Annotated in this window: 47 protein-coding genes (1 of these 47 running past the window's edge); 24 read left to right on the top strand and 23 right to left on the bottom strand. The window is 59.0% G+C overall.

All coding sequences use genetic code 11. From position 1 onward, the window contains the following. The 6 genes from BY454_RS07150 to pilG form a co-directional block, all read right to left on the bottom strand. A partial coding sequence (locus tag BY454_RS07150) for an Hpt domain-containing protein (RefSeq protein WP_181049783.1) occupies window positions 1-3,831 on the bottom strand: 3,831 nt, incomplete at its 3' end. Between the two features lie 11 nt (window positions 3,832-3,842). Further along, window positions 3,843-4,742 (bottom strand): CheR family methyltransferase, encoded by a 900-nt coding sequence (locus BY454_RS07145; protein WP_104415436.1) that lies wholly within the window; start codon window positions 4,740-4,742, stop codon window positions 3,843-3,845. Window positions 4,743-4,769: 27 nt separating this feature from the next. Then, entirely contained in the window at window positions 4,770-6,845 is a 2,076-nt protein-coding gene (locus BY454_RS07140; protein WP_104415437.1) for a methyl-accepting chemotaxis protein, read from the bottom strand. Window positions 6,846-6,934: 89 nt separating this feature from the next. After that, window positions 6,935-7,480 (bottom strand): chemotaxis protein CheW, encoded by a 546-nt coding sequence (locus BY454_RS07135; protein ID WP_104415438.1) that lies wholly within the window; start codon window positions 7,478-7,480, stop codon window positions 6,935-6,937. 20 nt (window positions 7,481-7,500) lie between these two features. After that, complete coding sequence (gene pilH, locus BY454_RS07130) at window positions 7,501-7,863, bottom strand: twitching motility response regulator PilH (protein WP_104415439.1); 363 nt, start codon at window positions 7,861-7,863, stop codon at window positions 7,501-7,503. Window positions 7,864-7,895: 32 nt separating this feature from the next. Continuing rightward, window positions 7,896-8,288, bottom strand: coding sequence for a twitching motility response regulator PilG (gene pilG, locus BY454_RS07125; protein ID WP_104415440.1), 393 nt, complete (start codon window positions 8,286-8,288; stop codon window positions 7,896-7,898). A 309-nt stretch (window positions 8,289-8,597) separates the two neighbouring features. Between pilG and gshB the strand changes: the two genes are divergently transcribed. The 6 genes from gshB to BY454_RS07095 are packed head-to-tail and all read left to right on the top strand — an operon-like array spanning window position 8,598 to window position 13,769. Continuing rightward, complete coding sequence (gene gshB, locus BY454_RS07120; protein WP_104415441.1) at window positions 8,598-9,551, top strand: glutathione synthase; 954 nt, start codon at window positions 8,598-8,600, stop codon at window positions 9,549-9,551. A gap of 43 nt (window positions 9,552-9,594) precedes the next feature. Further along, window positions 9,595-10,461, top strand: coding sequence for an energy transducer TonB (locus BY454_RS07115; RefSeq protein ID WP_104415442.1), 867 nt, complete (start codon window positions 9,595-9,597; stop codon window positions 10,459-10,461). After that, window positions 10,458-10,883: a Holliday junction resolvase RuvX gene (gene ruvX, locus BY454_RS07110; protein WP_104415443.1), complete on the top strand. Its 426-nt coding sequence runs from the start codon at window positions 10,458-10,460 to the stop codon at window positions 10,881-10,883. Before BY454_RS07115 ends, ruvX begins: the two co-directional genes overlap by 4 nt. A gap of 19 nt (window positions 10,884-10,902) precedes the next feature. Beyond that, complete coding sequence (pyrR, locus tag BY454_RS07105; protein WP_104415444.1) at window positions 10,903-11,415, top strand: bifunctional pyr operon transcriptional regulator/uracil phosphoribosyltransferase PyrR; 513 nt, start codon at window positions 10,903-10,905, stop codon at window positions 11,413-11,415. Window positions 11,416-11,439: 24 nt separating this feature from the next. Further along, a complete protein-coding gene (locus tag BY454_RS07100) occupies window positions 11,440-12,459 on the top strand; it encodes an aspartate carbamoyltransferase catalytic subunit (RefSeq protein ID WP_104415445.1) in 1,020 nt (339 codons plus the stop codon). Beyond that, entirely contained in the window at window positions 12,456-13,769 is a 1,314-nt protein-coding gene (locus tag BY454_RS07095; protein ID WP_104415446.1) for a dihydroorotase, read from the top strand. Before BY454_RS07100 ends, BY454_RS07095 begins: the two co-directional genes overlap by 4 nt. A gap of 36 nt (window positions 13,770-13,805) precedes the next feature. On the opposite strand, the gene BY454_RS07090 is transcribed toward BY454_RS07095, so the two are convergent. From BY454_RS07090 to rsmD, 8 genes are all read right to left on the bottom strand, one after another. Continuing rightward, the gene (locus BY454_RS07090) at window positions 13,806-14,078 is read right to left on the bottom strand and encodes an HU family DNA-binding protein (RefSeq protein WP_104415447.1); all 273 of its coding nucleotides are present in this window, start codon (window positions 14,076-14,078) and stop codon (window positions 13,806-13,808) included. 162 nt (window positions 14,079-14,240) lie between these two features. Then, window positions 14,241-15,776 carry a phosphoenolpyruvate carboxykinase gene (locus BY454_RS07085; RefSeq protein ID WP_104415448.1) on the bottom strand — a complete coding sequence of 512 codons (1,536 nt, stop codon included), beginning with the start codon at window positions 15,774-15,776 and terminating at the stop codon, window positions 14,241-14,243. 176 nt (window positions 15,777-15,952) lie between these two features. Continuing rightward, entirely contained in the window at window positions 15,953-16,810 is an 858-nt protein-coding gene (gene hslO, locus BY454_RS07080; RefSeq protein ID WP_104415449.1) for an Hsp33 family molecular chaperone HslO, read from the bottom strand. A 13-nt stretch (window positions 16,811-16,823) separates the two neighbouring features. Further along, a complete protein-coding gene (gene hslR / locus BY454_RS07075) occupies window positions 16,824-17,225 on the bottom strand; it encodes a ribosome-associated heat shock protein Hsp15 (protein WP_104415450.1) in 402 nt (133 codons plus the stop codon). Window positions 17,226-17,231: 6 nt separating this feature from the next. Beyond that, entirely contained in the window at window positions 17,232-17,903 is a 672-nt protein-coding gene (gene yrfG, locus BY454_RS07070) for a GMP/IMP nucleotidase (protein ID WP_104415451.1), read from the bottom strand. An 89-nt stretch (window positions 17,904-17,992) separates the two neighbouring features. Continuing rightward, window positions 17,993-18,325: a hypothetical protein gene (locus BY454_RS07065; RefSeq protein WP_104415452.1), complete on the bottom strand. Its 333-nt coding sequence runs from the start codon at window positions 18,323-18,325 to the stop codon at window positions 17,993-17,995. 135 nt (window positions 18,326-18,460) lie between these two features. Then, window positions 18,461-19,273 carry a bifunctional DNA-formamidopyrimidine glycosylase/DNA-(apurinic or apyrimidinic site) lyase gene (gene mutM / locus BY454_RS07060; RefSeq protein ID WP_104415453.1) on the bottom strand — a complete coding sequence of 271 codons (813 nt, stop codon included), beginning with the start codon at window positions 19,271-19,273 and terminating at the stop codon, window positions 18,461-18,463. 14 nt (window positions 19,274-19,287) lie between these two features. Then, window positions 19,288-19,935, bottom strand: coding sequence for a 16S rRNA (guanine(966)-N(2))-methyltransferase RsmD (rsmD, locus tag BY454_RS07055; RefSeq protein WP_104415454.1), 648 nt, complete (start codon window positions 19,933-19,935; stop codon window positions 19,288-19,290). 156 nt (window positions 19,936-20,091) lie between these two features. Between rsmD and ftsY the strand changes: the two genes are divergently transcribed. From ftsY to BY454_RS07015, 8 genes are all read left to right on the top strand, one after another. Then, window positions 20,092-21,369 (top strand): signal recognition particle-docking protein FtsY, encoded by a 1,278-nt coding sequence (ftsY, locus tag BY454_RS07050; RefSeq protein ID WP_104415455.1) that lies wholly within the window; start codon window positions 20,092-20,094, stop codon window positions 21,367-21,369. A gap of 41 nt (window positions 21,370-21,410) precedes the next feature. Next, window positions 21,411-22,100: a cell division ATP-binding protein FtsE gene (gene ftsE / locus BY454_RS07045; protein ID WP_104415456.1), complete on the top strand. Its 690-nt coding sequence runs from the start codon at window positions 21,411-21,413 to the stop codon at window positions 22,098-22,100. After that, entirely contained in the window at window positions 22,101-23,105 is a 1,005-nt protein-coding gene (ftsX, locus tag BY454_RS07040; RefSeq protein WP_104415457.1) for a permease-like cell division protein FtsX, read from the top strand. It begins immediately after the preceding gene. Window positions 23,106-23,300: 195 nt separating this feature from the next. Continuing rightward, window positions 23,301-24,161 (top strand): RNA polymerase sigma factor RpoH, encoded by an 861-nt coding sequence (gene rpoH, locus BY454_RS07035; protein WP_104415458.1) that lies wholly within the window; start codon window positions 23,301-23,303, stop codon window positions 24,159-24,161. A gap of 333 nt (window positions 24,162-24,494) precedes the next feature. Further along, a complete protein-coding gene (locus BY454_RS07030; RefSeq protein ID WP_104415459.1) occupies window positions 24,495-25,415 on the top strand; it encodes an NAD(P)-dependent oxidoreductase in 921 nt (306 codons plus the stop codon). A 3-nt stretch (window positions 25,416-25,418) separates the two neighbouring features. Beyond that, the gene (gene hyi / locus BY454_RS07025) at window positions 25,419-26,207 is read left to right on the top strand and encodes a hydroxypyruvate isomerase (protein ID WP_104415460.1); all 789 of its coding nucleotides are present in this window, start codon (window positions 25,419-25,421) and stop codon (window positions 26,205-26,207) included. A 109-nt stretch (window positions 26,208-26,316) separates the two neighbouring features. Continuing rightward, the gene (locus BY454_RS07020) at window positions 26,317-26,997 is read left to right on the top strand and encodes a winged helix-turn-helix domain-containing protein (RefSeq protein WP_091706375.1); all 681 of its coding nucleotides are present in this window, start codon (window positions 26,317-26,319) and stop codon (window positions 26,995-26,997) included. Then, complete coding sequence (locus BY454_RS07015) at window positions 26,984-28,435, top strand: sensor histidine kinase (RefSeq protein ID WP_104415461.1); 1,452 nt, start codon at window positions 26,984-26,986, stop codon at window positions 28,433-28,435. The genes BY454_RS07020 and BY454_RS07015 overlap by 14 nt, the downstream gene beginning before the upstream one ends. Here the strand turns inward: BY454_RS07015 and BY454_RS07010 are convergent. Continuing rightward, window positions 28,389-28,598 carry a hypothetical protein gene (locus BY454_RS07010; protein WP_104415462.1) on the bottom strand — a complete coding sequence of 70 codons (210 nt, stop codon included), beginning with the start codon at window positions 28,596-28,598 and terminating at the stop codon, window positions 28,389-28,391. The two genes, BY454_RS07015 and BY454_RS07010, sit on opposite strands and share 47 nt — an antisense overlap. Window positions 28,599-28,796: 198 nt before the next feature. On the opposite strand from BY454_RS07010, the gene greB reads away from it, so the two are divergent. Next, window positions 28,797-29,273, top strand: a complete 477-nt coding sequence (gene greB, locus BY454_RS07005; RefSeq protein WP_104415463.1) for a transcription elongation factor GreB — start codon at window positions 28,797-28,799, stop codon at window positions 29,271-29,273. Window positions 29,274-29,322: 49 nt separating this feature from the next. On the opposite strand, the gene BY454_RS07000 is transcribed toward greB, so the two are convergent. Together BY454_RS07000 and BY454_RS06995 are read right to left on the bottom strand one after the other, a co-directional pair. Next, window positions 29,323-29,901 (bottom strand): porin family protein, encoded by a 579-nt coding sequence (locus tag BY454_RS07000; RefSeq protein WP_104415464.1) that lies wholly within the window; start codon window positions 29,899-29,901, stop codon window positions 29,323-29,325. Between the two features lie 154 nt (window positions 29,902-30,055). Beyond that, window positions 30,056-30,367: a site-specific integrase gene (locus BY454_RS06995; protein WP_104415465.1), complete on the bottom strand. Its 312-nt coding sequence runs from the start codon at window positions 30,365-30,367 to the stop codon at window positions 30,056-30,058. Window positions 30,368-30,565: 198 nt separating this feature from the next. Between BY454_RS06995 and BY454_RS06990 the strand changes: the two genes are divergently transcribed. Together BY454_RS06990 and BY454_RS06985 are read left to right on the top strand one after the other, a co-directional pair. Beyond that, a complete protein-coding gene (locus BY454_RS06990; protein WP_104415466.1) occupies window positions 30,566-30,823 on the top strand; it encodes a YdcH family protein in 258 nt (85 codons plus the stop codon). A 70-nt stretch (window positions 30,824-30,893) separates the two neighbouring features. Continuing rightward, a complete protein-coding gene (locus BY454_RS06985; protein WP_104415467.1) occupies window positions 30,894-31,820 on the top strand; it encodes a DNA ligase in 927 nt (308 codons plus the stop codon). On the opposite strand, the gene cysK is transcribed toward BY454_RS06985, so the two are convergent. Both cysK and BY454_RS06975 read right to left on the bottom strand, forming a co-directional pair. Then, window positions 31,783-32,754, bottom strand: coding sequence for a cysteine synthase A (gene cysK, locus BY454_RS06980; RefSeq protein WP_104415468.1), 972 nt, complete (start codon window positions 32,752-32,754; stop codon window positions 31,783-31,785). The genes BY454_RS06985 and cysK overlap by 38 nt on opposite strands. Window positions 32,755-32,765: 11 nt before the next feature. Next, window positions 32,766-35,585: a transporter substrate-binding domain-containing protein gene (locus BY454_RS06975; protein ID WP_258075589.1), complete on the bottom strand. Its 2,820-nt coding sequence runs from the start codon at window positions 35,583-35,585 to the stop codon at window positions 32,766-32,768. 134 nt (window positions 35,586-35,719) lie between these two features. On the opposite strand from BY454_RS06975, the gene BY454_RS06970 reads away from it, so the two are divergent. Next, a complete protein-coding gene (locus tag BY454_RS06970) occupies window positions 35,720-36,499 on the top strand; it encodes an ATP-binding protein (protein WP_258075588.1) in 780 nt (259 codons plus the stop codon). A 33-nt stretch (window positions 36,500-36,532) separates the two neighbouring features. Here BY454_RS06970 and BY454_RS06965 read toward each other — a convergent pair whose 3' ends face one another. Next, window positions 36,533-37,840 carry a DUF3422 family protein gene (locus BY454_RS06965; RefSeq protein ID WP_104415470.1) on the bottom strand — a complete coding sequence of 436 codons (1,308 nt, stop codon included), beginning with the start codon at window positions 37,838-37,840 and terminating at the stop codon, window positions 36,533-36,535. A gap of 188 nt (window positions 37,841-38,028) precedes the next feature. Between BY454_RS06965 and BY454_RS06960 the strand changes: the two genes are divergently transcribed. The 3 genes from BY454_RS06960 (at window position 38,029) to BY454_RS06950 (ending at window position 40,740) form a co-directional block, all read left to right on the top strand. Then, window positions 38,029-38,730, top strand: a complete 702-nt coding sequence (locus BY454_RS06960; protein ID WP_104415471.1) for a lysophospholipid acyltransferase family protein — start codon at window positions 38,029-38,031, stop codon at window positions 38,728-38,730. Between the two features lie 96 nt (window positions 38,731-38,826). Beyond that, window positions 38,827-39,228 carry an MAPEG family protein gene (locus BY454_RS06955; RefSeq protein ID WP_104415472.1) on the top strand — a complete coding sequence of 134 codons (402 nt, stop codon included), beginning with the start codon at window positions 38,827-38,829 and terminating at the stop codon, window positions 39,226-39,228. Between the two features lie 60 nt (window positions 39,229-39,288). Beyond that, window positions 39,289-40,740: a rhomboid family intramembrane serine protease gene (locus BY454_RS06950; RefSeq protein WP_104415473.1), complete on the top strand. Its 1,452-nt coding sequence runs from the start codon at window positions 39,289-39,291 to the stop codon at window positions 40,738-40,740. Here the strand turns inward: BY454_RS06950 and BY454_RS06945 are convergent. The 3 genes from BY454_RS06945 to BY454_RS06935 all read right to left on the bottom strand — a co-directional run bounded on the left by BY454_RS06945 (window position 40,737) and on the right by BY454_RS06935 (window position 45,675). Beyond that, complete coding sequence (locus tag BY454_RS06945; protein ID WP_104415474.1) at window positions 40,737-42,191, bottom strand: B-box zinc finger protein; 1,455 nt, start codon at window positions 42,189-42,191, stop codon at window positions 40,737-40,739. The two genes, BY454_RS06950 and BY454_RS06945, sit on opposite strands and share 4 nt — an antisense overlap. Before the next feature lie 90 nt (window positions 42,192-42,281). Then, window positions 42,282-43,703: a diguanylate cyclase gene (locus BY454_RS06940; RefSeq protein WP_104415475.1), complete on the bottom strand. Its 1,422-nt coding sequence runs from the start codon at window positions 43,701-43,703 to the stop codon at window positions 42,282-42,284. Window positions 43,704-43,785: 82 nt separating this feature from the next. Then, on the bottom strand, window positions 43,786-45,675 hold the full coding sequence (locus BY454_RS06935; protein ID WP_219821022.1) for a GGDEF domain-containing protein: 1,890 nt from the start codon (window positions 45,673-45,675) through the stop codon (window positions 43,786-43,788). 267 nt (window positions 45,676-45,942) lie between these two features. Here BY454_RS06935 and BY454_RS06930 point away from each other — a divergent pair, with 267 nt between their 5' ends. From BY454_RS06930 to BY454_RS06920, 3 genes are all read left to right on the top strand, one after another. After that, entirely contained in the window at window positions 45,943-49,482 is a 3,540-nt protein-coding gene (locus BY454_RS06930) for a bacteriohemerythrin (RefSeq protein WP_104415477.1), read from the top strand. A 28-nt stretch (window positions 49,483-49,510) separates the two neighbouring features. After that, window positions 49,511-50,476 (top strand): ABC transporter substrate-binding protein, encoded by a 966-nt coding sequence (locus BY454_RS06925; protein ID WP_181049641.1) that lies wholly within the window; start codon window positions 49,511-49,513, stop codon window positions 50,474-50,476. Window positions 50,477-50,559: 83 nt separating this feature from the next. Continuing rightward, window positions 50,560-51,610 carry the 5' portion of a sensor domain-containing diguanylate cyclase gene (locus BY454_RS06920; protein WP_181049642.1) on the top strand. It continues 548 nt past the right edge of the window, so only the first 1,051 of its 1,599 coding nucleotides appear in the window; the start codon lies at window positions 50,560-50,562; its stop codon lies off the right edge, out of view.

The following is a 51,610-nucleotide window of genomic DNA, read 5'->3' as shown; positions in this document are numbered from 1 at the left end:
CTCTGGCTCTGGCTCTGGCTCTGGCTCTGGCTCTGGCTCTGGCTCTGGCTCTGGCTCTGGCTCTGGCTCTGGCTCTGGCTCTGGCTCTGGCTCTGGCTCTGGCTCTGGCTCTGGCTCTGGCTCTGCGATTTTGCTTGCCAGTTGTCCCAGTTGCTCAATCAATGCCTCGTTGGAGTCGGTCGCCAAGCCGGCGGCGACCTGATCCATCAGGTTGATCAGCTGCTCATGCCCTTCATGGACAATTTCAAAGAAATCCTGGTCCGGCGTAAGCTGGTGATCGGCCACAGCGCTGTAAACGTCGTTCAGCGCCGCCGCGAGGTCGGCAACATCGGTGAGGCCGGCATCCGCCGCACCCTGGTTCAGCTGGGCCAGCTCCCGGCGCAGGGTATCCACGGAGGAGCGTTGCTCGGGGTTCCGGGACCACTCTTCGAGGATGTCTTCGGCATCCATGACGATGTCCAGGCCTTCGCCGAGGAACAGCTGCACCAGACGGGCAGAATCCTGGCTCTGGGCTGGCTCGGCATCGGCCTGCGGTTGGGTCAGCAGGGTCTGGCGCGTGAGGCGGTCCAGCCTTGCCAGGAAATCGTCCGTGCCATCCAGCGGTGCCTGTGGGTCATCGTACAGTTGCGCCAGGCCGCGGGTCAGGAATTCACGGGCTTCGCCAATCAGTCCCAGTACCTGCTGGTCAGCCCGCTTGTTTTGCGCCCGAGCCTCTTTGACGAAGTGTTCCAGCGGCGTGATGACGGTCGCAATGGGCTTGATGCCGGCGGTGTTGGCGCTGCCCTTGAGGGTGTGCAGCGCCCGGGACAGGCTGTCGGTGTAGGCCACGGAGTGGCGGTCGCCGGCCTGCTCCAGATACTCATCGATGGTCTGCAGGTGCGTTTCGGTCTCGTTTTCGAAGATCTCCAGCAGCACTGGATCAAGCTCTTCCTCCACCTCCGGGAGCGAGCCGGTGGACGCGCTAGTGGCCTCCTGGGACGGGACGCTTTCCGTCTCTGGCTCGGGCATCAGGGTGGCGTCCGGAATTTCGCCATTGGCAAGGGCGTTGGCCCGGGCTTCCAGACTGGAGGTATCCAGGCGCGGTGCCGTGCGTTTCTCGAAGTCCTCGACCAGCCCCGGAACGTTCTCGGTAACCTCTTCCAGAAGGCGGGCAATGTCATCGTTCATGAAGATGCTGCCGTCAATCACGCGGTTCAGCATGTTCTCGACGGACCAGGCCAGCTCACCGATAACATTGGCGCCAACCATGCGGCCACTGCCCTTGAGGGTGTGGAAGGCGCGGCGTACTTCGGTCAATGCGCTGCGGTCGTCATGGTGCCGCAGGAGCATTGGCAGGTACTCGCGAATGGTTTCCAGTACCTCACCCGCTTCTTCGATAAAGATTTCCAGGATCTCATCATCGATCAGGTCGTCATGATCAGCAGATGCATCACCTGTTTCCTGCTCCTGTGCCGGCTCAGTGGTGGCCTGGGGCTCAGGTTCGGGCTCGTATTCGGTTTCTGATTCGGTGTCCGGTTCCGCGTCTGGGAAATCGTCCGTTTCGTGGACGGATGCGGCCGATGTTTCCTGTCCGGCGGTGGCTTCAGCCGTCTCGGTTTGCAGTGTCTCGGCGGTCTCGGTCTTGCGGGTGGTGGCCAGCGCCTCGGCACGGGCAATCAGGGCCTCAACGTCGCCGTTGGCTTCGCCGTGGCGGAACTCCTGAATCAGCGAGGGAATGCGTTCGTTCACCTCGTCGATCAGGCTGAACATGTCGTCCGTGGGTTTGACGGTCTGGTCGATCACCCGGTTGAGCAGGTTTTCCACTGACCAGGCCAGCTCACCGATGCTGCTGGCGCCCACCAGGCGGCCGCTGCCCTTGAGCGTGTGGAACGCCCGACGGACTTCGGTCAGGGCCGTGCTGTCGTCGTGGTTCTGGCGCAGCTGCGGGTAGTACTGGTTGATGGTTTCCAGCACTTCTCCGGCTTCCTCGACAAAGATCTCCAGAATCTCGTCATCCAGAAGTTCCGCGTCCGAACCGGAGGTGTCCTTTGAGGCGTCGGTTTCGCTCGGGGCTTCTACCGGGGCCTCGGTCTCCGAGGTTTCCGGTTGCGGCTGTTCTTCCGCTTGAGTGTCTGTCCAGGTGGGCTCCTGGCCCACCGGGAAGCCCAGGTTCTCCAGGCTTTCTTCGGCCACATGCAGGATGGCGTCGTTGTTGCTGATGCCCTCGGCCAGGCGTTCCAGGTAATACTCGATACTGGTGATGGCGTCGGCCAGGGTGTCCAGCTGTTTCCAGTCCGGCACCTGTTTGCTGCCCAGCAGCACGTCGGTGACGTAGCGCTCTGCGGCGGCCAGCATGTCCGCCACCCGGGGCAGTGGCACCAGGCTGAGGCCGCCACGAATGCTGTAGAGCAGGCCTGGAACGTGGTCAATCTCACGGGTGTCCCACTGGGAGGCAATGAAATTGACGATGGAGGATTTAACCTGCTCCAGCGTGTTGCGCGATTCCCGAACCAGGGCTTCACTGGCCTCGGTCAGTTCACGGGCACTCAGGTTGACCGGCTCGTTATCGTCGCCGTCCTGGCCCTGTTCGGGATGCCGGTCCTTGTCCAGGCCGGCCAGGCTGGCTTCGACGTAGAGCAGGGCACCGGCAATGTCCATGAGCGTGCCATCGTCGACGGTGTCGGCCTGGGCTGACAGGCGCTCCAGCAGTTCGACTTGTTCACTGACCACCTTGCGGGGTGTGCCCAGGCCAATCACGCCCAGGGTGTTGGCCACCTGGCGCAGGGACGGAAGCAGTTCTTCCAGTTCGCTGTTTTGCCGGGTTTCTGCCCGCACGAACAGGTCCAACTGATCTTTCAGCCGGGCCAGTTCTTCGTCCAGCGCGGTGACCACGGAGTGGATGGCGTCCCGGCCCGGACCGGATACCCGGGTGCGGGCATGATCAACGTCGTCTTCCGAGGGCAAAGCCTCATCGAGCTGATAGGCATCCCGCAGGGCTCGTACCTGTGGGGTGTCCAGGTCGCGTGCCCGGGCTACGTAGTAAAGGAGGTGCTTGAACAGGGCTTCGGGTACCGGCTGCGCCAGAGCATCGGAGTTGTCGGCCATCAGCAGCCGGATTTCAGCATCCAGCTCCCGGAGCAGGGATTTAACCGCTGTGTTGATCGGGTTGGCGTGGGCCTGGAGGGTTTCGACAAAGGCGCCTGCCGCCTTCCACAGTTCGCCCCTGGGGGTTTTCCGACAAAGCCGGGCCAGGCGCTCCACCACTTTCTGCATGTAATCGAAGTGGGTGTTCAGGTCCGCCTCACGCACCACACCGGCCAGGGCGAACTGATACATCTGACGCAATTTGCGCAGGTGTCCGGCGACTTTGGGGTCTTGCAGGCGAGCAGAGGCACCGGCGTCCGCCGGCTGTTGGGCCGGGGAAAGGTCGGGCTTGAACAGCGAGGTGTCCGACAGCAGATTGGCGCCACGGGCGGCGCGCAGGTCGTTGAGCAACGGCAGCAGAACCAGCGGGAAATCGTCGCCGCTGGAGTCCAGGTGCTCCAGGTACTGGGGCAACTGAAGCACACCCTGCATCAGTACTTCGATGGCTTCGTCAGCGTTGGCGACCTGGCCATTAAGCACCGCCTGGGTAAGCGCTTCCATTTCCTCGGTGAGCAACGCAGCACCGTCGAGCTCTACCATCTGCAGGGTGCCATGCACCTGATGGAGGTAGTTCAGGCAGAAGCGCAGGCGCGCGGTGTCGTCGCGGTTTTCGACGTACGCTTCAAGTGCATGCTGACTCTGGGTCAGCGTGTCTTGTATTTCTCCCCGAACCCAGTCGAGGGCGATACTGTCATGGTGATTGCCCATAACCACTCCGGTTATTCGTCGTTGCTCTGGCGTTTGGTCCACGCCAGCACATGTTCCGAGGGGACCCGCTGAAGGCTCGGGTGTTGCCAGTCGGTCAACTCTCCCTGGCCAAGCACCAGCAGCCCGCCCGGTGCCAGATACCCCGCAAGTTTTCTGACGATTTCCCGCCGGCGCCAACGACGGAAATAGATCAAAAGGTTCTGGCAAAAAATAATGTTCACGCCCTGCATGGGAACCCTGTCGAGGTTCAGCACGTTCAGTCTGGCGAAGCAGACCCGTTCACGCAGGCTATCGACTATGTCGACGGTGTTCCGTTCTGCCGGCCGGAAGTACCTGGCCCGCAAATCTTCGTCCATGCCCTGGAGGCTGCGCGCACTGAAACGCCCTTTCTGCGCCTTGATCAGTGCCGGTTGGCTGATGTCGGAGCCGGTAACGCCGAACAGAGGCTGCAGGCCAAGCTGGCTCATGCATTCGTTCAGTGTGATGGCCAGGGTGTAAGGCTCCTCTCCGGTGGAGCAACCCACGCTCCAGGCTTCCAGGGGGCCTTTCCGAAACCGTTCGCGGGGCCGGGTCAGCACATAATCCGCGACTAACCGGAAGGCATCGGGATCCCGGAAAAAGCGGGTTTCCTGAACCGTCAACCGGTCAACCAGTACGCTCCATTCGCGAATGGCCTCAGGGCCGGAAACAATGTGCTCGTAATAATCCTGGTAACTGCTGAAACCAATCTCCCGCATGCGGATGCTCAGGTTGGTTTCCAGGAACGAGCGGCGTTCCTCGCTCAGGGTTATACCGGTCCGGTGTTCCAGCAGTTTCTGCCACTGCTGGAACTGGGCCGCATCCATATCCGGAAGGCGGCGCATGGACCACAGACCTTCGGCAGGTGACAGTTGTTTGTGCATTGGCGCCATAGACCGTCATCAGCCCCGGTCCGGTGATCAGCCGACCACCGGAACCTCGTTGTCTTCTTCCTCTTCCTGGTTCGCAAGGTCTTCTTCCGGCAGTTTGAAGCCGGCAACCGACGAACGCAGCTCGGAAGCCATCTCGGCCAGGTTACCGATGGACTTGGCGGTCGCATTGGTACCGGAGGAAGTCTGCGAGGTGATTTCCTGGATGACGTTCATGGTGTTGGAAATGTGCGACGCAGACGACGACTGCTGACGGGCCGCGTTGGAGATGTTCTGGATCAGTTCCGCCAGACTGGTGGATACGTTCTCGATTTCTTCCAGGGCGATACCAGCATCCTGGGCCAGACGGGCACCGCGGACCACCTCGGCGGTGGTGTGTTCCATGGAGATAACCGCTTCGTTGGTATCGGACTGGATCGTCTTAACCAGGGCTTCAATCTGCTTGGTTGCCGCGGAGGAACGTTCCGCCAGGCGCTGAACTTCGTCCGCAACCACCGCGAAGCCCCGGCCAGCGTCACCGGCCATGGAGGCCTGGATCGCCGCGTTCAGGGACAGGATGTTGGTTTGGTCGGCGATGTCGTTGATCAGGGAAACGATGTCACCGATTTCCTGGGAAGATTCACCCAGACGCTTGATCCGTTTGGAGGTTTCCTGGATCTGCTCACGGATGTTGTCCATGCCGCGGATGGTGTTCTGTACCACTTCCGCGCCTTTCTTCGCGATCGCAACCGACCGCTCCGCTACCGCAGAGGATTCGGCGGCGTTCGAGGATACCTGGTCGATGGAGACGGCCATCTCGTTAACCGCAGCGGAAGCGCCGGCAATTTCCTGGGCCTGGTGCTCGGAGGCATCGGCCAGGTGCATGGCGGTGGATTGGGTTTCCTGTGCCGCACCGGAGACTCGAACGGCGGTGGCACGAATGGACTGTACCAGGCTGCGCATCTGGTCGATCGCGAAGTTGATGGAGTCAGCGATGGCACCGGTGAAGTCCTCGGTTACCGTGGCCTCGGCAGTCAGGTCACCGTCCGCCAGGTCAGCCAGTTCGTCCAGCAGTCGCAGGATCGCGTTCTGGTTCTGTTCGTTCTGGGACTGGGTGGCGGCCAGGCGGGCCTGGGCTTCGCGGTACAGGGTCAGGCCGATGAAGATAACAATGGCCACCATGATGGCCAGGATGGCAAAGGCCAGGGTCGGGCTCAGCAACCGGGTTTCGGACTGGACCGTGAACTGATTGGCCAGATCGGACAGCTGGCTCAGCAGAACTTCCGAGTTCTGGAAGATTTCGCCGGCGGCGTTACGCACCCTGAAGAGGTCGGGAGAAGCTTCAAGGATGGCGTTAACGTTCTGGGAAACAAACTGGAACAGCTCGGAAACCGATTCCAGTGCGGCGATGGCGTCCTGGTCGGTTACCTGGGGAATGCCCATGGCTTCGTTGCCGTTGAGCTGGCCGTCCAGTACGCGGCCGAACAGGGCGGCGTCGCGACCGAAACGGTCGGCGGCGATAACCGCGTCTTCATCACCGGACAGTACCGCGTTGACCGAGCGCAGGATCCGCTCTGCCAGCAGTGACTGACGCTGGGCCAGGGCGATCTGGTCACGGGGAGCCTGGTTGTCCAGCAGGATCTGCACGATGTCTTCGTACTCCACCTGCAGCTGCGGAATGGTTTCGTTGAGCGTCTGGGCTACACCGTGCAGGTCCAGAACGCCGGTACGGGTTTCCAGAATGTCGTCGGCGTTCTGACGAACGTCTTTCCAGCTGCTCTGGACGCCGCTTTCCTGAGCAAGATCACTGGGTGGTAGGCCGGTGTCCGGGTTACCCTGGCTGACATCGGTCCACAGTTTCTGGAACTCGTCCCGGGAGCGACGCAACTGCCCGAAAGCCGACTCGGTACCACCGGCCGCTTCCGTTGCGTTTTTCGCAATCTCCTGGGAGAGCACTCGCATTTCTGCGGTACTGGCGATGTATTCCTGGTCGTTCTGGCTGTTCTGGTTGATCATGAACAGCACAACAACGAGCAGGACGGTCAGTGCAATCAGCGCAGCGATCAGGCCGGCAACCAGCTTGTTGCCTCCCTGTCCCTTACTGAATCTTCCGGCTCTGCTTTTCATTTTCTGGCTCCCGGCCTTTGTTCTCAAAATGACAAGTTGTTATAGCGGGGTTCAGGTGTCACGGTGGGCTTGCGCCGGTTTCACCACCCTTACCACTGTGCAACATCAAGAAAGCGCTCGTCGGCAATCAGATCCGCCGCCGAAAACACGTTCCAGATTTCCTCATTGCGTTCGTAGCTTCCTTTTACGAATGGCCGAACGCTGTCGGGCGACCTTCCCGGGTCATCCCTGAAACTCTCTGCCGCAAAATACTGCATGCCCAGTACCGTATCGACCACCAGGCCGCTGAAGACGTCGTCCTGTTCAACCACCAGCACCCGGCGTTCCCGGAAATTACGCGAAGAACGCGCAAGCCCGAAGAAGTTGGCCAGGTCAACCAGTGGGAGCAGGCGCCCCCGGACATTGGCGGCGCCCATCATGAACGGCTGAACACCAGGAATGTGCGTGAACCGGGGCACGTGCAGAATCTCGGTAACTTCACCCATGGGAGCTACATAGCGCTCGCCCGCGAGGATGAAACCGATGCCATTCCAGAGTTCAACAGCTTCCTGCTGTTCAGGCAGGCCGGCGGCCATTGCCCGGTTACGGTTAGCAATGTCCGTCAGTATGGAAAACGGAGTGGTGTTGCCAGACATGGCGGCTCCATGCTCGGGCATCAGGCAATCAGGTTGCTAATGGTCTTGATCAGGTCGTCTTCATCAACGGGCTTGACCAGATAACCTTTGGCGCCTTGACGGGTGCCCCACACGCGATCTGTTTCCTGATCCTTGGTGGTCACGATGATCACGGGAATCGAGGCTGTTTCCGGTGCCCGGGTCAGCTGGCGGGTCGCCTGGAAGCCGTTGAGGCCGGGCATGACAACGTCCATCAGAACCAGATCCGGTGTTTCAGCGCGGGCTTTGGCAACGCCGTCGGCACCGTTGTCAGCGGTCAGCACTTCGTGCTGGTGCTTTTCCAGAATGCTGGAGATTTTCTTAACTTCGGTAGGAGAGTCGTCAACAATCAGAATGCGGGCCATGTTTTCCTCGATGGTTCTTGGTGTCAGCAGGGTTACTGTTCAGCCTGTGGCATATACTGGCGGATGGTATTGAGCAATTCATCCTTACTGAACGGTTTGGTCAGGTACTGATCTGAGCCTACGATTCGGCCTTTGGCCTTGTCGAACAAGCCGTCCTTGCTGGAAAGCATGATTACTGGCGTGTTCTTGAAGGAAGAGTTGTTCTTGATCAGCGCGCAGGTTTGATAGCCGTCCAGGCGTGGCATCATGATGTCCACGAATATGATGTTCGGCTGAGTGTCTGCAATCTTCGCCAGAGCGTCAAAGCCATCGGTGGCGGTGATGACCTCGCAGCCGACTTTCTTGAGAAGGGTTTCTGCGGTGCGACGAATGGTTTTGCTGTCGTCAATCACCATAATCTTCAGATTTTCGAAGTTGTCATCCATTGTCCAACTGCCTTGCGCTCCAGCGACTGTCGTAAGTTGCATCCCGGGTTTTAACACAAACCTTCTGGTTGTTCTATAAACCCTGCTCAGTTAAATGGCTATCAATGGTCGTATACGATTAGTCCGTGTCCGGACGAATTGTACCTGCCTTTACCATCGCGAAAATTGATCTGGCCACTTCTCCGAATGCATTTCTGCTTCGGGTACAATACTATTTGGTGTCCAAGCATAGCAGCTAATGCCCGGCTCACTCTGCGTACCGGTTCGTGTTTTTGCTGGAGCTTTCAACCCCAATATTCAGGAGACGCTATGACCATCCGGCTCGGTATCGTGATGGATCCCATCGAGGATATCCATTTCAAGAAAGACAGCTCACTGGCCATGTTGTTGGCGGCCCAGAAGCGTGGCTGGGAAATCGAGTATATGGAATTGGCGGACATGTACCTGGATGGTGGTCGCGCCATGGCGCACACCCACACCCTGACGGTGCATAACGATCCGGAAAACTGGTTCCACTTTGGCCCCCACCAGGAGCGGGCACTGGGTGACCTGGATGTGATTCTGATGCGCAAGGACCCTCCGGTGGACCGGGAATTTCTGATGGCCACCTTTATTCTGGAGGCCGCCGAGCAGCAGGGTGCACTGGTGGTGAATCCGGCAGCGACCCTACGGGATTGCAACGAAAAGCTGTTTGCCACCCAGTTTGAAGACCTGACACCGCCGCTGTTGGTCACCCGTTCAACCCAGCGTTTCAAGGATTTCTACGCCAAGCACGGTGACGTCATCATGAAGCCGGTGGATGGCATGGGCGGTCGGTCGATCTTCCGGGTCCGGGAGAACGATTCCAACCTGGGCGTGATCATTGAAACCCTGACCAACTATGGCGCGCACCAGGCGATGGCCCAGAAATTCATTCCTGAGATCTCCGACGGCGACAAACGAATTTTGCTGATCGAGGGCGAACCTGTGCCCTATGCCCTTGCACGGATTCCGTCCCAGGGAGAGAATCGCGGCAATCTGGCGGCTGGCGGTCGTGGTGAGGGGCGCGAGCTGACCAAGCGCGACCGGGAAATCTGTGCCCGTGTGGCGCCGGTGATCAAGGAGAAAGGGCTGATGTTCGTTGGTCTGGATGTGATTGGCGATTACCTCACCGAAATTAATGTCACCAGCCCTACCTGTATTCGTGAACTGGATGCCGCCTTTGGTATCGATATTTCCGATATGCTGATGGAGGCAATCGTCCGCCGACTGGAGGCGCGTTGAAGCAAGTGACCGTGGCTAATCGAACACACACCAGGGAAGGGTAATGGCAGCGCAGGTAACGGATTTCGACAGATTTTCCTTCACGCTGTTCATGGCGCTGGCGTTGCACGCCATTTTGGCGTTGGGCCTTACCTTTGCGCCGGAGGAGCCGCCGGCGTCTGCCCAGACCATGGAAATCACCCTGTCGCAGTATGATGACGAACAGGCGCCGGAAGAGGCGGATTTCCTGGCCCAAACCAATCAGCAGGGCAGTGGTACCACGGAAGAGAAAGTTGAAATGACCTCGCCTCAGCCGGCAGACATGCCGCAGCCGAAGGTGGCGCAGGTCCAGCCGCAGCCGCAAACCACCACCGAGCCGCAGCCACAGCAGGCGCGTGCGGTTGTCCAGACCCGGAGTGATGCCAGCCGGCAGGTTCAGGAGCCGCGGGAGCAGACCGAGCCGAAGCCGGAACCCCTGCCACGTGCTGAAAAGAAAAGCCTGATGGAGCGCAGCCTGGAGATCGCCTCACTGGAGGCGCGTCTTGCTGACCAGCAGCAGGCCTATGCCCGGCGGCCCCGGGTGAAGCGGGTGACCGCGGTTTCCACTTTGCAGTCGAACAATGCCTGGTACGTGCAGAACTGGGTCGACAAAGTCACCCGCGTGGGCAACCTGAATTATCCCAGTCAGGCCCGTCGTGCCGGCATCTATGGCGACCTGCGCTTGCTGGTGTCCCTGAAGAAGGATGGCAGCATTCGCGAGGTGGCGATACTGCAATCCTCCGGCAGTTCCGTGCTGGATGACGCGGCCATCCAGATCGTGCGGATGGCGGCTCCTTTCGCGCCCTTCCCCGAGGACATGCGTGAGCAGTTTGATGTGCTGGAAATCATCCGTACCTGGTCATTCCAGCAGCGGGGGCTGTCCGCCGGATGACTGCCAGCCGTCGTATTCTCGCCTTTGATTTTGGTACTCGCCGTATTGGTGTGGCCACCGGACAGGAAATGCTCGGAACCGGCCAGCCGGTGGCCATGATTCCGGCCCGGGATGGCATTCCCGATTGGCAGGACATTGAGCAACTGTTGGCTGAGTGGCAGCCGGATGTCGTCCTGGTGGGGTTGCCGCTGAATATGGACGACACCGAAAACGACATGTGCGCCCGAGCCCGAAAGTTCGGCAAACGCCTGCATGGCCGGTATCATGTCCCGGTAGAGATGGTGGACGAACGGCTGACCAGTTTTGAGGCCAAGGGCGATGTGATGGCCGCCGGTGGCAGTCGGGACTTTGGCCGTCACGGCGTGGACGACCGTGCGGCTGTATTAATTCTGGAAACCTGGTGCCGGGAACAATCCGGCTGACCTGAAAAACGAGGTTTGAATGACCGCTTTGTTTGATATCAACCAGTTGCTGGATGAAATGGAAGCCGGCCTGCGTCGGACCCTCGAGCAGCGTGGCGTGACCGATCCCGCCCTGATAGGCATCCGCACCGGCGGTGTCTGGCTGGCGGATGTCCTGGGCAAGCGTCTGGGCATCGAGACGCCTTTCGGCGAACTCGACATCTCGTTTTACCGGGACGATTTCAGTCGCATTGGCCTGAACCCGAAGGTGAAGCCCTCCAGCCTGCCGTTCGATACCGAAGGGCGCGACATCCTGCTGATTGATGATGTGATTATGAGCGGGCGCACCATTCGGGCCGCCATGAATGAAATTTTCGATTATGGGCGTCCTGCCAGTATCATACTGGCCACGCTGGTCGATCTGGGGTCCCGGGAATTGCCGGTCCAGCCGGATGTGGTCGGCCAGGTTCTTGAGTTGGGTGCCCACCAGCGCGTGAAGCTGCGGGGCCCAGAGCCTCTGCGCATTGAGCTTCAGGAATCCGGACAGTCATAACTCCAACAGAAAAACAGGCGTGCCATGACCGCGAATGATCATTCCCCGAATCACCTGCAGCTGACCCGGGGCGGTCAGTTGCGGCATTTCCTCACTCTGGACGGCCTCAGCCGCGAACTGCTTACCGATATTCTGGACACCGCCGACTCCTTCATTGAGGTGGGCACCCGCAGCATCAAGAAAGTCCCCCTGCTGCGCGGCCGCACGGTGGTGAACCTGTTCTTCGAGCCCAGCACCCGCACCCGAAGCACCTTCGAGCTGGCCGCCAAGCGGCTCTCTGCAGACGTACTGAACCTGGATATTTCCACTTCGGCCACCTCCAAGGGCGAATCCCTGTCCGACACCTTGCTGAACCTGGAAGCGATGGCCAGTGACATGTTCGTGGTGCGTCACTCCCAGAGTGGGGCTCCGCACTTCATCGCCGAGAGCGTCACGCCGGGCGTGGCCATCATCAACGCCGGCGACGGCCGCCACTCGCACCCCACCCAGGCGATGCTCGATATGCTGACCATTCGTCAGAACAAGGGTGGTTTTGAAGGCCTGAAAGTGGCCATTGTGGGTGACGTGCTGCATTCCCGCGTGGCCCGCTCCCAGATTCGCGCCCTGAACGAGCTGGGTGTTGAGGAAGTCCGGGTAATTGCCCCGGGCACTTTGTTGCCCCGGGATGTGGAGAGTCTGGGTTGCACCGTGGAATACGACATGGAACGGGGCATGAAAGACCTGGATGTGGTAATCATGCTGCGCCTGCAGAACGAACGTATGGAAGGCGCCTTGTTGCCCAGCGAAAGAGAGTTTTTCCGCCTCTACGGCCTGACCGAAGACAAGCTGGCACTGGCGAAGCCAGACTGCATTGTCATGCATCCGGGGCCCATCAACCGTGGGGTGGAAATTGAGTCCTCGGTGGCCGACGGTCCGCAATCGGTGATTCTGAGTCAGGTCACCAACGGTATCGCGATCCGGATGGCGGTAATGTCCATGGCCATGGGCGGACAGATGTCAGAGCGGCAACAGGCACAGACGGAAAACGAGGGGAGCCGGGCATGAGTGATATGAATTCAATGGCAGGCGGCAGTCTCCGAATTACTGGAGGAACCCTGTTCGATGGCCAAATCGAACGGGATAACCCGGGTCTGCTGATTGCGGACGGCCGGGTGGCCATCTTGGGAGCCAGTGCCCTTGAAGCCTCGGCTGATCGCACGCTCGATGCCAGCGGTTGTGTGATTACACCGGGCTTCGTTGATCTGTGCTGCAACCTGCGCGAACCGGGGAACGGACAGAAAGGCAACATTGCTTCGGAAACCCTGGCGGCTGCCCACGGCGGTTTTACCACCGTGTGCGCCTCGCCGGAAACCTCGCCGGTTAATGATTCCGGTGCGGTGACTCATCTGATACGCGAAGCCGCTGCCTCTCGCGGCGTGGTGCGCGTACTGCCGGTGGGCGCCGTGACGCGGGGCCTGAAGGGTGAACTGCTCAGTGACATGGCGGGCCTGCAGAAGGCGGGCTGTAAATTGCTGGGTAACGGTTCCCATACCGTTGGCAACGCACGAATTCTCAGACGGTGCATGGCGTACGCCGAGACCTTCGGTTTAACGGTGATGTTCAGCCCCGAAAACCAGGCCCTGGCGGCCGATGGTTATGCTCATGACGGACAGGTCACCACCCGCCTGGGGCTGCTGGGTATTCCCGAGGTGGCGGAAACCGCAGCTGTGGCGGAAATGCTGCTGTTGGCGGAAGAGACCGGCGTGAAGCTGCACCTGAGCCAGTTGTCCTGCGCCAGGAGTGTGGAAATGCTTGAGCGGGCCCGCAAGCAGGGTGTGCCGGTGACCGCCGATGTGGCCATGCATCAGTTGGTGTTCACGGAGGAAGCCCTGGCCGGTTTTGACAGCCGCTTCCACGTGCAGCCGCCGCTACGATCAGAAGCCGACCGCCAGGCGTTGCTGGCGGGCGTGGAGCAGGGATTGATTGAAGCCATCGTCAGTCAGCACCAGCCTCACGATTCCGCCGCCAAGCAGGCACCGTTGCCGGCCACCGAGCCGGGACTGTCGAGTATTGAGAGCGTTCTGTCGCTGGGACTGGAACTGGTGGCGCGGGGCGAGTTATCCCGGGTAAGGCTGCTTCAGGCGCTGACCACGGGGCCTTCGGCGATCCTGCAGGAAAGTGGCGCGCTGGTGGAAGGTGCGGTTGCTGACCTGTGCGTATTCGATCCCGAGCAGACCTGGCAGCCCTCGGCGAAGGCATTGATGTCGGTGGGTAAGCACGCACCAGTGCTGGACCGACCGTTGCGGGGCCGGGTGGAGCGTACGCTGGTTCAGGGCCAGGAAGTCTGGCCGGCCAGCTCGGCCCCTTCGCTCTGAGAATAAAAAAGGCCCGCGGTTGCGGGCCTTTTTGCGTCAGCTTACGGCGTCCTTAAGGCCCTTGCCAGCCTTAAAGCCCACCGTCTTGCTGGCGGGAATCTGGATGGCGGCGCCGGTCTGGGGGTTGCGCCCCTGGCGGGCTTCCCGTTTGCGGACGCTGAACGTACCGAAGCCGATCAGGCTGGTGTCTTCACCTCGGGCCGCAGCGGCGGATACCTGGTCGGTGAAGGCGTTGATCACCTCGCCCGCTTTCTCTTTGCTCAGGCCGGCTTTGTCGGCAATCTCGGCAGCAAGTTCGGGTTTGCGCATGAGTCTCTCCTGTGTGCGTTTGCTTTTATCGTTGTTGAAGCATCAGGCCGTCAGCCTGATAAGGCGACGGTAGATGCAATCTTTACTGCTGAAGCACTCAATATGCAAATAAAAAAAGCGCCGTGCTGTGACGCAGGGCGCTTTTTTTGTGGTTGGTGAGGCTCAGCCGAGCTTCGGTCCGGCCTCGACGATGGCGTCCGCCACGTCGAATTTCTTGAAGTTTTCCACGAACTGGCTGATCAGCTCTTCGGCCTTGCCGTCGTAGTAGTCCGGGCTTACCCAGGTCTTGCGCGGGTTCAGCAGCTCGGTATCCACGCCGGGCACGTGCTTGGGTACGTCCAGGTTCAGGGCGTCCAGGTGCTCGGTTTCGACGTCGTCCAGGTCGCCGTTCTGGATCGCGGCGATGATGGCGCGGGTGGTCGGGATGCTGAAGCGCTTGCCTTCACCGTAGGGTCCACCGGTCCAGCCGGTGTTCACCAGGAACACCTTGCTGTTGAACTCATCCACGCGCTTCATCAGCAGCTCGGCATAAACGCCAGCCGGGCGCGGGAAGAAAGGTGCGCCGAAGCAGGTGGAGAAGGTGGACTTCAGCTTGGAGGAAGAACCCATCTCGGTGGAGCCTACCAGGGCGGTGTAACCGCTCAGGAAGTGGTAGGCGGCCGCTTCACGGCTCAGGATGGACACAGGCGGCAGAACACCAGTCATGTCGCAGGTCAGGAAGATGATGTGCGACGGCTCACCGGCACGGTTTTCCTCGACACGCTTCTCAACGTGCTCCAGCGGGTAGGCGCAACGGGAGTTTTCGGTCAGTGAGGTGTCGGTGTAGTCGGGAACACGGGTGTCCGGGTCGATCACCACGTTTTCCACAATGGCGCCAAAACGGATGGCATCCCAGATGATCGGCTCGTTCTTGCGGCTCAGATCGATGCACTTGGCGTAGCAGCCGCCTTCGATGTTGAATACGGTGCCTGGGCCCCAGCCGTGCTCGTCATCACCGATCAGGTAGCGGTGGGGATCGGCCGACAGGGTGGTCTTGCCGGTGCCGGACAGGCCGAAGAACAGGCAGGTCTCGCCGGTCTCGCTGACGTTGGCGGAACAGTGCATGGGCAGCACGTCTTTTTCCGGCAGCAGGAAGTTCTGAACCGAGAACATGGCTTTTTTCATCTCGCCGGCGTAGTGCATACCGGCCAGCAGAACTTTGCGCTTGGCAAAGTTGATCATCACGGTGCCGTTCGAGTTGGTGCCGTCACGCTCGGGAACACACTCGAAGTTGGCGGCGTTGAGGATCTGCCATTCCTGTTTGTCAGAGGGGTTGTAGCTTTCCGGGCGGATAAACAGGTTTTGACCGAACAGGTTCTGCCAGGCGGTTTCGGTGGTCATTTTCACCGGCAGGTAGTGCTCGGGATCGGAACCGACGTGGACGTGAGAAACAAACGAATCCTGTTCAGCGATATAGGCTTCAACCCGGTCCCAGAGTGCGTCGAACTTGTCGGCGTCAAACGGGCGGTTGATCGAGCCCCAGTGGATATCGTCAGAGGTGCTGGGCTCCTCGACGATGTAGCGGTCCATGGGAGACCGGCCGGTGCGATCACCGGTGGTAACCACCAGGGAACCGTTGGAAGCCAGCTGGCCTTCGTTACGTGCCAGAGCCTGCTCGACCAGTTGTGCTGTACTCAGATCAGTATAAGTGTTGCTCACTTCGACCTCGCCCTCGGGATGTCTACAGGATTGCCCAGCCCCGTCGCCCCGAATTCTGACGGAAATCTGAACAATCGGATCAATTCAGGCGCGCTATTATGCCAGACGCGCCAGTAAAAAACGACAGCCCCGGAAGCCGCGCCAGCAGCGACTTCCGGGCCACTTAGTGAAAGTACTTAGTGTAACGTATGTCCGGTGAAAAGATGATCAATGTCGTTTCTATCGAAGCGATAGTTTGCGTGGCAGAACTGGCAGTCCATGTTGATGCTGCCCTGTTCATCCAGAATGCTGTAACACTCCTCCCGCCCAATGGATTCCAGCGCGGCGAGGGTGCGTTCCCGGGAGCAGCTGCAATGGAAGGCGACCGGCTCCGGGTCAAACAGGCGCACGGTTTCCTCGTGGAACAGGCGGTGTAGCAGGGTTTCGCTGTCCAGCTCCAGCATTTCTTCGGCCTGGACCGTGGCGGCCAGGTGTTCCACCCGGTTCCACAGGTCGTCATCTTCTTCGGTATGGCCGGGCAGGCGCTGCAGCAGCAGGCCGGCGGCCTTCTCGCCGTCCGCAAACAGGAACAGCCGGGTGGCGATCTGCTCGGAGCGCTCGAAATATTCCTCCAGGCAGCCAGCGAGGGTGTCCGCTTCACGGGGCACCACGCCCTGGTAACGGTGGCCTTGGTCGGGCGTGATGGTGATGGCCATGCGGCTTTCGCCCAGCAATTCGTGCAGCGTTTTTTCTCCGGTAATGGCGCCGTCTTCAAAGCGGGCGATGCCGCGGATGTGCCGGTTGTGGGTGCTTTCGGCCAACAGAGTGGTCATGGGGCCATTGCCAGCTGCCTGCAGCGACAGGGAGCCGTTGAACTTCAGGGTGCTGCTCAAAAGCACACTGGCCGCCAGGGATTCGCCCAGCAGTTGGCGCACGGAATCCGGGTAGGGGGCCTGGCTGGTGATGGTCTGGTAGCTGTCGGCCAGTTGCACCCAGGCACCCCGAACCTGGCTGTGTTCAAAAAGGAAGCGTTGGAATTGATCGCGGGATGCCATGTGTTCTCCTGATTCAAAGGCCATTCTGTTCACGGAATCGCCGGATGTCCCGGCGGGCTTTCTTGGTGGGGCGGCGTGCCGGCGGCAGTTGCGCGGCTTGCATGGTCTTGCGCTGCCAGGCCAGTTCTTCGCGCCGCTTCATGCTGTCTTCGGTCTCATGGTAGAGCTTCTGGGCTTCGGGCGCGCCCCGGCGCTTGTCGCTGAGGGCGTCTACAATCACCACTTTTTCCTGCCAGCCCAGTCTCAAGGTGAGCTTGGCACCGGTTTCCACCACTTTGCCGGGTTTACTCCGCTGGCCATTGTAATGCACCTTGCCGCCTTCAATGGCTTCCTTGGCCAGTGAACGGGTCTTGTAGAACCGGGCGGCCCAGAGCCATTTGTCGAGTCGGATTTTCGGATCGTTGTTATCTGCCATGGGCTCTTACCGGATGCCCTGCAGGGCGGGCAGTACTTCGTCGAAATGGTGGATGCCAGGGATGTCCGCATGAGGTTCCCGGGCCGGCTGCTGGCTGTCCGGTGCCAGAATCGCCAGGCACTGGCTGATACCGGCGTCCCGTGCGCTTTCCAGCACCGGGAAGCTGTCATCCACCATCAGGGTGGTTTCATGCCGGTAGGGGGTGCCTTTAGCCAGCGCCTGCCAGAACTCGCGATCTTCCTTGGGTTTGTCCAGATCGTGACTGGATACAATGCTGTCGACGTACCGGTTCAGGCCGGTGCGCTCAAGCTTCAGCGCCAGTGGGTCGGGGTGACAGTTGGTGACGATCACGGAATGCAGGCCGGCCTTGCGCAGGGCGTTAAGGAACGCTGGTACGTGAGGGCGGTAACCGATGCGATCACCCACTTCGGCTTTCAACTGGGTGATGTTCAGGGACAGCCGCTCGCTCCAGTAATCGGTGCAGTACCAGTTCAGGGAGCCGCGTTCGGCCATGATCATGGGCACCAGGGTGTCCTTGGCCTGTTGCGGGTGCAGATTGTTGTGCTCGGCGTAGCGCTTGGGCAGATGTTCGAGCCAGAAATGGGTATCGAAGTGCAGATCTAGCAGTGTACCGTCCATGTCCAGAAACACGGTGTCCAGCGTTGACCAATCAACCATAAGCAAAAAGCAGCCTGAAAAATTTTGCTTCAGGCTGCCTCAGATTCGCGGCGCTGGCAAGCCGGGATAGTACGGATCCCGGTTTCGGCTCAGTCTTCTGACGGCGTGACCGGTGAATGCTTGTAGCCCGTGCGCGTGCAACCCAGGCAACGCACAAAGGTTGCCTTGGCCGGTTCCAGGAACAGCACCCGGCCGGCTTCCTTGGCGTTGCCTCCCATGGCAGCAAAGGGCACCGATACGACATAAACGGCGCCGCCAACAACGGTGGTGGCAAACAGGAGCGGGCGCAGCAACAGTGCGTCTGTGGTCATTGCCAGGGCCGATGGGGTTTCGTCCACGGCCTGTGCATGGCCGGCTGATGAAAAGGCCAGCAGGCAGGCGGCCATGGTGGCGATCAGAATGTGGGAAATCTTGCGGGTCATGTTCAGTCTCTCCTTGTCCTGCGTTAACTATGAATCATATTGTCTCAATTTCAAACGGTTTTTCGCCGGGCTGCCATCACGAATTGGGCCAAAACGGGGTGTGGTTCACTGTTTTCTCGTGTTGGCGCTTCTTGTTCAACGTTGGCATCGGGGGCAGTACACGGTGCTGCGATTGTTCATGCGGATTTCCTTCAGGGTAGTCCGGCATTCGGGGCAGGGCTGTCCGCCACGGCCGTACACCAAGAGTGACTGGGCAAAATAGCCCGGCTTGCCGTCACTGTTCACAAAGTCCCGCAGAGTGGTGCCACCCATCAGGATAGCGGCCATGAGGGTTTCGCGAATGGCCTCGGCCAGTTTGTGGTAGCGGTCCAGGCTAATCCTTCCGGCTTTTCGTTTCGGGTGGATGCCGGCGTTGAACAGGGCCTCGTTGGCGTAGATGTTGCCCGCACCCACCACCACGTGGTTGTCCATGATGAAGGATTTCACCGGCGTCTGTTTCTGACGGGACAAGCGGTACAGCCAGCCGCCGTTGAACTCGTTGGACAGTGGCTCAGGGCCGAGGTTTCGGATCAGGGGATGGGTGGCCGTTTTCTCGGTCCAGAGCCAGCAGCCAAATCGCCGGGGGTCATTGAAGCGAAGGGTCCGGCCATTACCCAGTACCAGTTCCACGTGGTCGTGTTTCATGGCCGGCGTATCGTCGGTGATCACCCTCAAGCTGCCGGACATGCCCAGGTGAATGATCACGGTGCCGGTGTCCAGGTTCAGGAACAGGTACTTGGCCCGGCGTTCCACGGAGCGGATGATCCGGCCCTCGAGTTGCTGCGGAAGATCGTCTGGCACGGGCCAGCGCAGGCTGGCGTTGTGTACCGCCACGCGGGTGATGATCTGGTCCTCGCAGTGCGGGGCTATGCCCTGGCGGGTGGTTTCAACTTCGGGTAATTCCGGCACCGGGCCTCCAGGGATTAGTCGTCTTGATCGGATGGGGTCTGTTGTTCGGCAAGGTTGCGGAACAGCTTGTAGGTGACCTGACCCGCGGTTTTCTGTCGATGCAGGTGCCAGTCGGCGGGCGTCGCAAACGAAGCCAGTTCACTCTCGTGTTCCACATACACCCAGCCGCCGGGCTTGAGCCATTGTTGGCTGTCAATCAGCGGCAGCAGGCGCTCCAGCCAGCCTTGGCGGAAGGGCGGGTCCATGAAAATGATGTCAAAGGGTGGCCGGTTCCGGTGTGTCAGGTATTGGGTTACGTCCCTACATACGACCTCGCCGTTGCTGGCCTTTAGCAGTTGCAGGTTGGCTTTCAGGGCGCCGGCCAGGGCCGGAGTGTGATCCACCAGCGTCGCGCTGCCGGCCCCTCGGGACAGGGCTTCCAGACCCAAGGCGCCGGAACCGGCAAACAGGTCAAGGCAGTCGCGCCCGGCCAGGTGAAAATTCAGCCAGTTAAACAGGGTTTCGCGAGTCCGGGCGGGGCTGGGGCGCACGCCACCGGCATCGGGGAAGCGCAGCTTTCGGCTGCGCCAGTCGCCGCCGATGATGCGCAATTCCCCTTCGGTGCCCTGGCTGCGCTTGCCTCTGGGGCCCGGTTTCTGGTGTGCGGGTTTGCCTCGCGCCATGCAAATGCTCCGGGATTCTGAACGATCTGTGAATGAGGGTAATGGTACCGGAAAGCGCCAGGCAGTCGATAATAGGGAAGGCCCTCACTTAGCGCGGCCAGTCTGCTAGAATGTCGTGCTTATTTGGCCCGCCCATTTCCAGACAACGGTAAGACTATGACGGCAGAGTGGATTTCAATCGGCCTTTTGGCCCTTCTTGTCCTGATCTTTGTGGCAGATATTGTCGGTAACCGGAAACGAGTACCCCGCCCGAAGCCGGTTCCCCAGCGCAAACCGGAGGTCTCCGAAGGCCCGGCGCCGGCTGAGTCCAAGGCGCCGGCTGCCTCCAAAGAGTCTGCCGAGAAGCCGGAAGCAGCGCCAAAGGCCGAGCCTGAGCCGGAGGCCAGATCTGAGCAACCTGCTGAACCGGCCGAAGCGCCCAAAACAGCGGAGACTGTTTCAGAGCCAGAGCCAGAGCCAGAGCCAGAGCCAGAGCCAGAGCCAGAGCCAGAGCCAGAGCCAGAGCCAGAGCCGCAGCTCAGCGTCTTCGAGCGCATCAAAAAAGGTCTGGGTAAGACCCGCGCCAACCTGACCGGCGGCATGGCCGACCTGTTCTCCGTGGGCAAGAAGATCGATGAAGACCTGATTGAGGAGATCGAAACCACACTGCTGATGGCCGATGTGGGCGTGACCGCCACCACGGAGATCATCGATTCGTTGACCGACAAACTTGAGCGCAACCAGCTCAAGGACGGTGAAGCCCTGCGCAAAGCCTTGCGTGAAGAACTGCAGGGGCTGCTCAAGGGTGTGACCACACCGCTGGAAATCGATACCAGCAAGCAGCCTTACGTGATCCTGATGGTGGGCGTGAACGGTGTTGGCAAGACCACCACGATTGGCAAACTCACCAAAAAATTCCAGAGCGAAGGCAAATCAGTGATGCTGGCGGCGGGCGATACCTTCCGTGCGGCTGCCGTGGAACAGCTGCAGGTCTGGGGTGAGCGTAACGACGTGCCGGTGGTGGCACAGCACACCGGTGCCGACAGTGCCTCGGTCATTTTTGACGCCATCCAATCCGCCAAATCCCGGGGTACGGACATTGTGATTGCCGACACGGCCGGGCGCCTGCAAAACAAAGACAATCTGATGAACGAGTTGGAGAAGGTTGTCCGGGTGATGAAGAAGCTGGACGACTCGGCCCCTCACGAGGTCATGTTGGTACTGGATGCTGGCACGGGGCAGAATGCCCTGAGCCAGGCTCAGGTGTTCCAGCAGGCGGTGGGCGTGTCCGGTATTACCCTGACCAAGCTCGACGGCACCGCCAAGGGCGGCATTGTCTTCGCCATCGCCCGCCAGTTGCAGCTGCCCATTCGCTACATTGGCGTGGGTGAGCAGGTGGACGACCTGCGCAGTTTCGATGCCGAAACCTTCGTGGATGCGCTCTTTGATGAATAACCGGGCCAGTTTCGCCCCTCGGATTTAACGGAAACCCGTTCATGATCGAGTTTCGTCAGGTCACCAAACGCTACGACAGCGACCATACTGCGCTGCGCCAGGTCAGCTTCGAACTGGATCGCGGTGAACTGGCGTTTCTCACCGGCCATTCCGGTGCCGGTAAAAGTACCCTGTTGAAACTGCTCATGGTGATGGAACGGCCGACTGCCGGAGAAGTGGTGGTTGGCGGCCAGCGCCTGAATACCCTGCCCAAGCGCCAGATTCCCTATCTTCGCCGCCACATCGGCGTGGTCTTCCAGAACCATCAGCTGCTGTTTGATCGGACGGTGTTCGACAACGTGGCCATGCCGCTGGAAGTGATGGGCGTATCCCCCACGGACATTGGCCGCCGGGTGCGGGCCGCGCTGGATAAGGTGGGCCTGCTGAAGAAGGAAAAGATGAACCCGATGCAGTTGTCCGGTGGTGAGCAGCAGCGGGTGGGCATTGCCCGTGCGGTGGTCAACAAGCCGCCGCTGCTGCTGGCGGATGAGCCCACCGGTAACCTGGACCCGGAGCTGTCGGCGGACATCATGCATCTATTCACCCAGTTCAGTCAGGTGGGTGTCACCGTGCTGATCGCCAGTCACGATATTGCCCTGATCAATGACATGGGGCGGCGCCGTCTTACGCTGGATCACGGTCGTCTGACCGCCGGCGCAGGTTCCCAGGTCATGCCTGGCGGGAGGGTGTAAGTGGCCACTGACTCTCGCCAGAATGCAGACAGCCAGCGCGGCGCCAGGCAAGGCCGGGGTGCGCCCGCTTCCCCGGTGAAACAGTACCTTGTGCACCAGCGTCGGGTGGCACGGGATTCCGCTCGCCGGCTTTGGCAAACCCCGGTGGCCACAGCGATGACCTGGGCGGTCATGGGGGTTGCCCTGTCGCTGCCGGTAGCCTTGCTGCTGTTGTTGGGGAGTCTTCAGGGCGTCAGCTCGGGTTGGGAAAGCAGCGCCCGTATTACCGCCTATATCGAAATGGGAGTACCGCTGGAAAAGGCCAATGAACTGGTCCTTACCGTGAACGGGTACGGCCGGGTGGCGTCGGTGGAGCTGATTGAGCGTGGGCAGGCATTGTCGGAGTTCCGGGAGTCTTCGGGGTTGGGAGACGTGCTTGATTTTCTGGAGGGCAATCCGCTGCCCCATACGTTACTGATCACCCCGGAGGAGGGGGCTCGCACGGCAAAAGGCGTGCAATCGCTGGCAACCTTTATAGAAGGCATGGACGAGATTGAACGGGTGCAGGTGGACCTGGGCTGGCTCCAGCGCCTGAATGCCATGACTGACATCCTCACCCGGGCGGCCTGGGCGCTGGCCCTGTTGCTGGCGGCGGCGGTGGTGCTGGTGATTGGCAACACGGTACGGTTGGCTATTGAAAGCCGTCGGGATGAAATCCTGGTGGCCAAGCTGGTGGGTGGCACCGATGCCTTTGTTCGTCGGCCGTTCCTGTACACCGGGGCCTGGTTTGGCCTGGGTGGTGGTGTGGTGGCCTGGTTGCTGATTCAGGTGACCTTCTGGTGGCTCAGTGGCCCCATTGAGCGGTTGGCAGGGCTCTATAACAGCGACTTCTCCCTCAACGGTCCGGGGCTTGAAGGCGTTTTTGCGTTGATTGTTATCGCCATGCTGTTAGGCTGGTTGGGTGCCTGGGTCGCGGTCAAGCGTCATATGGATGACATAGACCCGGGCGATATTGCCGGAGGGTGATCCGGACTTCGGCAAAACCGTATTGAAAGATGCGTTGGCGAAAGACTAGCGTGTAAGCATTAAAAGCGTTGGTTCTTGATTCCGCAGATTGTTGATTTAGAACGTTTTACTGGGGATTTCGGGAACTTTTTAACTTCTTGGCGGTCTTATTTTTTGTTGCTATATTTAAGCGCCGTCAGGTTCGGAGGTTAGTGAATGGGTACGAGTTTACAGTTGGCAGACAGGCTGGTCCCGGGTGCGAATCTTGAAGCGTACATCCAGGCAGCAAGCCGTATTCCGGTGCTCTCGGTGGAAGAAGAGCGCGATCTGGGCGAACGGCTTTATTATCAGGGTGACGTAGAGGCCGCCCGTCAGCTGGTGCTCTCTCATCTGAGATTTGTGGTTCACATTGCCCGCAGTTACGCCGGTTATGGCTTGGCTCAGGCGGATCTGATCCAGGAAGGCAATGTCGGCCTGATGAAGGCCGTTAAGCGGTTCAATCCCGAGTACGGCGTGCGGCTGGTGTCGTTCGCGGTGCACTGGATCAAGGCCGAGATCCACGAGTTTATCCTGCGCAACTGGCGCATCGTGAAGGTGGCGACCACCAAGGCCCAGCGCAAGCTGTTCTTCAACCTGCGCAGCCAGAAGAAGCAGCTGAAGTGGCTGAACCACGATGAGCTGCAGGCGGTCGCCGATGACTTGGGTGTGGAGCCCAAGGTGGTCCGTGAAATGGAAGGTCGTCTGGCTTCCCAGGATACGGCTTTCGATGGCCCGCAGGACGATGACGACGACACGGCCTACCAGGCGCCGGCGCATTATCTGGAAGATCGTCGTAGCGATCCGGCGGTGCAGCTGGAGAACGCGGACTGGTCCGAGGACGCCAACGGTCGGCTGATGCAGGCGTTGATGAAGCTGGATGAGCGTAGTCAGGATATTCTTCGGGCACGCTGGTTGTCCGAGGGTAAGGCGACGCTGCATGAGTTGGCTGACAAATATGGCGTGTCGGCTGAGCGGATTCGTCAGCTTGAGAAGAACGCCATGAAGAAGATCAAAATGCAGATGGCCGAGGTTGCCTGATTTCGGGCAGAGCCTCAGGGTCTGAAAACGCCACCGCCGGGTTCCGGTTGGTGGCGTTTTTGTTTGTATAATCGGCATAATCCGCCACAATTCATACCTTTGGGTGGAAGTGCTGGGGTAGGCCTTTCCAAAAAGCGCTCCTGGCGGCCCATCCCTGGGTCGCTTGTCCTCCGCCCCTCAGCGCTAATTGCTCCTGCGTCGCGCTGAGGGTCCTGGGCAGGCCATCCATGGCCAGCCCGTGAAGAGCTTTCGCTCTTCACCCCTGGCTCCGCAAATTTTTGGAAAGGCCTACCCCAACACTTCTTCAAGCTTTTGGAGATAGGCAAACTAATAATGACTTCAAGCACTCCCCATATCGCTTTCCTCGGCATCGGCCTGATGGGCGCACCGATGACCCGTAACCTGCTGGACGCGGGTTTTCCCATGACCTTGTGGAACCGCACCGCCAGTAAATGTGAACCTTTTGCCAGCGAGGCAACCATTGCCTCGACGCCCGCCGAAGCCGTGGCCAACGCGGATGTGGTGATCACTATGCTGGAGAACGGTGACGTGGTGGAGGATGTGCTGGTGGCCCAGGGGGCTATTGAGGCGTTGAAGCCCGGGGCACTGGTGATTGATATGAGCTCGGTGCAGCCATCGGTGGCCCGGCGCCATGCAGAGCTGGCCGCAGAGAAGGAGGCCGGGTATGTGGATGCGCCGGTGTCGGGCGGCACGGTGGGGGCGGCCGAGGCTCGGTTGAGCATCATGGCTGGTGGCGCCGAGGAGGATGTGGAGCGGGCGTTGCCGGTGTTTGAGGCGCTGGGCAAGTGTACGCGTATTGGGCCGGTGGGGGCCGGGCAGTTGGCGAAGCTGGCGAACCAGGCGATTGTGGGGATTACCATTGGCGCGGTGTCCGAGGCGTTGTTGCTGGCGGCCGAGGGCGGTGCGGACCCGGCGGCGGTTCGGGAGGCGTTGATGGGCGGTTTTGCCGGCAGTCGGATTCTGGAGTTGCACGGGCAGCGGATGATTGATCGGGATTTTGCGCCGGGGGCGCCGGCGCGGATTCAGTTGAAGGATTTGCGAATGATCCTGGATGAGGCCCGGGCCGAGGGGCTGACGCTTCCGCTGGCGCAGCAGACGCACAATGCCTATCGGTCGCTGGTGGCCAATGGCCATAGTGAGGTGGACCACAGTGGGTTGTTGCTGGAACTGGAGCACTTGAACGGAACGTTGCTGGGCTCGTCGCTGCCGGCGGCCAAGGGAAAGAAGGAATAAGCCATGCCACGCTTTGCTGCCAATCTTTCAATGCTGTTTACGGAAGTGCCGTTCCTGGAGCGCTTTGCCAAGGCTAGGGAAGCCGGTTTTACCGGGGTGGAGTACCTGTTTCCCTACGAGTGGCCGGCGGAGGAGTTGGCGGAGCGGCTGCAGGCCAATGGTCTGACCCAGGTGCTGTTCAACCTGCCGCCGGGAGACTGGGACGGTGGTGAGCGGGGCATTGCCTGTCTGCCGGGCCGGGAGGACGAGTTCCGGGCCGGGGTGGAGCAGGCGATCCGCTATGCCCGCGCCCTGGCATGCCAGCAGGTGAACTGTTTGGCGGGGTTGCAGCCGGAAGGGCTGGACGGGTTGATTGCCCGGGAAACGCTGGTGGCCAATGTGCGTTATGCGGCGGCCCGGCTGGCGGAGGAGGGCATGACGCTTTGCCTGGAGGCGATCAACTCCCGGGTGGACATGCCGGGTTTCCTGCTGGATACCTCCGACAAGGTAATCGCCGTGATCGAGGAAGTGGGGGCCGGGAATGTGCGCCTGCAGTACGATCTGTATCATATGCAGATTATGGAAGGGGACCTGCTTCGCTCCGTGGAGCGTCTGCTTCCTTGGATTGGCCACATGCAGTTTGCCGACAACCCGGGACGTCACGAACCGGGCACCGGCGAGATCCATTTTGCCAATGTTTTCGCAGGCCTGGACCGACTGGGCTACGATGGATGGATGAGTGCGGAGTACCGCCCCTCAACCACCACGGAAAAGTCCCTGGGCTGGCTTGGGGCGGGGCATAAAGCGTCGTAAACGGCGACAGCCTCTTACAGGATCGTAACTGGCCGGTTTTTTGAGATCTCCGTACCCTGTTGCCATGAATGAAGTTGGCAGTGAACAACACTACTCAGGAGGGCCACCGGTGAAAGCACTGGTAATCGAAGATGATCAGGATGTAGCAAGCTACCTGTTGAAAGGACTTCGTGAATCCGATTTTGTGGTGGACCACGCGGCCGATGGCAAGGAAGGCATGATGATGGCCGCCAGCGAAGACTACGACATCATGATCGTGGATCGCATGCTGCCGGGTATGGATGGGCTGTCCATCATCAAGACGGTCCGGGCCACCGGTAACCAGACGCCCGTGATTATTCTCAGCGCTCTGGGCGATGTGGACGCCCGGGTGGAAGGCCTGCGGGGTGGCGGGGATGACTACCTGACCAAACCTTTCTCCTTTCATGAGTTGCTGGCACGGATTGAATCCCTGATTCGCCGCAACAAACAGACACCTGAGACCGAAACGGTGCTGAAAGTGGCGGATCTGGAAATGGACCTGCTGGCCCGGACGGTCAAGCGGGCGGGTAAGAACATTGATGTCCAGCCCCGGGAATTCCGTTTGCTGGAGTACCTGATGCGTAACGCTGGCCAGGTGGTGACTCGCACCATGCTGCTGGAGAAGGTATGGGATTATCATTTTGACCCCCAGACCAATGTGATTGATGTTCACATCAGCCGTCTGCGGGCGAAGATTGACAAGGAGTTTGATACCCCGCTTCTGCAGACGATCCGGGGCGCGGGATACATGCTGCGTGAAACTGCTTAGTCAGCTTAGAACTTCCTCGTTCCAGCTAGCATTGTTGTACATGGTGGTGTTCGCCACCTCCGTGTTCATTTTGCTGGCCTTCATCTACTGGCGCACCGCCGGTTTCATGACCGCCCAGACCGACGAGACGATCGAAGCGGAAATCGCCGGTCTGGCGGAGCAGTACCGTAGTGGCGGCGTAAACGGGCTTATCACCATCATCCGGGAACGGGTGGCCCGGGATCCGAACGCCAAGTCCATCTACCTGCTCACCACCGACGATTCCCTGAAGCTGGCCGGTAACCTGGAAACCTGGCCGGATGACAGTCGTGCTTCCGAGACTGGCTGGATCAACTTCACACTCAACGAGTCACTGGGCTGGACTGGCCCCGAACGGCTGGCCCGAGCCCGTATTTTTGAGGTGCAGGGTGGCCTTCGGTTGCTGGTGGGCCGTGATGTGGATGACCTGACCAACCTCAAGCGCGTGATAGAAGCCGCGATTAACTGGGGCATGGGTATTACGCTGGCCCTGGCGTTATTGGGCGGCTTTTTGATGAGCCGGAGCACCACCCGTCGTATTGAAGTGATCAACAACACCTCGCGCCGGATCATGAACGGCCATCTTTCCCTGCGCATCCCCACCCGCGGTACCGATGATGATTTTGACCAGCTGGCGGACAACCTGAACCAGATGCTGGACCGCATCGTGTACCTGATGGAGGGTATCCGCCACGTTTCCGACAACATCGCCCACGATTTGCGTACGCCTTTGACGCGTCTGCGTAATCAACTGGAAAGCACCCTGATCACGGTCGACAACGACGAGGCCCGGGAGCATGTGGGCCGCGCGGTGGCTGAAGCGGATCAACTGCTGGCCACATTCAACGCCCTGTTGCGCATCGCCCGGCTGGAAACCCGGGGCAATACCGCTGATATGAAGCTGGTGGCGCTGGATGAGCTGGTGACCGACGCCTGCGAACTCTACGAGGCACTGTCTGAGGATAAGGAGCAGGAGTTCCGGCAGCAGTTGGCGACCGGTGTTCGGATTGAGGGCGACCGGGATCTGCTGTTCCAGATGATCAGCAACCTGATCGATAACGCCATCAAGTACACCCCCGAGCATGGGCTGATTGAAGTAGTGGTGCGTCTGGATGGCAGTGACGCCGTGTTTGAGGTGAAGGATTCGGGCATTGGCGTGCCCGACGATGAAAAAGACCAGGTTTTCCAGCGCTTCTACCGGGTGGGCAAGAGCCGCTCACTGCCGGGTAACGGCCTGGGGCTGAGCCTGGTCAGCGCGGTGGCAGAGATTCATCAGGGCCAGATTCTGCTGAGTGATACCCATCCGGGTGAAGAGAAGCCGGGGCTGACCGTGACGGTACGCCTGCCCGCATACTCCGGCTCCAGGAAACGGATCAAGGCGACCCGACCGGAAACCACCGACGAAAGCGAGAAAGCCTGATCTGAAGCCGGTCTTTCTCGCCTTGAAGTCGCCACTGCCAGGCCAGGGCGAAGGCCGCGATGTTGTGGCGGTTCAAGCGGCTGGTGACCCCCAGGTTATCGAGAGTGAAGCCCAGGGCATCCACGCCCCTCAGTGCCAGCTCCAGCATGTCTTTTTTGTTCATCAGTGGAAGTCTCCGTTCTTGCGAAAACGTAATTCTCAGGCCACGGCGCTGTAATTCCAAGTATGGATAATGAAGTTTGTAGATTCGGAGGCAAGTGGTCAATTCGCTTGCCTCCCACTCCCGCACAGCGCTAGCCTTACCCCGTTACTTACGGGGTTTTTTTATGCCCTCAGAACTCACCTACCTTCAGCGCGCACTATGGATACGAACGTAATTACACCGGCGGGGTATGCCGAGCTCCAGCAGGAACTGGATGATCTCTGGCGGAAGGAGCGGCCGGAAGTGACTAAAAAGGTCCAGTGGGCCGCCAGTTTGGGTGATCGTTCGGAGAACGCGGATTATCAGTACAACAAAAAGCGTCTCCGGGAGATTGATCGCCGGGTCAGGTACCTGCGCAACCGTTTGTCAAAGCTTCGTGTCGTGGAGTACAGCCCCGCTCAGGAGGGCAAAGCCTTCTTTGGTGCGTGGGTGACCCTGGTGGACGAAAACGATGACAGGCTGACGTTTCGGATCGTCGGACCCGATGAGATCTACGGCAAAAAGGACTATGTGTCTGTGCATGCGCCCGTAGTAAAAGCATGCCTGGGTAAAAGCGTCGGGGAAGAAATTGTCGTCAGAACCCCGGATTCATCAAAGGTGTGGGAAATTGACGAGATTGAATACCAGCATGAATGATGATGGGGCGTAATAGGAGGGGCGGCAGAAGCCGCCCCTTTTTTCTGGGTTAGAACTTGAATTTTAGGCCCAAGCGCCCGGTATCGAAATCCGGACCGTCGTTAGTTATCTGGCCATTAAAGTCACTTTCATCAATGTCCACGTTGAAACGGTCATACTGAGCGAACGCCGTGAGGTGTTGAGTGATACGGAAATCAACGCCAGCACCGACGTAAGGATTTACCTCATCGTAAGTTTCGCTCTCATCAAAGGCATCCACGTCGAAGGCGGAGGCGAATGCACCAACCTTACCGTAGATGCCAAAGCTTTGGGTTAACGGCAGGCGGCCAATGGCGCTGAGCCCCGCACCCTTGAGTTGGCCTTCGACCTCGTCATTGCCGAAATCCCCAAAATCGATGTATTCAGCTTCCACTGCGAAGAACTCGCTGAATTGGTAGCCCACGCCGGCACCCAGCAGGTCGTTCTCATCGTCGAATTCCCCACCGTGGGATTTATAGCCACCGTAGCTGCCAGTGATATAGGGGCCAGCCTGGTCCTGCTGCATATTGCTTTGGGCCCAGGCCGCAGGTGCGGCAAACGCAGATGCCGTGATGGCCGTGACAATAGCGAAACGGATTCCTGAATTCATAAGGCATTCCTCCTAGTAAGTTCGGATGTCCTTTTCAGTTCACCTGCAATCGCGGAGTGTGGTGCGATTGCTTACGGACACGGTACTAGGGATTGCCTCGTTCTTGGGTTACCACCGAACTAAGATTTGTTAATAGCCTTGGCGGCACAGAGGATCAGGCAGCCACGGTGTCAGTGGGAGCGGGTTTGTTCAGCACGTCTTCGTAGAAAAAGGTCAGAGCCTGGCTGGCCTGGTTCATTCTCGCTCGGGACAGGCGGATCTTGTCCCGCAGGTAGGCGAGGAACTGTTGCCGGGCTTCGTCGGCCAGTTCGTCCGGGTCTTTCAGGTCGTGAAACAGCACAAAACGACTGATCCAGTGCAGGTAAGTCTGCTGCGTGCGCTGGTTGAACTGGCGTTGGCTAATGGCGGTTTCGACTTCGCGCACCATGCCGGGACGTGACTGATCGAGGGCTTCCGTGATTCCCATGATGAAAACTCTTGTCAATTTTATTGTTGTATTATGGCGCGCAGAATATGACAAACGCTTTACCGTTGCAAAGTCCCCGGGGGCAGACCTTGGGTGTAGGCTTCAGTGGGCTTGATCCGGGTCAAAAGGGGGTGACACAGACCCATCTAGAGTGAGAGGGTGTTAAGTGTGTTCAGGACGCCAAGGGAGAAACCGATTATGTCTCTGGAAAAACACGACCTGCTTCATGAATTGCCGAATTCAAAAGACACCATTCATGAGCTGAAAACCAAAGATAATCACTTTGCCAAGCTGTTTGAGGAATACCACGAGGTAGACCACGAGGTGTATCGCATTGAGAACGGGACCGAGCACGCCTCCGACGAATACCTGGAAGAACGGAAAAAGGTTCGCCTGAACCTCAAGGACCAGCTGTACGCGATGGTTCGTGATTACGAGGCCGCACAGGCCAGCTGATGAACGTGCCCGGGGCCAGCTAGAGAGCGCCCCGGGAAACCGTTGATGGATTGCTAAAAGGCAAAGGACAATGCCGCTTCTCACCCTGGTCAGTCCCGGCTCACGGGCGCTGTCTTCCGCTTTCTTATGGCTTCTTCTCTATGGGTTGTTCCCGCCGGCTAATGCCGCTCAACCGCCGGCAGTGCCACTGGCAAACCGCTATGATCAAAACGTTGATCTGAGCAACTACTGGCTCAGTGAAAAGCTCGATGGTGTGCGCGCCTATTGGGATGGGGAGCGATTGTGGTCCCGCGGTGGTCACCAATACCAGGCACCGGACTGGTTCACCGACCCATTACCCGCCCGCCCCCTTGATGGGGAACTCTGGGCCGGCCGAGGCGAGTTTGCGCGCTTATCCGGCGTTGTCCGCAAAGCCCATCCCGTTGATGCAGAGTGGCGACAGGTCCGTTTTCATGTGTTTGATATGCCCGCCGACGGCGCGCCGTTTTCAGAACGCTACCGGCAGTTGAAGGCGTTGGTGAACGAAGCGGGCTTTGAGCACCTGGTGCTGGTTGTGCAGAAGCCGGTAGGCAGCCATCAGGCCTTGATGGACAAGCTTGACGCCATCGTGGCAAAAGGTGGTGAAGGCTTGATGCTCAAGCGTACCGACAGCCTGTATCAGGCCGGTCGTTCAGACGATCTGCTGAAAGTGAAACGCTACCAGGATGCAGAGGCCAGGGTGGTGGGCCATACGGCAGGCCAGGGGAAATACGCGGGCATGCTTGGAGCGTTGGAGGTCGAGCTGGCGGATGGTCGTGCATTGCGTATCGGCACCGGTTTCAGCGATCAGCAACGTCGCCACCCGCCGGCAGTGGGCAGCACCATTACCTTCCGGTACCGGGGCCTGACGTCCACCGGCCTGCCCAGGTTCGCCAGCTTCCTGAGGATACGCAATGACGAACCCGGGCAGGCTGCGGGTGTTACTGAACCGTCTCCTGCTCACCGAAGCGGTCGGTAAACAGTGCCGATGACAGGTAGCGTTCGGCGGAATCCGGGAGTACCACCACGATATTCTTGCCCTTATATTCCGGCTTCTGGCTGATGCGCACCGCAGCTTCCACGGCGGCGCCACAGGAGATGCCGCAGAGAATACCTTCTTCCTGCATCAGTCGGTGTGCCATGGCCATGGCGTCTTCATTGCTGATGGTCTGCACCTCGTCCACCAGGTCCAGATCCAGGTTTTTCGGCACAAAACCGGCCCCGATGCCCTGAATCTTATGGGGTGAAGGCTGAGGATCTTCCCCACGCAGTACCTGGCTGATCACCGGCGAGTCCGATGGCTCCACCGCCACGCTGGTAATGTCCTTGCCACAGGTCTTCTTGATGTAGCGGGAAACCCCGGTGAGGGTGCCGCCTGTGCCCACGCCGCCGACAAAGATATCGATCTCACCGCCGGTGTCCTTCCAGATTTCCGGACCGGTGGTTTCTTCGTGAATGCGGGGGTTTGCCGGGTTTTCAAACTGCTGGGGCAGGAAGTGATTGTCCGGATCGGCCGCCACCAGTTCCTCGGCCTTGGCAATGGCGCCGGCCATGCCTTTGGCTGGTTCCGTCAGCACCAGTTCAGCGCCCAGGGCTTTCAGGACCTTGCGGCGCTCCAGACTCATGGACGAGGGCATGGTCAGGATCAGTTTGTAGTCCCGCGCCGCTGCCACAAAGGCCAGTGCGATGCCGGTGTTACCACTGGTGGGTTCGACAATGGTCATGCCCGGTTTCAGGACGCCGCGCTGTTCAGCGTCCCAGATCATGGCGGCGCCAATGCGGCATTTTACCGAATAAGCCGGGTTGCGGCCTTCGATCTTGGCCCAGATGGTGGCGCCATTGTTTACCCGGTTCAGTCGGACCAGAGGCGTGTTACCAATGGACAGAGAGTTGTCATCGTAGATCCGCTTCATGTTCGGCTCCTTCAGTGATTGGTTGTGTGATGCTGCCCGCCATTGGCCTGAACGGTCTCAAGCCGGTTCCGACCATTGTGTTTGGCCCGATACAGGGCCTGGTCTGCCAGCCGCAGGAATCGGGCCGGGGAACTGTCGGGGCCGGGCAATCCATAAGCCAGGCCAATGCTGACGGTCAGGTGTATGCAATCTTCCTGATCCTTATGATGATAGCTGGCCACGGCCTGGCGGTAACTTTCAAGGCGATTGATGATCTCGGGCAGGCTGCGGTAACTGGTGAAAATCACAAACTCCTCGCCGCCAAAGCGCGCCAGCCGGTCTGTGTCGCGCCGGAAATGCTCACGCATGAGAGCCGTCAGGGCTTTCAGACATTGGTCGCCAACTTCGTGGCCGCGGCTGTCGTTGATCTTTTTGAACAGGTCGGCGTCAACCATGGCAACGGCAAAGCCCTGCTGGTGTCGCTGGCACCACTGGAAGCTCTTGGGAAACTCGCGGTCGAAGAATGTGCGGTTGCCCAGCCCGGTCAGGTTATCGGTAACGCTCAGGTAGGAGAGTGCCTCGTTGGCCGTGGCCAGCTCGCGGTTCAGGTGGCCAAGCTTCCGATTCCAGTAGAACAGCAGGGTGGTGATCACCAGGCCAGCGAGGAGAATCTGCCAGAGCAAGGTATAGTCAACCTGCTCCTTGATCTCCACATTGCGCCAGGTTCGCTCAAGCTGGTCCCGCTCTTCGGCCGTCATGCTGGTCACCAGTTGCTGCATGATCCCTTGCAGGATTGGCTCATCGTTCCGCGTGGCAACAGACAGTGACCAGTCAGCTGGTACCCGGCCAATCACTTTGAGATCGGCCAGTCCCATGGACTGCATATAATAGCTGGCTGTAGCCAGGGTGGTGATGTAGCCGGCCAGGTCACCGTTTTGCAGTTGCCTCAAGCCTTCCTGCTCAGAGTTTACCGTCACCAGGTTCAACGAGGGATTCCGCCTTTCCAGGAGTTCGGCAAAGGCATAGCCTTCAACAATACCTACGGGCTCCTCTCCCAGGTCGCTCAGCCTCTGGATGAAAGGGGCACTGATGCGGCCGACAACCACATTGGGCACTTCCAGGTAGGGGGATGTGAAGTCCATATAAGCCAGCCGGTTAGGGGTCTGCATGGCGAGGGGGAACATGTCGCAACGCCGGCTTTTGGCCGCCTCGACAGCCTCTGGCCAGCTGTCGGTCTCTACCAGCCGGAAGCTCAGCTCGCCACGCTTGCTGAACAGCGCGAGGGCGTCTGAGGCCAAACCAACGTGCTTGCCGTCCCGAATGCCTTCCAATGGCATCCAGGCCGGGTCGGCACAAAAGGTGATTTCCCGGTTTCGCTGGTCCAGCCAGCGTTGTTGTTCTTTGGTCCACTCAAAGTCCGGGGCCGATTTGTCCAGGTAGGGGAGACTGGCGCCCAGCCAGCGGTTTTCAATGACCTGTTCTTCGGTGGGGGTGATGCTGGCCAGGCCCTGGTTGAGGATGTCCGCCAGGGGCGACAGGGAGGGGCGCACGCCAAAGCGGAGATCTTCGCCGGCCATGCCGGGTAGCTTGAACTCGCCGGCAATCCGGGCGCCACTGATGCCCAGTTGCCGGATCCAGTAGTTGCCCGAATGCAGGGCGGTGATGACAGCATCGACATCGCCTTCTCTCAAGGCCTGCATCATGGATTGCTGCGAGTCGTAAGCGTAGATGCCGGAATCGCCCAGAATCTCTCGTACCGTGTCTTCGTAGTAGATGCCTGAGCCCAGGGCCACCCGGTATTCTTTGAGATCTTTAACGTCGGAGTAGTTCAGGGTGTCGTCCAGCGTGAAGACCACGTTGGGAATGACATGATACGGCCGGGTGAAGCGGGCAAAGGTTTCCCGTTCGGGGCGATAGGACATATTGGCCAGGATGTCGATCTCGCCGTGCTTGAGCATGTCAATCAACTCGGTCCATTGTGCCTGGACCGGGATAACCTGAATGCCGGTCAGGTCGGCCAGGCGGTTCATGACATCAACACTGAGGCCCAGAACCCGTCCGCCGTCAGCGAAACTGAAGGGCGCGTAGTCTTCCATGAATCCCACCCGCAAGGGCCCCAGGCCGGACAGGTACTGTTGTTGCCGCGCAGTGATTGGCAGGTTGCCCATGGTGGTTACCTGGGTTCCGCCGAATTCCTGCCAGCGTTGCAGAAGATTGTCGATGCGGGTTTGGGGAATGGCATCCAGAGCCTGCTGGATTTCCTGTAACAGTTCTGGGTTGCCGACGCGTACGCCAATGCGGAAATCCTCTTCCGAGTAGCGGTCCAGTGGGGCGGGACCATTGAGTTCCAGGAAGCGAAAGCCACTCTTGTTGGCCAGATAGTCCAGGGTCAGCCGGGGGCCTTTGAGGTCTGAAAGGCTCTGGACCGTCGGCAGGGGGCGCTCGCTGTCCTGCATCAGATAGATTTCGCGGGTGTGATAAGGGGTGGTGAACAGGATCTTCTCGGCCCGGTCCGGACGCCAGGAGATGCCGTCGATGGCATCCAGGTCGCCGCGCAGGAAGGCTGCGTAGATGTCTGGCCAGCTCCCGGCCCGGAAATCAAAACGCAGGTTGCTGTGCTTCTCGACCAGCCTCAGGACATCGATGGAAAAACCAGTGGGTTGGCGGCCCTCAAAAAAGGTGTAAGGTTCGTTATCGGCGACCACGCCAATGGTGACCACGTGGGGCGCCTCTTGCTGTACCTCAGCCTGTGCCGGAAGGGCAAGAATCGCAGTAAAGGCGACCATAACAGCCAGAAGCAGGCCGACTATGGTGCTTAACTGGCGATCTGGAGTGGGCTGACTGAGTGGCAAAGTGACGTTTCCATGTGGTCGGTTTGTCCATTGTAGTTGCAGATCTTACCCGCAGGCAGTCCAATATGGCCAGATTTGGGACGTCTGGGAGGACTCTATCCCGGTTCCGGCCAACGAAACACAGGAGTACTGTTGTGAGCGACACGAACATTGACTGGCAAACCACCCCCGCCGCCCTGTGGCGCCGTCATCGTTCCGGGCTGCGGGCCATTCGCCGGCTTGATCCGGTCGATTGGTCGGATCTCACGGGCATTGATCTCCAGAAACAGGCGCTGGCTCGCAACACCGAGCGCTTCCTGGCTGGGGAGCCGTCCAATAACGCCCTGCTCTGGGGCTCCCGGGGCACGGGCAAGTCGTCACTGATCAAGGCTCTCCTGAATCGTTATCAGGACCAGGGACTGCGGATGATCGAAGTGGACAAGGACGACCTGGTGAACCTGCCGGAGATTGTGGATGACATCTGTGAGCTGCCCTTTCGGTTCGTGATTTATTGCGATGATCTTTCGTTCGATGTGGGCGAATCCGGTTACAAGGCACTGAAAAGTGTGCTGGAGGGGTCTCTGGAGCTGCCGCCGGAGAACGTCCGGGTCTACGCCACTTCCAATCGCCGGCACCTGATGCCCGAGTTCATGAACGACAATGTGAACAGTGAAGTGCGCGGTGGCGAACTCCACCCGGCCGAGGCCATCGAGGAACAGGTGTCGCTGGCGGATCGTTTCGGGTTGCAGCTGTCTTTTTACCCCTTCTCCAAAGATATCTACCTGCAGGCGGTGGACACGCTATTTCCGAGCGTGCCCGACCGCGGGGAACTGCATCTTGAGGCTATGCGGTTTGCCACTGGTAAGGGTGTTCGTAACGGGCGTACCGCCCAGCAGTTCTACCGGCAGTACGCCGGCGACCCCAGGTTCTGCTGAGGCCGCCTACGCTGCCTGAAACATCGCGGCGGACTACTGGTGTTTGGCCATGCGGATAAAACGGTAGTGAATCCGTCGTACCCCGAGGAAAACCAGCGTCATGATGACTGGAATGCTGATACCCAGGGCCAGGGGTTCATTGAACTGCACGCCCGACTCCTGCAGGGCGTCCATGGCCATTTTCAGCAGGCTGATCAGATAGTAGGAGATAACCACCACGGAGAAGCCTTCGACGGTGTGCTGCATCATCAGTTGAATGCGCGAACGCCGGTCCATGGAGCTGAGTAACTGCTGATTCTGGCTCTGGATGGCCAGGTCCACCCGCGTGCGCATCATCTCGGACGCCCGGTCGACCCGGCGGGACAGGTCCTCAAGCCGATCACCAACCGCCTCGCAGGTCTCCACGGCCGGTGTGAGCCGGCGGGTCATGAATTCGTGGAAGGTCAGGTGCCCCGACAGCTCGTCTTCGCGCAGCTCCTCCAACCGCGTCAGTACCATACGGTGGTAGGCCCGGGTGGCGGCAAAGCGGAAAGTTGAATGGGCGCGAAAAGCCTCGATCCGGGCCGCAATGTGCGTCAGTTGGGCCAAAATGGCCTGTTCGTCCGGTGAATTATTGTCTGCCAGCGATTGCGTGATCTCTGACATCTGCTGGTCCATGGCGTTGAGTTCCGGCGTGATTTGCCGCGCCAGCGGCAAGGCCAGCAAAGCCATGAGCCGGTAGGTCTCGATTTCCATCAGGCGCTGAACCAGACGACCGAGCTGGCTGTTCGACATGTCGTGGTTGAGCACCATGAAACGCCCGAAACCGTCGCTGTGCAGCTGGAAAGAGCCCAGGATGCGGGCCGCGCCTTCCATCGGGCTGCTGCCTACTAACCGCATGCCCTCGAAATGCTTGCGCAGGAACGCCAGCTCGCTGCGGGCGTCCCGTGAGGAAGGTTTAACGTCGACGTGAAAGGCCGCCACGATGGTGCCGGCCAGTTCATCGAGCCAGCCGTGCGGCAGCAGGCTCAAGCCGGTTTCGGCAAAGGGGTCGGCGCTGGATTCGGCCAGGTTGGTGAAAGTGTAGGTGGCAAACTCCATGTGCACTTCGCGGCGTATGCGCAGGTTGCCCAGGGTGTGCTCGTAGCAACTGACCTCTTCTTCCGGCCAGGGCTCTCCTAACAGGCGATGCAGTTTCTGGAGGTGCCGGAACTGTTCATCACGTTGTTCCCGGGAGGTCAGCACCGCGATGTGGGTAATCCGGGCATGGGTCGGGATCACCTGGAACGGTCGGGAATGAAGTTCCCGGTACAGGTCTTCACGCAGCGGATGGACGTCCAGGGAGGCCAGTAGGTTGGGCACGATACGGTCCTTGCCATGTCAGGGTTTGCCGAATCATAGCGTGAAAAAGACCGGCTTACCCAGCCGGTAAGCGGAATTGGTTCTAAGGTAGGAAGTGGGGTTGGTCCTTATGGCGGATTGTCAGTAGTGTCATTCCTTCAGTTTGGCGTACACTTGTACGCCCATTTGTAGCTCCTGAGAAAAGCAGTATGGCAGTGTTGAGAAAAGTATTGGCGTGGGTCAGCGTACCGGTGATTTGTATGCTGGCCCTGGTGTTGTACCTGGCCCGGCCGTTCAACCCGGATAACAACCGTTTGCTGGGACTGGTGGTTGCACGCACAGGACGATTTTTCCTGGGTATGGATCGGCCTCTGGAAGGAGGTGAAAATATTCCCCGGGACCGGCCCACCGTGGTGATCGCGAACCATCAACAGAACGACGACCTGTTTATCATGGCGGATCTGCTGCCACCGCGTACGGTAACCGTGGGCAAAGTGTCATTGGTCTGGACGCCCTTTTTCGGTCAGGTGTTCTGGTTGGGCGGTAATATCATCCTGAACCGGGGTGATCAGCAAAAAGCGGTGGCGGCCATGCGCGCGACCACCGACGCCATTCGCCGGGAAAACAAGAGTATCTGGGTCTTCCCGGAAGGTACCCGCAGCCGTGGACGAGGGCTGGGTAAGTTCAAGAAAGGGGCGTTCCATACCGCCATTGCCGCCGGCGCGCCCATTACCATGGTCTGTGCCGCGCCTTATAAAGGTGAGTCCCGAGGCTTGATGGGGCGCCGGAAGGCCGTGCCCGTTCGCGTGTTGCCCCCGATCGAGACCGCCGGCATGAGCTCCAGTGATGTGCCGGAGCTCATGGCCCGTTGCCGGGAGCAAATGGCGGAGGCCATCGACGGTCTTGCTTGAAGGGACGGCCAAAACCGGGCAGTCTGCTGACTGGACAATTTTGGTGTGGTGAACAATGAGCGCGATGAAAGGGATGAATAAAGGTGGGTGCCCGGCATGATTGCACCTGTCACTGCTGTATTCGCGGCCGTTACCGGCCTGCTTCTGCTGGTGCTGTCAGCCCAGGTGGTGAAATACCGGATCAAGTACCGCCAGGGACTGGGCGTAGCGGACGACCCGGAATTTGAAGCGGCGGTGCGTGCCCACGCCAATCTGATCGAATACGCTCCGCTGGGCCTGATTATGCTGGGCATTGCGGAAGTCAACGGCGTTCCCGCAACCCTCATCTATTGGACCGGTATGGCTCTGGTGGTCGGGCGTATCCTGCATGCCTGGGGTATGATCAATGGCAAGGGCCAGCCCCACAAAGCCCGGATGGTGGGCATCCTGCTGACCTGGCTGGCGATCCTCGTTGCGGCTGGGCTGCTGTTGTGGAATGTCTGGCAGGTGTACGGCTGACCCCGCCATTACGCCTATAGCGGGGCGTTCAAGGATGAATACGGAGGGCAGTGAGGGCTTATGCTGATTATCCCCGCAGAAAATTCCGTTGATTGGCGCAAGCCTCCCTGGGTCACCCTGGGCCTGATGCTGGCCTGTGTGCTGGTGTTCCTGTTCTATCAGGGGGACGACGACCGCAAGATGCAGGCGGCGCTGGAGCAGTATCTGGAAACGGATCTGCTGGTTCTGGAAGCGCCGGCTTACGAGGATTACCTGGAACGGGAAGTCCGCTTTGAAGAACGCCAGGAACGGCTTCAGGATCTCCAGGAATTCCAGTCCCTGCGCCGGGATAATGAAGAAGTCTGGCAGGCGCTGGCGCTGCTCACCGACCGCGATTTCTACCAATACCTGCAAGACAACGAAAGCCTGATCTGGACGCCTGCCGAGCGCCGGTATTGGCTGGAACACCGGAGCGCGGTCGAACAACAGTGGTTGTCCCGCATTAGTACCTACCAGCTTGGCTTGGTGCCCGGTGAATTAACGCCCTACACACTGATTACCTACCAGTTCCTGCACGGTGGCTGGGGCCATATCATCGGCAACCTGGTGTTTCTGTTCCTGCTTGGGTTTACCGTGGAAAAAGCGCTGGGGCCGGCCCGGTACCTGGTGGCCTATCTGCTGTGTGGGGCGTTGTCAGGCCTGGTCTTTACCGCCTTCTCCATGGGCAGTCACGTTCCCCTGGTAGGGGCCTCGGGCTCCATTTCCGGCCTGATGGGCATGTATGTGGCCATTTATGGCCTGCAGAAGATCCGGTTCTTCGTGTTCCTCGGGGTGTACTTCAATTATTTCCGGGCGCCCGCCCTGGCCATACTGCCGGTGTGGCTGGGCAAGGAGATTTACGATTACTGGTTTGCCGGTGCCACCGGGATTGCCTACATGGCCCACGCGGGCGGCTTGCTGGCCGGTGCCGGCCTGGTGGCAGCGTTTGGCAAAAGCTGGCTGCAGGTTCGCCAGGAATTCTTTGAACCGGAACAGGAGGAGGTAGACGCCCGTTTCACCAGCGCCTATGCCCAGGCCATGGCCAGCATCGGCCGTATGGAGTTTGACCTGGCCCGGCGCCAGTTCCAGGCGCTGTATGAGCAGTATCCCGACCGACCCATTCTGCTGGACCACCTCTACCAACTGGCCAAACTCCGGCCGGACCAGCCAGCCTACCGCCAACGGGCCCGGGAACGGATGAGCGATGCCCTTGCCCATCGTCAACCGGAGAAAATGGTGCAGACCTGGCAGGAATACCTGAAAGAGGGCGAGCCCCATTATCCCCTGGCAGCGGACGATCATAACCGTGTGCTGTTCGCCAGCCTCAAACAGCAGGACATGAAGACCGCGGAAAAGGCGTTCGAGCGCCTGCGCCAGACTGCCGGGCCGGAAGTGACGGAAGAGGCGTGTCGGTTATTGATTGCCGAGTTTGAAAAGCTGCAACTCGGCTCCAAGGCCAGCCACTACCGCCACTTGTTGCAGGGAACGATCTAGTCGGGTACCTGAAACGTTGCCCGGGGGCCTTTCAACGGTTGATGCTGCTCAGCCTGTTCCAGCCAGGTGTCTATCTGCTGATGAATAGGATGGCTGGTGCAGCGTTTCTTGATGAACATCAGGAAGGCCTTGGCCTTATCCCATTGCTGCAGACCGTTGGCCAGTGCCCGCGCTGCCAGCAGGTAGGCGGGCGCCAGTTGGTCACTGTCCGGGAAGCGCTTGTGGAAATCCTGCACCAACCTCAATGCGGCCTTACAGTGGCCAGCCCGGTACAGGGTTTCCGCGCTCTGCACGGCCAGCGCCGGGTCATCCAGCTGGAATGCCGGTTCTGCCACCAGTAACTGTTTGAGCAACCGGTTCAGGCCATCGCCATCATGCTGCGCTACCAACCACGCCATCAGCCGGGGGTGGTAGCGATACAGTTCGGTAGTGTCATGGCGGGCTGTGAGCAGTTTGTAGAGCTGGCCAAGGCGTACCGGGTCATTCTGGTCCCGTTTTAGTGCTTCCTTGAGCAGGGTTTGTGCCCGGTCGTAGTTGCCATCTTTCAGGTTCATGTCCAGATCGGCGTCCAGCCGGGAGCTGCGGTTACGCAACGAATTGTCGGCTTCCGGCTCATCGTCCTGGATATCGGAGGCGAAGCCCAGTTCTTCCTGATACTGGAATAACAGGTAACCCAGCATGTGGAACAGCATCAGCATGAAGGTACTGTTCAGAAAACCCGCCAGTGGCTGCGCGGCCCAAAGGGGAAAGTGGGTTACCGCGAAATCCTGCGCTGCGCCCGAGGCGGCGATCAGAAGGATCAGGTATCCATAAAGCACGAAGTAAGGGCTGCCGATGCGGGACATCAGCACCGCGAGGTTTAATGGGTTGACCGCCGGGCCGACCGCACGCTCCATAGCCAGCACCATGATGCTCGCCGGCAGTGCCAGCACCACGAAGGCCAGGGCCAGGAACATCAGGATAGGCCCGCCCAGCATGCCCGAGGCGAACACCAGCGCCCCCATCACCACAAACACCAGTAATTGCAGGACGACAATGCTGAAACCACTGCCGGTAAAGGCCATGGCCAGGGGCGGTGGTTTGAGGTGGCCCTCGGCGGTGTGATTGATCACCGCGTAGGTGTATTTGAACAGCGCCAGAGCCAGCACCAACCAGACAAGCCCGCCAACCAGGTTGTTGGGGGCCAGTATCGGTACCAGGGTGCAGATGGCGATGACGATCAGAGGATCGGTGTGAAACGGGTAGCGGAAGAAAGCGCCAATACGTTGCCAGAACGGCACCACTTCGGTGGCCGCGCCCAGATAGCGCATGATTTTGCTGCAATGAGGGCACTGCCCCTGGCGCGCCCGGTCTCCGGCATCCGGCATACATTGGGTGCAGTAATAGATCTGGCATTCACCGCAGTGCCATTTGGCGGGTTCGCCCGGATGGTAATGGCAATCGTGCTTCACAGTGATCGGCTCCCGTTCCCTGGTCTTAATCCCCGGAATGATGGCAGAAGCCGCCAGTCGGTGCCACTGATCTGGTACTGGAAGGCAGCGTCAGCCGGGTGGATTCGCTTGTGGGGCAGTATCGGTTGCCGTAGCCATGACGACCCGGTTGCGCCCCCTGTTTTTGGCGCTATAGAGCGCATCATCGGCGCGCCGTAACAGCAGCTGGTAATCCGGGTGGCCTTCAAAGCAGGCCACGCCAACACTGATACTGGTTTGTAACTCCTTGCCATCGGGAAGCAGAAAGGCTTCCCGTTCAACGCTTTTACGCAATTTCTCGGCCATGGCTTTGGCCCGGGTGGCGTCCATATCGACGGCAATCAATAGAAACTCTTCCCCACCGAGCCGGAACAAATAGTCGCCCGAGCGGCTGTTGTTCACCAAAATCAGTGCCAGTTGTTGCAGCACCTGGTCTCCCGCCTGGTGTCCATGGTTGTCGTTCACCTGCTTGAAGTAATCAATATCAATGGCCAGAACGGCAAAGGAGGTTTTCTGGGCACGGGCCTGGCTGATTTGTTTGCCGAGCACCACCGGCATGAATTTGCGATTGAGCAGGCGGGTAAGCACGTCACGGCCGGCTTCCAGCTCGTTATTTTGCTCAAACAGATTGCCGAGGTGAAATCGGATGCTTTTAACCTTGTCTCTCAGGTCTTTCAGCAAATCCACATGGGTGGTGCCAAGCACCGTGCTTTGCTCGTCGGCGCCGAACAGCGGCAGCAGTACGTTATCGATCTCCTCCATGGTGTCCATCACGGCCCGGGCTTCATCTGAACCTTCAAAGGCATGAATGCCTTTGTGGCGGAACCACAAACCGAAATCGGACGCCTGTATCCGCGGCAGTTCGCCGGGCAGGGTGCCGATCGCCTGGCTGAACATCAGCTGGTTTTCCCAATCGAACAGCGCGGCCCGTTGCTGGTCTTTCTCATTGGCGATGTTCTGGGTGATGGCAAACAACCGGTAGGCTTCTTCGGCCCGGGAATTCCGGTCATGGGAGACGGAATACGCATGGCCCATGATTTCCATGGCCAGATCGATCGTGTCTGACGCCAGGCGTGTCGCGGCAAAATGGGTGTTCTCATCCAGCTCGCTCGTATGGTGCAGCAAATGCACAAACCGGCCTTTTAGGCATCGGGCTCCCCGCAACACCAGGTGGACAGGAATGCCAATGCGCGCATGCACCTCGCCGATTTTTCGTTGCTCGGCAATCAGTCGGAATACATCTTCTTCAGTTGTCGGTGCGAACAGCCCAGCCACCCAACGTTGCATGGATTGCCCCAGCCGGTTTTGCACCTCGTCATTGGACAGAAACTGCGAAGCGCCGGGGTCCGCCAGCATTTCCTGATAGAAGTGTTCGGACAGCGAGGCGGCATGTTGTCGGGCGAAATCAGCGACAAAACGCTGGGCGTCAGCGGTGAAACGCGCATTGATGGCGAGCCATTCGGAACAGAGGTGCTCTGAGGAAAAGCGGGGCATGTGTGTCCTGTGGTTGGGTAGGCTTTGATCGAGGAGTGTAACCTAATGTAAATCTCGATTTTATCAGTGAAGGCACATAACGTTACTCAACATCCGAAGCGGTGTCCGTCATATCGATACTGAATTGATTCTTACCCGCGAGTTTGGCGGTATACATGGCCTGGTCTGCTTGTCTGACCAGCTGGTCGGCATCAATAGGGGTTTTATTGGAGTATATGGTGGCACCGACACTGGCCGAGACCGCCACGGATGCCCCTCGAATAACCATCGGTTCCGCTGCTGCCTGACCCAGGCGATCCAGAGCGGACCCAAGGTCGACTCTGCCGTCCAGGTCAACCAGAATGGCAAGAATGGCAACAAACTCATCACCGCCTATCCGGCCCAATGTGTCGCCCTCTCGCAATACACCTGACAGACGGGTAGCTATGGTTTTCAGCAGTTCATCGCCCGCATCGTGGCCCAGGGTATCGTTCACTTGCTTGAAACCGTCCAGATCCACGAAAGCTACACCCACCATCGTGCCACGCCGTTTTGCCTGCGACATGGCCGTTCTCAGGCGATCAGATACCAGTTCCCGGTTGGGTAGATCGGTCAGTGGGTCGAAATGTGCGATGTGCTGCAGGCGTTCCTGAGCCTCTTTTCTGTCCGTAATATCCGTTTGAACCGCAATGAAGCCTTCCAATCGACCACGCTTCGTATAGATAGGGTTGCAATTGATCTCGACCCAGTAAGGTGTTCTGTCGCGGGTGTAATTGAGAATCTCGACTGTAAAAGGCTGCTGTTGGTCAATGGCCTGGCGCATATAGTCGATGGTGTCAGTGGAGGTTTCAGGACCCTGTAACAGTTCGCCCGGATTTTTTCCTATGATGTCTTTACGGCTGAAACCGGAGATCCGACTGAATGATTCGTTTGCCCAAACAGCTCGCACGCCGGGGTCGGTGACAATCACACCGTTTCGGGTTTCACTTGCCACGCGCGTCAGCCGTGTTAATGACACAGTCACCATGCGGCTCAATGCCCAGGCCACCAGTAGTCCAATAGAGAAAGTGCCAGCGAGGATCAGAAATTCGCGGGTGCTGTGGTGTTTTAGTGTCTGGACATAGTTGGCCGAGCCGGTTTCCACTGTTATGGCTGTAGCCCGCGTGTCCTCCACCGGCTGGCTTAAGCAGAATATGCCCCGTTGCGCGCGCATGATGGGATTGTCGACATCTGGCTCCCAGAGCAATAGCTGTCTCTGGTTAACGCACTCGGGACGGGGAGCACCAGACGTGTTGGACTCAAGAACAGCGCCGGCAGCATCGGTCAAATAGTAATGGAATCCGGGCATGGACGTTGTGCCAATGTCCGTTTCTCCCGAAGTTATGGCGGTTGCAGATGCCGATGAGGATTCCATCCGATCTTTAATGGCCTGAGCCTGGTTGGATAGCGTTTGCTCAACGTCTTGCAGCAACGTCTGACGCTGGTAGTGGCCTTGCAGGACGATCGGAATAGCACCGGTTACGAGAATAATGGCCAGCAAGCCGTGGAAAAGCAGACCCGCGAGTTTGTCTGACTTTTCGGCCCAGTTTCTGCCTTCGCTCCCCCAAACCTGAGAGATACCATAGAGCAGGATCCCCGCCGCGAGCGCATTGAATACTCCGTTTAAGGGCTGTTTGAGTGCCAGCAGACCGACGGCCTCGGCGGACATACCCAGAAAAGCGGGGTAGGCCACCCAAATGATGGGTATTCCAACCACAAGCCAGAAAGCCAGGTCATTCAGGACCAGGTTTTGCCAGCCCCGTTTATAAAGCAACGAGACCACAACGGCTTCGAGGGTAAAGGTGAACAGGCCGATGGGGTGACCCCAGGCCTGAACGGTCTGAAGCCCACCGGTAATGGCTACCAGAATGGCTGCCCAGGGACCCAAATACGTCAGCGCCGCAAACACCGCAATGGATCCAAAAATAAACTCCACCCCGTAGAAGAGCTCCACGGATAAAAAATTACCGATGGGGGCAGTAAGGGCCAGTGCCACCAGGAGGAAAAGTTTGAATGCAACGGACGGGTAGGGGGTGTTCATTCGGGCGTGTTTAGTTCTTACTTGAATGAGGTTATGAACTATGCCATTAACGAAATGTAACAGTTCAATAGGTGAAAGCCATTAGGGCTATAGGCATCCGCGGATCGGAGTGATCCTTTATGGTGCGTTGAGAGTAAAAGTTTTAACATGTCGTAATATTAACCATAAGTTTGAGCTGTCATGTCCGCACACGAGTCCCCCACCGCCTTCGATATCGTCCCCTGGAACCGGAGTTTTGAAACCGGCATTGACACCATCGACCAGCAACATCGCCAACTGGTGAAGTTGCTGAACGATTTGGCGCATCAATATGTCTATGGCCTGGAACCGGACCAACTCAAGGGTATTGTTGATGGCCTGGTGGATTACGCGGCCTATCACTTCGAGACCGAAGAAGGCTTGTGGATAGAAGCCTTTAAAGATGATGAATGGTTTACCCGGCATCACCATTCCCACGACGGGTTCGTGGACAAAGTCCGCAGTATGCAGGCCCAGGTGGAACAAAGCCCCAGTCTGGCCGGGGTGGATGATCTGCTGTCCTTTCTGGTGAGTTGGCTGGCCCACCATATTCTGCATGATGACAGAAGCATGGCAGTGGCATTGCTGGAAGTGCGCAAGGGCTTGTCTTTACCGGAAGCAAAGGCAGCGTCGCACGAAGCCATGAGTGGTCAGGTATCCGGCCTGATTAAGAGTGTCCTGAGCATGTACAAACAGCTCTCGGGCCGTACATTGGCGCTACAGCGAGAAGCCTATGCCCGGGAAATGGCGGAAAGGAAACTCCGGGAACAGGAAGAGCACTGGAAGTCGGTACTTGGGGCTACCAACGACGCGCTCTGGGACTGGAGTCTGGATGTGCTGGATACAGCCGATCCTGACGCCACGGAGAAGCTGTTTGCCCGGGCAGGGCAGGTCATTCATCCCGAAGACTGGCCTGCGCTGAAAGAAGACTTTCTGGACCACTTGCTGGGCAAGACCGAGGTGTTCAGCAATCAGCACCGGGTTCTGGACGGTGATGGCAACGAACGCTGGGTGCAGTCCCGGGGCAAGGTGATTGCGCATGATGCCGATGGCCGCCCGTCTCGCATTGTGGGCACCCAGACCGATATTACCGAGCGTAAAACCCAGGAGCTGATCCTGCAGCGGGAACGGGATACCCGTTTACTCATCAGTGATTTTGCCTCGGACTTCATGGCCGCTTCCCCCGAGGAATTCGATGCCGCGATTGAGCGAGCCCTGCAGCGAGCCGGCGATTACATGGGCGCAGATCGTACCTATGTGTTTCTGGTCAATGAAGATCATCGGTATATGAGCAACACCCATGAGTGGTGTGCAGCCGGCATTAGCCCCGAAATTGATAACCTCCAGAATATTCCCTCGAACCTGACGCCCTGGTGGTGGCAGCAATTACGCACCACCGGCCATGTGTTGGTGCCCAGAGTGAGCGACATGCCACCCGAAGCTCACGCAGAACATGCCATCCTGGAAGCCCAGGATATTCAGTCAGTCTGTGTTTATCCGTTGCACATGAATGGCGAGTTGGTCGGTTTTATGGGTAACGATGCGGTGTGGGAAGAGAAGCACTGGGGGCCGGAAACTCTGCAGTTCCTCGAGCTGATGAGTGATCTGCTGAGCATCGCTTTGGAACACCGACAGGTACAGAAACAAAGAGAACGGGCGGCCGTTCGCCTCGAACGTGCTGAACAGCAGGCCCACCTGGGACACTGGCAGTATAAACCGGATTCCGGTGAGGGGTTCTGGTCAGCGGAGGTGTTCCGGATCTTTGAACGTAACCCGTCGGACTCAACGCCCACCTACGATAGCTATCTCGATATGGTGCACCCGGAAGACCGCCAGAAAACCCACGAGGCCTTCCAGCAAGCCAAAAACGAGATGGGTTTCCTGCACACGGAACACCGGATCTGCCTTGCGTCCGGGCAGACCAAATACCTGGAAGTCCGCGGTCAATTTAAGAGTGGTCCTGATGGTAAGCCGTCATTTATCGAGGGGACGACCCAGGATATTAGTGAAAAAGCACGGCACCGGGAACAATTGCGCCGACTGGCTTATGAAGATGCCCTGACTGGCCTGCCAAACCGGCGAGCCGTTGTAGATGAGCTCCAGCAAGAGATCGACCATTGCGAGCAGGGTGGCGGTCGGCTGGTTCTGGCCTTGCTGGACCTGGACAACTTCCGGGAGGCGAATGAACGCCATGGTCCCGCGCTGGGCGATGATGTGTTGGTGGCACTGAGCCAGCGTATGCGCACGGTGTGTGATGCCCCCGCCGTTGTCGGTCGCACTGGTGGCGATGAGTTCGTTGTCCTGTTGCCGCGAATGAAACCAGATGACGATAGTTTTTTGCTGTTCCGCCGGTTATTGGTGGCAATCAACGAGCCACTGACTCTCTCGGGGACTGAGTTGAAAATTACCGCCAGTATCGGCATTACCCAATACCCACAGCTCGACAACGTCTCTGAAGAACAGTTGCTGCGCCAGGCCCAGCAAGCGCTTTTCCAGGCCAAGATGCAGGGAAAAAACCGGATACAGCAATATGATGTTCAGTGGGAGCAGAGCACCCGGGCGTTGACAGGCAAGTTGCAGGCCATAAAACGGGCTCTGTTGAATGAAGAGTTCGTGCTTTATTACCAGCCGAAGGTCAACATGGCCAAGGGCACTGTGCTGGGGGTGGAGGCTCTGATCCGTTGGCAGAAGCCGACAGGTGAGGTGATTCCACCCGGCTCGTTCCTGCCGGCGATTCAGGACCATCCGCTGGAAATTGAACTGGGCGATTGGGTTATTCACACGGCATTGGCACAGGCGGAAGCCTGGCACGCACAGGGCCTGTCCCTGGAAGTCAGCGTGAATGTGACCAGCTTGCAAATCCTCGAAGATAGCTTTGTCAGCAAACTCCAGGCCGCACTTAACGCTCATCCCGGCATTGCTCCCGAGGTTCTGCAAATCGAAATACTGGAAAGCAGTGCCTTGCACGACCTGGATAAGGTTTCCCGGGTGATGCAGGCATGCCGCAAACTGGGTATTCGGTTCGCGCTGGATGATTTTGGCACGGGGTTCTCGTCACTTTCCTACCTCAAGCATTTGCCGGCTAGTGTGTTGAAAATTGACCAGAGTTTTGTCCGCAACATGCTGGATGATTCGGATGACTTGTCTATTATTTCCGGCGTTGTCGGTATGTCCCAGGCTTTCGGTTTGCAGGTGCTTGCTGAAGGCATAGAAACCGAGGAGCACGGAGACCTGCTGCTGCGACTGGGTTGTGAGCTGGGGCAGGGTTACGGTATTGCCCGGCCTATGAGGGCTGAAGATCTGCCGCACTGGGTTCGTCACTGGCGGGCGTCCAGTGTCTGGCAGGAACAGAAGCCAGTGGATTTCCATAACCTACCGTTGCTGCACGCCGAAGTGGAACACCGTCACTGGGTCAACCAGGTGGAGCAGTGGTTACGGGGTGAAATCGATTCCTTGCCGGCGTTACAGGCCAGTCACTGCAAGGTTGGCCGCTGGATCGAGAACGACGGGCAGGATCGTTTCCTGAACAACTCGGTGCTCACTAAATTAATGATCCACCACGAACGTTTGCATCGGGCCGGAGAACAGGCGGTGGATGCCCGTGCCCGTGGTGATGAGCAGGCGGTTCACGAGAGCCTGTCAGCCATGTATGAGTACAGGGATAATGTTTTGTCGACCTTGAGATTGCTGGAAAGGGATTAGTGTGCGTGTAGGGATTTGCTGGAAGATAGTGTGTGTACTTGTGGTGCTGTTGAGCCTTGCCGGCTGTGAAGATCTGGATAATCCGGATACGTTGCGGCTTGCGGTTAATCCCTGGCCGGGCTACGGCTATTTTGCCGTGGCCCGTGAGCGGGGGTTGCTTGGCAAGCCCGGCACGCCCGAGCTGGAAATTGTCGAGACGGCTTCGTTAAGCGACTCTGTTCGGGCCTTCAAGCGAGGGCAGGTGGATATGCTTGGCGGCACCCTGGCAGAGCTTGCAGCGATCAACCAGTCGGGTAAGAGAGCCGCCAGCGCCGTACTGGTACTTGACCGATCGGTGGGTGCCGACATGATCGTGGCGAGTAAGGACATAACCAGCCTAGACCAGTTGGCTGGCAAGCGCCTGGCTCTGGAGCCGGCCTCGGTCAATGTTCTGGTGCTGGCGGCGGCCCTGGCAGAAAGCGGGCTGCAACTCGAACAGCTTGAGTTGTTGCCTCTGCCCCAGGGTGAAATGCCGGTTGCCATGGCTAAGGGCCAGGCTGACGCCGCCATCATTTATCCACCGATCTCTGGCGAGCTGGAGGCACTGGCGGGCTTTGACCGGTTGTTCGATACCGGTCAGGCACCGGACGCCGTGGTTGATTTGCTGATTGTCGCCGACACAGTGATCGACCAACACCCGAGAGCGCTTGCTTCGGTGATTCAGGCCCATAACGAGGCGTTGCGCTGGGGGCAGAACAACCCGGCGGAGGTGCACAAACTGCTGGCAAAGCACACCGGGCTCTCTATCGAAGAATTGGTGACACTCAGCGATTCCATAGAAATGCTGACACTGGATAACCAGGCGGCTTTTTGGCAACCGACGGGGCCACTTCATCGCCTTCTGCCCGTCGCAGGCAGAATTGTCCAACAGTTGAATACACGGGCTGCTGAAGGAACCGGTATACCTTCACAAGTCTTGAATAACCGTTTCATACCCAACTCAGAGGCTCCATGATAAAAAAACGGTTGCTACCGACATCTCTGGCACGTCGCTTTAATTTTTTGATGGTCCTGTTTTCTGTTCTCGGGGTCTTATTGGTGGCGATCCTGAGCTACTACGAACATATTATCGAGGCTCGATCCGACGCTAGGTCTATTGCCGTGGACCGTTCACTGACGATCTTGGATGCCATGGAAACCGCAGCCAGCCGGGAATCCATATCACGTTTCATTTTTTCGATCGCGGCACAGCGGTCGGTGGAATCCATTGCCCTGGTGGACGCCGGTGGCCGTGTCATGCTGGCATCCAAGCGCAGATGGCAGAACGCGGATGTGAGCGTTCTGGATGACGTGATTGATGAACAGTGGCTGGCCAAGCCGGCCGGTGAGGAGCTATCGGTCTACTGGGATGAGCGTAAAACTCAGGCCGTTGTGGTTGCTCCCATTGAGCCGGTAAACCCCGCTTCGTCGGTCATTCGGAGTTTACAGGGTGGGCGACTGATGTTTGCCTTGGATGCCCGGTCCCATATTGCCAGTGCCACAAGGGAGGCCTTGTTCGATGCTTTCTGGGCAAGCAGTATTCTGGTGGTCATGATGTTGCTGGTGTCCAGGGCGCTACACCGTCAAGTGGCCCGGCCCCTGAATAAACTCTGCGAACAAGCCCACAACCCCGATAATACGAGTGTATCGAATGAACGGGTGCCGGTTGGTCAGGTTCGTGAGTTGAAAGCTCTGGCTGTTGCCATCTCCGAGCTGGCGGAGGCGCGTGCGGCTTTGGGAACGGAAAAGCAAAGGCTGAAGGACATTGCTGACAGTATCCCTGGGGCTGTGTACGAATATCGTCACCATCCGGTCGGTGACGATGAATTCCTGTATTTCAGTGACGGCATCCAGCAGCTGGTTGATCTGGATGCTGAAACGATCCGCTCGGAGGACCCGGCCCGTATCGGCGCTAGCGTCTGGTCGCTTATTGTTCCGGCGGACCACGAAAAACTGGAGCAGGCCACGCAAGCGGCTAATTACCCTTGGCCGAGCGAGTGGCAGGCGGAGTATCGTGTTCAGGTCAGCGACGGCATTCGCTGGATCTGGGGGCATGCCATGCCGGTCGCGGATGATCAGCCCGGCCAACTGTTCCGGGGGGTTATGCTGG

This window comes from Marinobacter persicus (assembly GCF_002934325.1).
GTDB classification, from domain to species: domain Bacteria; phylum Pseudomonadota; class Gammaproteobacteria; order Pseudomonadales; family Oleiphilaceae; genus Marinobacter; species Marinobacter persicus_A.
The sequence above is the reverse complement of the archived record's forward strand: the minus strand, read 5'-3'. Positions and strand labels throughout refer to the sequence as shown.

Coding starts and splice junctions, on each gene's coding strand:
- BY454_RS07115 (WP_104415442.1), top strand. CDS start 9,595: ATGGCAGCGCAGGTAACGGATTTCGACAGATTTTCCTTCACGCTGTTC.
- BY454_RS06955 (WP_104415472.1), top strand. CDS start 38,827: ATGATTGCACCTGTCACTGCTGTATTCGCGGCCGTTACCGGCCTGCTT.
- BY454_RS07095 (WP_104415446.1), top strand. CDS start 12,456: ATGAGTGATATGAATTCAATGGCAGGCGGCAGTCTCCGAATTACTGGA.
- BY454_RS07135 (WP_104415438.1), bottom strand. CDS start 7,480: ATGTCTGGCAACACCACTCCGTTTTCCATACTGACGGACATTGCTAAC.
- ruvX (WP_104415443.1), top strand. CDS start 10,458: ATGACTGCCAGCCGTCGTATTCTCGCCTTTGATTTTGGTACTCGCCGT.
- hyi (WP_104415460.1), top strand. CDS start 25,419: ATGCCACGCTTTGCTGCCAATCTTTCAATGCTGTTTACGGAAGTGCCG.
- BY454_RS06930 (WP_104415477.1), top strand. CDS start 45,943: ATGTCCGCACACGAGTCCCCCACCGCCTTCGATATCGTCCCCTGGAAC.
- BY454_RS07000 (WP_104415464.1), bottom strand. CDS start 29,901: ATGAATTCAGGAATCCGTTTCGCTATTGTCACGGCCATCACGGCATCT.
- gshB (WP_104415441.1), top strand. CDS start 8,598: ATGACCATCCGGCTCGGTATCGTGATGGATCCCATCGAGGATATCCAT.
- BY454_RS07145 (WP_104415436.1), bottom strand. CDS start 4,742: ATGGCGCCAATGCACAAACAACTGTCACCTGCCGAAGGTCTGTGGTCC.
- rpoH (WP_104415458.1), top strand. CDS start 23,301: ATGGGTACGAGTTTACAGTTGGCAGACAGGCTGGTCCCGGGTGCGAAT.
- ftsY (WP_104415455.1), top strand. CDS start 20,092: ATGACGGCAGAGTGGATTTCAATCGGCCTTTTGGCCCTTCTTGTCCTG.
- yrfG (WP_104415451.1), bottom strand. CDS start 17,903: ATGGTTGATTGGTCAACGCTGGACACCGTGTTTCTGGACATGGACGGT.
- cysK (WP_104415468.1), bottom strand. CDS start 32,754: ATGAAGCGGATCTACGATGACAACTCTCTGTCCATTGGTAACACGCCT.
- greB (WP_104415463.1), top strand. CDS start 28,797: ATGGATACGAACGTAATTACACCGGCGGGGTATGCCGAGCTCCAGCAG.
- ftsE (WP_104415456.1), top strand. CDS start 21,411: ATGATCGAGTTTCGTCAGGTCACCAAACGCTACGACAGCGACCATACT.
- BY454_RS06995 (WP_104415465.1), bottom strand. CDS start 30,367: ATGGGAATCACGGAAGCCCTCGATCAGTCACGTCCCGGCATGGTGCGC.
- rsmD (WP_104415454.1), bottom strand. CDS start 19,935: ATGGCGCGAGGCAAACCCGCACACCAGAAACCGGGCCCCAGAGGCAAG.
- BY454_RS07030 (WP_104415459.1), top strand. CDS start 24,495: ATGACTTCAAGCACTCCCCATATCGCTTTCCTCGGCATCGGCCTGATG.
- BY454_RS07065 (WP_104415452.1), bottom strand. CDS start 18,325: ATGACCCGCAAGATTTCCCACATTCTGATCGCCACCATGGCCGCCTGC.
- BY454_RS06940 (WP_104415475.1), bottom strand. CDS start 43,703: ATGCCCCGCTTTTCCTCAGAGCACCTCTGTTCCGAATGGCTCGCCATC.
- BY454_RS07010 (WP_104415462.1), bottom strand. CDS start 28,598: ATGAACAAAAAAGACATGCTGGAGCTGGCACTGAGGGGCGTGGATGCC.
- BY454_RS06960 (WP_104415471.1), top strand. CDS start 38,029: ATGGCAGTGTTGAGAAAAGTATTGGCGTGGGTCAGCGTACCGGTGATT.
- pilG (WP_104415440.1), bottom strand. CDS start 8,288: ATGGATGACAACTTCGAAAATCTGAAGATTATGGTGATTGACGACAGC.
- BY454_RS06990 (WP_104415466.1), top strand. CDS start 30,566: ATGTCTCTGGAAAAACACGACCTGCTTCATGAATTGCCGAATTCAAAA.
- hslR (WP_104415450.1), bottom strand. CDS start 17,225: ATGGCAGATAACAACGATCCGAAAATCCGACTCGACAAATGGCTCTGG.
- BY454_RS07090 (WP_104415447.1), bottom strand. CDS start 14,078: ATGCGCAAACCCGAACTTGCTGCCGAGATTGCCGACAAAGCCGGCCTG.
- BY454_RS07100 (WP_104415445.1), top strand. CDS start 11,440: ATGACCGCGAATGATCATTCCCCGAATCACCTGCAGCTGACCCGGGGC.
- pyrR (WP_104415444.1), top strand. CDS start 10,903: ATGACCGCTTTGTTTGATATCAACCAGTTGCTGGATGAAATGGAAGCC.
- BY454_RS06950 (WP_104415473.1), top strand. CDS start 39,289: ATGCTGATTATCCCCGCAGAAAATTCCGTTGATTGGCGCAAGCCTCCC.
- BY454_RS07140 (WP_104415437.1), bottom strand. CDS start 6,845: ATGAAAAGCAGAGCCGGAAGATTCAGTAAGGGACAGGGAGGCAACAAG.
- BY454_RS06985 (WP_104415467.1), top strand. CDS start 30,894: ATGCCGCTTCTCACCCTGGTCAGTCCCGGCTCACGGGCGCTGTCTTCC.
- hslO (WP_104415449.1), bottom strand. CDS start 16,810: ATGGCATCCCGCGATCAATTCCAACGCTTCCTTTTTGAACACAGCCAG.
- pilH (WP_104415439.1), bottom strand. CDS start 7,863: ATGGCCCGCATTCTGATTGTTGACGACTCTCCTACCGAAGTTAAGAAA.